Annotated in this window: 51 protein-coding genes and 1 pseudogene (2 of these 52 only partly in view); 22 read left to right on the top strand and 30 right to left on the bottom strand. The window is 62.1% G+C overall.

All coding sequences use genetic code 11. The features are described from left to right. Together AC3I0A_RS11945 and AC3I0A_RS11940 are read right to left on the bottom strand one after the other, a co-directional pair. Nucleotides 1-380 carry the beginning of a recombinase family protein gene (locus tag AC3I0A_RS11945; protein ID WP_489377999.1) on the bottom strand. Its footprint begins 1,252 nt before the window's first position, so the window shows 380 of its 1,632 coding nt (coding positions 1-380); it begins with the start codon at nt 378-380; its stop codon lies beyond the left edge, outside the window. 64 nt (nt 381-444) lie between these two features. Next, nucleotides 445-633 (bottom strand): annotated as a pseudogene (locus AC3I0A_RS11940) (FKBP-type peptidyl-prolyl cis-trans isomerase); the annotation flags it as partial. Nucleotides 634-809: 176 nt separating this feature from the next. Here AC3I0A_RS11940 and AC3I0A_RS11935 point away from each other — a divergent pair. Together AC3I0A_RS11935 and AC3I0A_RS11930 are read left to right on the top strand one after the other, a co-directional pair. After that, nucleotides 810-1,886: a diguanylate cyclase domain-containing protein gene (locus AC3I0A_RS11935; RefSeq protein WP_489377998.1), complete on the top strand. Its 1,077-nt coding sequence runs from the start codon at nt 810-812 to the stop codon at nt 1,884-1,886. Between the two features lie 214 nt (nt 1,887-2,100). Then, nucleotides 2,101-3,906 (top strand): monovalent cation:proton antiporter-2 (CPA2) family protein, encoded by a 1,806-nt coding sequence (locus AC3I0A_RS11930; RefSeq protein ID WP_489377997.1) that lies wholly within the window; start codon nt 2,101-2,103, stop codon nt 3,904-3,906. Between the two features lie 129 nt (nt 3,907-4,035). Here the strand turns inward: AC3I0A_RS11930 and AC3I0A_RS11925 are convergent, their stop codons facing one another. Continuing rightward, entirely contained in the window at nt 4,036-4,929 is an 894-nt protein-coding gene (locus AC3I0A_RS11925; protein WP_489377996.1) for a LysR family transcriptional regulator, read from the bottom strand. 134 nt (nt 4,930-5,063) lie between these two features. Here AC3I0A_RS11925 and AC3I0A_RS11920 point away from each other — a divergent pair, with 134 nt between their 5' ends. Continuing rightward, entirely contained in the window at nt 5,064-6,716 is a 1,653-nt protein-coding gene (locus AC3I0A_RS11920; RefSeq protein ID WP_489377995.1) for a GMC family oxidoreductase, read from the top strand. A gap of 190 nt (nt 6,717-6,906) precedes the next feature. Next, on the top strand, nt 6,907-8,529 hold the full coding sequence (locus AC3I0A_RS11915) for an MFS transporter (RefSeq protein ID WP_489377994.1): 1,623 nt from the start codon (nt 6,907-6,909) through the stop codon (nt 8,527-8,529). 109 nt (nt 8,530-8,638) lie between these two features. On the opposite strand, the gene AC3I0A_RS11910 is transcribed toward AC3I0A_RS11915, so the two are convergent. From AC3I0A_RS11910 to AC3I0A_RS11855, 12 genes are all read right to left on the bottom strand, one after another. Then, nucleotides 8,639-9,514, bottom strand: a complete 876-nt coding sequence (locus AC3I0A_RS11910) for an SDR family oxidoreductase (RefSeq protein WP_489377993.1) — start codon at nt 9,512-9,514, stop codon at nt 8,639-8,641. 62 nt (nt 9,515-9,576) lie between these two features. After that, nucleotides 9,577-10,725, bottom strand: coding sequence for an acetyl-CoA C-acetyltransferase (locus AC3I0A_RS11905; RefSeq protein ID WP_489377992.1), 1,149 nt, complete (start codon nt 10,723-10,725; stop codon nt 9,577-9,579). A gap of 41 nt (nt 10,726-10,766) precedes the next feature. Beyond that, nucleotides 10,767-11,822 carry an acyl-CoA dehydrogenase family protein gene (locus tag AC3I0A_RS11900; protein WP_489377990.1) on the bottom strand — a complete coding sequence of 352 codons (1,056 nt, stop codon included), beginning with the start codon at nt 11,820-11,822 and terminating at the stop codon, nt 10,767-10,769. 10 nt (nt 11,823-11,832) lie between these two features. Continuing rightward, nucleotides 11,833-12,999 carry an acyl-CoA dehydrogenase family protein gene (locus tag AC3I0A_RS11895; protein ID WP_489377988.1) on the bottom strand — a complete coding sequence of 389 codons (1,167 nt, stop codon included), beginning with the start codon at nt 12,997-12,999 and terminating at the stop codon, nt 11,833-11,835. Between the two features lie 10 nt (nt 13,000-13,009). Beyond that, nucleotides 13,010-13,765, bottom strand: coding sequence for an enoyl-CoA hydratase family protein (locus tag AC3I0A_RS11890; protein ID WP_489377987.1), 756 nt, complete (start codon nt 13,763-13,765; stop codon nt 13,010-13,012). 12 nt (nt 13,766-13,777) lie between these two features. After that, a complete protein-coding gene (locus tag AC3I0A_RS11885; protein WP_489377986.1) occupies nt 13,778-14,845 on the bottom strand; it encodes an NAD(P)H-dependent flavin oxidoreductase in 1,068 nt (355 codons plus the stop codon). 2 nt (nt 14,846-14,847) lie between these two features. Further along, nucleotides 14,848-15,732, bottom strand: coding sequence for an enoyl-CoA hydratase (locus AC3I0A_RS11880; RefSeq protein ID WP_489377985.1), 885 nt, complete (start codon nt 15,730-15,732; stop codon nt 14,848-14,850). Between the two features lie 36 nt (nt 15,733-15,768). Further along, nucleotides 15,769-16,572, bottom strand: a complete 804-nt coding sequence (locus tag AC3I0A_RS11875; protein WP_489377984.1) for a CoA-transferase subunit beta — start codon at nt 16,570-16,572, stop codon at nt 15,769-15,771. 12 nt (nt 16,573-16,584) lie between these two features. Next, entirely contained in the window at nt 16,585-17,466 is an 882-nt protein-coding gene (locus AC3I0A_RS11870; protein ID WP_489377983.1) for a CoA transferase subunit A, read from the bottom strand. Nucleotides 17,467-17,477: 11 nt separating this feature from the next. Then, the gene (locus AC3I0A_RS11865; protein ID WP_489377982.1) at nt 17,478-18,377 is read right to left on the bottom strand and encodes a VOC family protein; all 900 of its coding nucleotides are present in this window, start codon (nt 18,375-18,377) and stop codon (nt 17,478-17,480) included. A gap of 272 nt (nt 18,378-18,649) precedes the next feature. After that, nucleotides 18,650-19,771, bottom strand: a complete 1,122-nt coding sequence (locus AC3I0A_RS11860; protein ID WP_489377980.1) for an LLM class flavin-dependent oxidoreductase — start codon at nt 19,769-19,771, stop codon at nt 18,650-18,652. 167 nt (nt 19,772-19,938) lie between these two features. Then, nucleotides 19,939-21,123 carry an acyl-CoA dehydrogenase family protein gene (locus AC3I0A_RS11855; protein WP_489377978.1) on the bottom strand — a complete coding sequence of 395 codons (1,185 nt, stop codon included), beginning with the start codon at nt 21,121-21,123 and terminating at the stop codon, nt 19,939-19,941. A gap of 732 nt (nt 21,124-21,855) precedes the next feature. Here AC3I0A_RS11855 and AC3I0A_RS11850 point away from each other — a divergent pair. From AC3I0A_RS11850 to AC3I0A_RS11825, 6 genes are all read left to right on the top strand, one after another. Continuing rightward, nucleotides 21,856-22,371, top strand: coding sequence for a flavin reductase family protein (locus AC3I0A_RS11850; RefSeq protein ID WP_489377977.1), 516 nt, complete (start codon nt 21,856-21,858; stop codon nt 22,369-22,371). Nucleotides 22,372-22,381: 10 nt separating this feature from the next. Continuing rightward, nucleotides 22,382-24,061, top strand: a complete 1,680-nt coding sequence (locus AC3I0A_RS11845; protein ID WP_489377975.1) for an FAD-binding protein — start codon at nt 22,382-22,384, stop codon at nt 24,059-24,061. Beyond that, nucleotides 24,049-24,804, top strand: coding sequence for a glucose 1-dehydrogenase (locus tag AC3I0A_RS11840; protein ID WP_489377974.1), 756 nt, complete (start codon nt 24,049-24,051; stop codon nt 24,802-24,804). The genes AC3I0A_RS11845 and AC3I0A_RS11840 overlap by 13 nt, the downstream gene beginning before the upstream one ends. A 13-nt stretch (nt 24,805-24,817) precedes the next feature. After that, on the top strand, nt 24,818-25,906 hold the full coding sequence (locus AC3I0A_RS11835; protein ID WP_489377973.1) for a 2Fe-2S iron-sulfur cluster-binding protein: 1,089 nt from the start codon (nt 24,818-24,820) through the stop codon (nt 25,904-25,906). 113 nt (nt 25,907-26,019) lie between these two features. Next, nucleotides 26,020-26,766, top strand: a complete 747-nt coding sequence (locus AC3I0A_RS11830; RefSeq protein WP_489377971.1) for an SDR family NAD(P)-dependent oxidoreductase — start codon at nt 26,020-26,022, stop codon at nt 26,764-26,766. A 70-nt stretch (nt 26,767-26,836) separates the two neighbouring features. Then, nucleotides 26,837-28,417, top strand: coding sequence for a FadD3 family acyl-CoA ligase (locus tag AC3I0A_RS11825; RefSeq protein WP_489377970.1), 1,581 nt, complete (start codon nt 26,837-26,839; stop codon nt 28,415-28,417). A 137-nt stretch (nt 28,418-28,554) separates the two neighbouring features. Here the strand turns inward: AC3I0A_RS11825 and AC3I0A_RS11820 are convergent, their stop codons facing one another. Together AC3I0A_RS11820 and AC3I0A_RS11815 are read right to left on the bottom strand one after the other, a co-directional pair. Beyond that, entirely contained in the window at nt 28,555-29,433 is an 879-nt protein-coding gene (locus AC3I0A_RS11820; RefSeq protein WP_489377969.1) for an SDR family NAD(P)-dependent oxidoreductase, read from the bottom strand. After that, nucleotides 29,430-31,172: an FAD-binding protein gene (locus AC3I0A_RS11815; protein WP_489377968.1), complete on the bottom strand. Its 1,743-nt coding sequence runs from the start codon at nt 31,170-31,172 to the stop codon at nt 29,430-29,432. Before AC3I0A_RS11815 ends, AC3I0A_RS11820 begins: the two co-directional genes overlap by 4 nt. 266 nt (nt 31,173-31,438) lie before the next feature. Between AC3I0A_RS11815 and AC3I0A_RS11810 the strand changes: the two genes are divergently transcribed. From AC3I0A_RS11810 to surE, 3 genes are all read left to right on the top strand, one after another. Then, nucleotides 31,439-33,016 (top strand): DUF1302 domain-containing protein, encoded by a 1,578-nt coding sequence (locus tag AC3I0A_RS11810; RefSeq protein WP_489377967.1) that lies wholly within the window; start codon nt 31,439-31,441, stop codon nt 33,014-33,016. A gap of 23 nt (nt 33,017-33,039) precedes the next feature. Then, entirely contained in the window at nt 33,040-34,419 is a 1,380-nt protein-coding gene (locus tag AC3I0A_RS11805; RefSeq protein ID WP_489377966.1) for a DUF1329 domain-containing protein, read from the top strand. A gap of 80 nt (nt 34,420-34,499) precedes the next feature. Further along, a complete protein-coding gene (gene surE, locus AC3I0A_RS11800; protein ID WP_489377965.1) occupies nt 34,500-35,489 on the top strand; it encodes a 5'/3'-nucleotidase SurE in 990 nt (329 codons plus the stop codon). 207 nt (nt 35,490-35,696) lie between these two features. Here the strand turns inward: surE and AC3I0A_RS11795 are convergent, their stop codons facing one another. Both AC3I0A_RS11795 and AC3I0A_RS11790 read right to left on the bottom strand, forming a co-directional pair. After that, nucleotides 35,697-36,623, bottom strand: a complete 927-nt coding sequence (locus tag AC3I0A_RS11795) for an alpha/beta hydrolase (RefSeq protein ID WP_489377964.1) — start codon at nt 36,621-36,623, stop codon at nt 35,697-35,699. Next, nucleotides 36,610-37,449 carry an SDR family NAD(P)-dependent oxidoreductase gene (locus AC3I0A_RS11790; protein ID WP_489377963.1) on the bottom strand — a complete coding sequence of 280 codons (840 nt, stop codon included), beginning with the start codon at nt 37,447-37,449 and terminating at the stop codon, nt 36,610-36,612. Before AC3I0A_RS11790 ends, AC3I0A_RS11795 begins: the two co-directional genes overlap by 14 nt. A 183-nt stretch (nt 37,450-37,632) precedes the next feature. Here AC3I0A_RS11790 and AC3I0A_RS11785 point away from each other — a divergent pair, with 183 nt between their 5' ends. The 5 genes from AC3I0A_RS11785 to AC3I0A_RS11765 all read left to right on the top strand — a co-directional run bounded on the left by AC3I0A_RS11785 (nt 37,633) and on the right by AC3I0A_RS11765 (nt 42,063). Beyond that, nucleotides 37,633-38,676: a 3-ketosteroid-9-alpha-monooxygenase, oxygenase component gene (locus AC3I0A_RS11785; protein ID WP_489377961.1), complete on the top strand. Its 1,044-nt coding sequence runs from the start codon at nt 37,633-37,635 to the stop codon at nt 38,674-38,676. Nucleotides 38,677-38,799: 123 nt separating this feature from the next. Next, nucleotides 38,800-39,930 carry a helix-turn-helix transcriptional regulator gene (locus tag AC3I0A_RS11780; RefSeq protein WP_489377959.1) on the top strand — a complete coding sequence of 377 codons (1,131 nt, stop codon included), beginning with the start codon at nt 38,800-38,802 and terminating at the stop codon, nt 39,928-39,930. 108 nt (nt 39,931-40,038) lie between these two features. Next, a complete protein-coding gene (nudE, locus tag AC3I0A_RS11775) occupies nt 40,039-40,587 on the top strand; it encodes an ADP compounds hydrolase NudE (protein ID WP_489377957.1) in 549 nt (182 codons plus the stop codon). A gap of 258 nt (nt 40,588-40,845) precedes the next feature. Beyond that, nucleotides 40,846-41,013 (top strand): hypothetical protein, encoded by a 168-nt coding sequence (locus tag AC3I0A_RS11770; protein ID WP_489377956.1) that lies wholly within the window; start codon nt 40,846-40,848, stop codon nt 41,011-41,013. A gap of 312 nt (nt 41,014-41,325) precedes the next feature. Next, nucleotides 41,326-42,063, top strand: coding sequence for a hypothetical protein (locus AC3I0A_RS11765; RefSeq protein ID WP_489377954.1), 738 nt, complete (start codon nt 41,326-41,328; stop codon nt 42,061-42,063). Between the two features lie 99 nt (nt 42,064-42,162). Here the strand turns inward: AC3I0A_RS11765 and AC3I0A_RS11760 are convergent, their stop codons facing one another. Then, nucleotides 42,163-42,633, bottom strand: a complete 471-nt coding sequence (locus AC3I0A_RS11760) for an Lrp/AsnC family transcriptional regulator (protein WP_489377953.1) — start codon at nt 42,631-42,633, stop codon at nt 42,163-42,165. Nucleotides 42,634-42,757: 124 nt separating this feature from the next. Between AC3I0A_RS11760 and AC3I0A_RS11755 the strand changes: the two genes are divergently transcribed. Both AC3I0A_RS11755 and mdeB read left to right on the top strand, forming a co-directional pair. Beyond that, nucleotides 42,758-43,957 (top strand): methionine gamma-lyase, encoded by a 1,200-nt coding sequence (locus AC3I0A_RS11755; RefSeq protein ID WP_489377952.1) that lies wholly within the window; start codon nt 42,758-42,760, stop codon nt 43,955-43,957. Nucleotides 43,958-43,969: 12 nt separating this feature from the next. Then, on the top strand, nt 43,970-46,660 hold the full coding sequence (gene mdeB / locus AC3I0A_RS11750; RefSeq protein WP_489377951.1) for an alpha-ketoglutarate dehydrogenase: 2,691 nt from the start codon (nt 43,970-43,972) through the stop codon (nt 46,658-46,660). A gap of 117 nt (nt 46,661-46,777) precedes the next feature. Here the strand turns inward: mdeB and dmpG are convergent, their stop codons facing one another. Genes dmpG through AC3I0A_RS11730 form a run of 4 tightly spaced genes read right to left on the bottom strand, consistent with a single transcriptional unit; the run spans nt 46,778 to nt 50,384 of the window. Then, on the bottom strand, nt 46,778-47,812 hold the full coding sequence (gene dmpG, locus AC3I0A_RS11745) for a 4-hydroxy-2-oxovalerate aldolase (RefSeq protein WP_489377950.1): 1,035 nt from the start codon (nt 47,810-47,812) through the stop codon (nt 46,778-46,780). Then, nucleotides 47,796-48,734 carry an acetaldehyde dehydrogenase (acetylating) gene (locus tag AC3I0A_RS11740; RefSeq protein ID WP_489377949.1) on the bottom strand — a complete coding sequence of 313 codons (939 nt, stop codon included), beginning with the start codon at nt 48,732-48,734 and terminating at the stop codon, nt 47,796-47,798. The genes dmpG and AC3I0A_RS11740 overlap by 17 nt, the downstream gene beginning before the upstream one ends. Before the next feature lie 19 nt (nt 48,735-48,753). Then, entirely contained in the window at nt 48,754-49,545 is a 792-nt protein-coding gene (locus tag AC3I0A_RS11735; RefSeq protein WP_489377948.1) for a fumarylacetoacetate hydrolase family protein, read from the bottom strand. After that, nucleotides 49,542-50,384, bottom strand: coding sequence for an alpha/beta fold hydrolase (locus AC3I0A_RS11730; RefSeq protein WP_489377946.1), 843 nt, complete (start codon nt 50,382-50,384; stop codon nt 49,542-49,544). The genes AC3I0A_RS11735 and AC3I0A_RS11730 overlap by 4 nt, the downstream gene beginning before the upstream one ends. 161 nt (nt 50,385-50,545) lie before the next feature. Here AC3I0A_RS11730 and AC3I0A_RS11725 point away from each other — a divergent pair, with 161 nt between their 5' ends. Together AC3I0A_RS11725 and AC3I0A_RS11720 are read left to right on the top strand one after the other, a co-directional pair. Further along, on the top strand, nt 50,546-51,319 hold the full coding sequence (locus AC3I0A_RS11725; protein WP_489377945.1) for an SDR family oxidoreductase: 774 nt from the start codon (nt 50,546-50,548) through the stop codon (nt 51,317-51,319). A gap of 43 nt (nt 51,320-51,362) precedes the next feature. Beyond that, a complete protein-coding gene (locus AC3I0A_RS11720; RefSeq protein ID WP_489377944.1) occupies nt 51,363-51,866 on the top strand; it encodes an SRPBCC family protein in 504 nt (167 codons plus the stop codon). On the opposite strand, the gene AC3I0A_RS11715 is transcribed toward AC3I0A_RS11720, so the two are convergent. The 6 genes in view from AC3I0A_RS11715 to AC3I0A_RS11690 are tightly spaced (at most 31 nt apart) and all read right to left on the bottom strand, a layout consistent with a single transcriptional unit that may run on beyond the window. Continuing rightward, nucleotides 51,842-52,276 (bottom strand): nuclear transport factor 2 family protein, encoded by a 435-nt coding sequence (locus tag AC3I0A_RS11715; protein WP_489377943.1) that lies wholly within the window; start codon nt 52,274-52,276, stop codon nt 51,842-51,844. The two genes, AC3I0A_RS11720 and AC3I0A_RS11715, sit on opposite strands and share 25 nt — an antisense overlap. Next, the gene (locus AC3I0A_RS11710) at nt 52,273-52,662 is read right to left on the bottom strand and encodes a steroid Delta-isomerase (protein ID WP_489378485.1); all 390 of its coding nucleotides are present in this window, start codon (nt 52,660-52,662) and stop codon (nt 52,273-52,275) included. Before AC3I0A_RS11710 ends, AC3I0A_RS11715 begins: the two co-directional genes overlap by 4 nt. A 9-nt stretch (nt 52,663-52,671) precedes the next feature. Further along, entirely contained in the window at nt 52,672-53,874 is a 1,203-nt protein-coding gene (locus AC3I0A_RS11705) for an acetyl-CoA C-acyltransferase (protein ID WP_489377942.1), read from the bottom strand. 31 nt (nt 53,875-53,905) lie between these two features. After that, nucleotides 53,906-54,364, bottom strand: a complete 459-nt coding sequence (locus tag AC3I0A_RS11700; protein ID WP_489377941.1) for a MaoC family dehydratase — start codon at nt 54,362-54,364, stop codon at nt 53,906-53,908. 2 nt (nt 54,365-54,366) lie between these two features. Then, nucleotides 54,367-55,149 (bottom strand): SDR family oxidoreductase, encoded by a 783-nt coding sequence (locus tag AC3I0A_RS11695; protein WP_489377940.1) that lies wholly within the window; start codon nt 55,147-55,149, stop codon nt 54,367-54,369. Between the two features lie 15 nt (nt 55,150-55,164). Further along, nucleotides 55,165-56,278, bottom strand: the 3' portion of a protein-coding gene (locus tag AC3I0A_RS11690; RefSeq protein WP_489377939.1) for an acyl-CoA dehydrogenase family protein. The gene runs 80 nt beyond the window's last position; only the last 1,114 of its 1,194 coding nucleotides appear in the window; its start codon lies off the right edge, out of view; it ends in the stop codon at nt 55,165-55,167.

Raw genomic sequence — 56,278 nt, 5'->3', positions numbered from 1 at the left:
TCTAGGGTGATGATGGAGACGCCTGCTTCGAGAATCGGACTGATGATCTGCTTCAACATCTTCATGGGAGCAAGACGCCCTGCCCGGTCGATAGCCTCAACCAGAACAACGTCACCCGCTCGTATTTCGCCCTCCTTCACAGCCACCAGCAAGTCACCAAAACCACCACCAGCATCGATGTGTTCGCCGTGGAAACCACTCTTGGCCAAGTCTTTGTAGCGGAGCTGGCTTACCTCGTAATCGGGGTGTAGAAGCAGCCAGTCAGCAATCATCTTCTCCTGACGTTCTACGCTGGAGCCAACCCGCTGACGGGCGTCCGAAAATCTCACGTAGCTTATGGCTTGCTTCTTCTTGGCTGGTGTTGCTGTAGGTGATTTCACTTGTGTACGCCCCGTATCTGCTGGCCGAAAGGATAACATTGGCTTAGGGTCACATAGAAAAAACCTGTTCCCAACCCTTGATTACCCGACCGGTGCCAATCACGCACTGGAACGGTTTGCCGCGCTCATACGAAGAGTCGAACTGAGTACCGTCTTCAAGAAAACCGCGGTACTGGGTGGTGATCAAGGCGCCTTTGACCACTTCTTTGCCGTCGCCCGGTTGAATGTCTGTCACCTGCAATTCGCTGCTCATCACTCGCTCTCGTTGGTTGGGGCTCAGCGCAGGGTTTTCCCAGAATTTTCGTGACTTGGCAACCTTCTTCAGCGCGGCAAGTTGGTAAAAACCTGCAGTTCTCAAGGAGCGTGGATTAAGATAGCCAACGGCCATTTACCCGCAAGGTTTCAATACCCCATGTCACCCACATTCTCATGACATCTGTCTGGCTCAGCCTCTGCGCTGCTCTACTGATCCTGGCGGCTGTCATCGTGCTGGTTCGCCGTGAGCGAAGCCTGCAAAACCAGTTGGCCCAGTATCGGGAACTGGTCGAACATCTGCATCGCACCAAGGCGCACAACAACGCACCCGACGACGCCGAACGCTTCAAGCGCAGTCAGTATTTCGCGCGCATCGGCACCTGGGATTGGGATGTCGATACCGAACAGCTGTATTGGTCGGAGGCCATCTACGGCATGTTCGGCTACAAGCCCGGCGAAGTGACGCCTTCCTATGAACTGTTCTGTAGCTGCGTGCACCCGGATGACCGGGCCAGGGTGCGTGCCGGTGAGTTGCATTGCCTCGCCACCGGCGAAAACCATGACGAGGAATACCGGGTCATCTGGCCGGACGGCAGCATCCACTGGCTTCGGGAAACCGGCAATGTGGTGAAAAACGCCGACGCTTCGACGATAAAAATGATAGGCGTGGTCCGCGATATTACCGAGGAAAAAGCCTCGGCCAGCCATCTCCGGCAACTGGCCCACTACGATCTATTGACCGGCCTGCCCAATCGTCTGGCGCTCGAAGACCGCTTATCCAAGGCTCTTGAACAGGCACGGCTGAGCGAAACGCGAGTGGTGCTGGTGTTTGTCGACCTCAACAGCTTTAAAGAGATAAACGATCATTTCGGCCACGCCGCCGGCGACCGGGTGCTGGTCACCACGGCCACTCGCCTGAAGAAAATTTTGCGTTCATCCGACACCGTCGCCCGTATTGGCGGCGACGAATTCGTGGTCATTCTGGAAGGCCTGCCGCAGGGCAAGAGCCTGCAGGACGAAGCCCGCAGCATTTGCGAAAAAATCCTGGTCGAGCTATCGCCCCCCATCACCATCGGCAATGACCAGCGGCACATCGGCACCAGCCTGGGCGTTGCGGTGTTTCCCGATCACGCGCCGAGCATGGACAAACTCATCCACATCGCCGACCTGGCGATGTACGAAGCCAAGCGCAGCGGGAACAACCAGTATCGGTTGGGTTGTAGGAGCGAGCTTGCTCGCGATGGACGTTAACGATTACGCGTATTTACTGAATAAACGCGCTGACTTTGAGTCCATCGTCGGAACGCCGCCCGGACCAATCGAGCGTCGACCGGCTGCTCCTACAGGTTCCCACCTTGAACTCGTTACCCCTGCACTATCCCAGCCACCCCCGGTAGAATCCGCACTCAACCAAGGCCGATCACACCAGCCTGCATCAATCGTCAGAGCCCCCCAGGAGTCATCCATGCCCCATGAAGGCAACCTGTTGCAAGTCGCTGTGGTTTTTCTGTTCGCGGCGGTGCTGACCGTTCCTTTGGCCAAGCGCCTGCAATTAGGGGCTGTACTGGGTTATCTGTTTGCCGGGGTGATCATCGGTCCATCGGTGTTGGGCCTGATCGGTAACCCGCAAAGTGTCAGCCATATTTCCGAGTTGGGCGTGGTGTTGCTGCTGTTCATCATCGGCCTTGAGCTCTCGCCGCGACGGCTTTGGGTGATGCGCAAATCGGTGTTCGGCGTCGGTCTTGCGCAGGTGATGCTGACAGGCTCGGTGATCGGCATAGTCGCTTTATTGGTCTTTGGCCAACCGTTGAACAGCGCCATCGTGCTGGGGCTGGGCCTGGCGTTGTCGTCCACCGCGTTTGGCTTGCAGAGCCTGGCGGAGCGCAAGGAGCTGACCAGCCCCCATGGGCGGCTGGCGTTTGCCATTCTGCTGTTTCAGGACATCGCCGCAATTCCCTTGATCGCCATGGTGCCATTGCTGGCCGGCGGTGATCACACCAGCACTGCCGCCCAAGACCTGAATCACGGCCTGCGGGTGCTGGGCAGCATCGCCGTGGTGGTGATCGGCGGGCGCTATCTGCTGCGCCCGGTGTTTCGCGTGGTGGCCAAGACCGGTCTGCCGGAAGTCTCCACCGCCACTGCACTGCTGGTGGTGATCGGCACCGCATGGCTGATGGATCTGGTTGGCGTATCCATGGCGCTGGGCGCATTTCTCGCCGGTTTGCTGTTGGCCGATTCGGAGTACCGTCACGAACTGGAAGCGCAGATCGAACCCTTCAAAGGCTTATTGCTGGGGCTGTTTTTTATCAGCGTCGGCATGGGCGCCAATATCAGCCTGCTGTTCAGCGCACCGGCCGTGGTACTGGGGCTGACGGTGCTGCTGATCCTGATCAAGCTGCCGTTGTTGTTTGTGGTCGGGCGACTGGCCGGCGGACTGGGTCGACTGAATGCCATACGCCTGGGCATCGTACTGGCGGCCGGTGGCGAATTCGCCTTCGTGGTGTTCAAGATCGGCCGCGATCAGGGCTTGTTCGAGCCACGGCTGTACGACCTGCTGGTGCTGACCATCACCCTGTCCATGGCGCTGACACCACTGTTGTTGCTGTTGTGCGCGCGGCTGATCAACCCGAAAGTGACACCCGTGACCATGCCGCCGGAATACCGCGAGATCGATACCGATGCGCCACGGGTGGTGATCGCCGGCATGGGTCGTATGGGGCAGATCGTCGCGCGGATCCTGCGGGCGCAGAACATCAAGTTCGTCGCGCTGGACACCTCGGTGGAAACCATCGAGCTGTCCCGCAGCTTTGGCGGGGTGCCGGTGTTCTATGGCGACCCGATGCGCCCGGAGATTCTGAAGGCCGCCAAAGTCGAGCAGGCGGAATTTTTCGTGATCGCCACCGACGACCCGGACACCAACATCAAAACCGCCGAACGGGTGCACAAGCTCTACCCGCACCTGAAAATCATCGCCCGTGCGCGCAACCGTCAGCACGTTCACCGGCTGGTCGATGTCGGTGCGCAAGCGGTGCGGGAAACCTACTATTCAAGCCTGGAAATGAGCCGACGCACCCTGGTCGGGCTCGGCCTGAGCCAGACCCAGGCCGATGCGCGCATCAAGCGCTTCACCCACCACGATGAACAGGTACTTGAGGCGCAGCATGCGGTCTACGACGATGCCGCCAAGGTGATGCAGACCGCCCAGGAAGCCCGGGCCGAGCTGGCGCGGTTGTTTGAGGCGGATCAGCTTGAGGAGGAGTCCAGGGGGTAAGCAAGGTTCGAGGGTAATGGTGGATGTGAGGGCCTCTTCGCGAGCAGGCTCGCTCCCACATTGATCGCATACCCCTGTGGGAGCGAGCCTGCTCGCGATGAACGATAACGCGGGTTATCCGGCGTTCGATTATGTCTGCGGCCCAAGCAACAAACCCTGCTCCGCCGCACACAACTGCACCACGTAATCCCACAACACCCGCAGCCGCACCGATTTGTGCAATTCGCGCCGGGTGCTGATCCAGTAGCTGCGCTGAATGCTCTCGGCCGGCAGCAGTGGCACCAGTTCCGGGTCGTTGCTGGCCATATAGCACGGCAACACCGCGATCCCCAGGCCCGAGCGTGCGGCCTGTTGCTGGGCGATCACGCTGGTACTGTGGAAGACCACCTGCGGGCTGCGGCAGAAGCTGTTGAGGAACATCAGTTCCTGGCTGAACAGCAAATCGTCGACGTAGCCGATCCAGGCATGCTGCGCCAGGTCTTCGCGGCTGTGCAGCGCTGGCGCACGGTCCAGGTAGGCACGGCTGGCATACAGCGCCAAACGGTAATCGGTGAGTTTGCGGGTGACCAGCATGTCGGCGGCCGGGCGTTCGAGGTGGATGCTGATTTCCGCTTCGCGGTTGAGGATGCTGACAAACCGCGGCACCGCCACCAGCTCCACTTCCAGCCCCGGGTAACGTTCGAACAAGCCGTTCATGCGGCTGGCGAGAAACATGATGCCCAGCCCTTCCGTTACCCCCACGCGGATCTTGCCCAGCGGTGCACTGGACTGGGTGATTTCTTCCTGTGCCAGCAAGGCGACGTTTTCCATGGCTTCGGCATGCTTGAGCAGCGCTTCGCCGGCCGGGGTCAGTTGATAACCCTGGGCGTGCTGGACGAACAGCGCAGTGCCGAGGCTTTTCTCGATCGCCTCGATATGCCGGGCCACCGTGGCGTGGGTGGTTTTCAGCCGCCGGGCCGCTGTCAGCAAGCGGCCGCTACGCTGTAACTCGAGAAAGAACCGCAGGTCATTCCAATCGAACATGAGTCTTCCTTGAACGCGTCGGAGGATGCAGCTGTCTAAAAACGCACAGCCACTGAGCAAAAACTAACATTCTTTTGACGAAAGCTAACAACTAGGATGACTCGCAACAAGAACAACAACAGCAGAGGTCATGGATGCAGCCTGACGTTGATGAATACGACTACGTGGTAGTGGGCGCCGGGCCGGCCGGTTGTTTGCTGGCCAATCGACTGTCCGCCGAGCCGCAGCACCGGGTATTGCTGCTCGAAGCCGGCGGCCGCGACAACTACCCGTGGATTCACATTCCCGTGGGCTACCTGTATTGCATCGGCAACCCGCGCACCGACTGGTGCTTCAAGACTGAAGCGCAACCTGGCCTGCAAGGTCGCAGCCTGAGCTATCCGCGAGGCAAGGTGTTGGGTGGTTGCTCGTCGATCAATGGCATGATTTACATGCGCGGCCAGGCCAACGACTACGACGGTTGGGCTGCCGACGGCAATCCGGGCTGGGCCTGGAAGGATGTACTGCCGCTGTTCAAACAGAGCGAAAACCATTTTGCCGGCGACTCGGCGTTTCACGGCGCTGCCGGGGAATGGCGGATCGAGCGCCAGCGGCTGTCATGGCCGATCCTCGATGCTTTCCGCGAGGCTGCCGAACAAAGTGGCATTGCCAGCATCGATGACTTCAACCGTGGCGACAACGAAGGCTGCGGCTACTTTCAGGTCAACCAGAAGGCCGGGGTCCGTTGGAACGCCGCCAAGGCCTTTCTCAAACCGATTCGCCACCGATCCAACCTCACCGTGTTGACCGATGTCGAAGTCGATCGCGTGCTGCTGGAGAATGGCCGCGCTTCGGCCGTCAGCGCCCGCTGGCAGGGCCAGCAAAAAACCTGGAAAGCGCGGCGGGAAATCGTTCTCTGCGCCGGCTCCGTCGGTTCGCCGAGCATCCTGCAACGCTCGGGGATCGGCCCGGGCAGTTTGTTGCAACGCCTTGGGATTGGCGTCGCCCATGAGCTGCCCGGCGTCGGCGGCAACCTGCACGATCATTTGCAGCTGCGGCTGATCTACAAACTGGAGAACGCCCGCACCCTGAACCAGATCGCCGGCAGCCTGTGGGGCAAAATGGGCATGGGTCTGCGTTATCTGTATGACCGCAGCGGCCCGCTGTCGATGGCTCCCAGCCAGCTCGGGGCTTTCGCCCGTTCGGGACCGGAGCAGACTTCAGCCAATCTTGAATACCATGTGCAGCCGCTGTCCCTGGAGCGTTTCGGCGAGCCGTTGCATGCGTTCCCGGCGTTCACCGCGTCGGTCTGCGACCTGCGCCCACAGAGCCGTGGCCGAGTGGAAATCCGCTCCGTCGATCCGCAACAGGCGCCGCTGATTCAACCCAACTACCTCAGCCATCCTGAAGACCTGCGGGTCGCCGCCGATGCGATTCGCCTGACCCGGCGCATCGTCGCCGCGCCAGCCCTGCAGCCGTTCAACCCCACCGAATATCTGCCGGGCGCGGCCCTGCAGACTGACGAACAACTGCACGAAGCGGCAGCGCGGATCGGCACGACGATTTTCCATCCGGTCGGCACCTGCCGCATGGGCAACGACAAGGATGCCGTGGTCGATGCCCAGTTGCGGGTCCACGGCATTCCCGGGCTGCGCATCGCCGACGCCTCGATCATGCCGCGCATCACCTCAGGCAATACCTGCTCACCGACCCTGATGATCGCCGAGAAAGCGGCCCAGCTGATACTCGCAACACCGACAATAAGTGTTTCACCGGAAAAAGAACTGCTCACCGAACCGCACTTGTAGGAGCTAGCTTGTGTGGGAGCGGGCTTGCCCGCGAAGCCTTTAGCGTCTGCGAGGTCCCCTTCGCGGGCAAGCCCGCTCCCACACAAGCTCGGCTCCCACAAGGACCGCGCAATACCTGCAATACCGACATCGCGCCAACAATGGCGGCGACAGTGGAACAACTAAAACAATCACTGTGAGGGATAACGATATGTCAGAACATGCTCAGTCTCTGGACGCGACGCTTGGCGCGACCACCAGCAAGGAAACCCAGAAAGTCATCTTCGCCTCGTCCCTGGGGACGGTGTTCGAGTGGTATGACTTTTTTCTTTATGGCGCCCTCGCGGCGGTCATCAGTAAACAGTTTTTCGCCGGGGTCAACGACACCACTGCCTTCATCTTTGCGCTGATGGCGTTCGCCGCCGGCTTTATCGTGCGACCGTTCGGCGCGTTGGTGTTCGGCCGTCTGGGCGACATGATCGGGCGAAAATACACCTTCCTCGCGACCATTATCCTCATGGGTCTGGCGACCTTCTGCGTCGGATTGCTGCCGACCTATTCGAGCATCGGCATCGCCGCGCCGATCATTCTGGTGGTGCTGCGCATGCTTCAAGGCCTGGCGCTGGGCGGTGAATACGGCGGGGCTGCGACCTATGTCGCCGAGCACGCTCCGGTTGGCAAACGCGGGTTCCACACCAGCTGGATTCAGTCCACCGCCACCCTTGGCTTGTTGCTGTCGTTGCTGGTGGTGCTCGGTTGCCGCTACTTCACCGGCGATCAGTTCGAAGTCTGGGGCTGGCGCATCCCCTTCCTGTTTTCGATCGTGCTGTTGGGGATTTCCACCTGGATTCGCCTGAGCCTGCACGAGTCGCCGGCCTTCGTGAAGATGAAAGGACAAGGCAAGCTCTGCAAGGCACCGATCCGCGAATCCTTCGGCAACTGGGAAAACCTCAAGATTGTGCTGATCGCGCTGTTCAGCATCAACGCCGGGCAAGCGGTGACCTTCTATGCCGCGCAGTTTTACATACTGTTCTTCCTCACCCAGTTCCTGAAAATGGACCCGGCCGTGGCCAACGGCCTGTTGATCGTCAGCGTGATAATCGGCGCGCCGTTGTTCATTTTCTTTGGCTGGCTGTCGGACAAGGTCGGGCGCAAACCGATCCTGATGCTCGGCCTGTTGCTGGCGACAGTGTTGTACTTCCCGATCTTCAAGAGCATTGCCCACTACGCCAACCCGGCAATCGACCTGGCCAGCCGTCAGGCTCCGATCAGCGTGCTGGCCGACCCGGCCACCTGCACCTTCCAGTTCGACCCGGTGGGCAAGGCGCGTTTCGACAGCCCCTGCGACAAGGTCAAAACCTTTCTGGTCAAACAAGGCTTGCCGTACAGCAGCGTAGCGGCGCCCGCCGGCAGCACCGTACAAGTGAGTGTCGGCGAGGTACGCATCGACGGTTACGACGAAGCCGCCCTGCGCGGCGCGGTGACGCTGGCCGGCTATCCACAAAAGGCTGACACCCAGCAGATCAACAAACCGATGATCGTCGCACTGATGGTCGCCCTGACCTGTATCGCCGCCATGTGCTACGGCCCGCTGGCGGCGCTGATGGTCGAGCTGTTCCCGACCCGCATCCGCTACACCTCCATGTCCCTGCCCTACCACATCGGCAACGGCTGGTTCGGCGGTTTCCTGCCGACCGTGTCCTTCGCTCTGGTGGTGTACACCGGCGATATCTTCTATGGGTTGTGGTACCCGGTGGTGATCACCGGCGTGAGTTTGATCGTGGGCATGATCTGTCTGCGTGAAACCAGACATGTGGATATCGAAAAGAACTGAGTGATGAAGGGCCGCCCACTCGCCGTGTTACCGGCGATGGGGCATTGGCATGGTCTCTCGTAGCAGCAGCCTCGCAAGCTCGGCAGCTGCTACGGGCCCGCATCTTCAATCAGCTGCCATACACCTTCGCCGCCGGCAGCGCCTGCGCCATCAGTCGCTCTACTGCGTCACCCACCTCGCCCACCGCCCAGCGCCCTTCTCTATCCAGTTCCGGGCCTCTGCGCCAGCCATCGGCAATCGACAATTTGCCGCCCTCGACCTCGAACATCTGGCCATTGACCGCACGGGAAGCCTCGGAGCCAAGCCAGACCACCAGCGGCGCGACGTTTTCCGGGGCAAAGTAATCGAAGCCCCGCTCGGGTTTTTTCATGCTATCGGCGAACACCTGTTCGGTCATGCCGGTGCGCGCAGCGGGGGCCAAGGCGTTGACGGTAATTCCGTAGCGACCCAGTTCAGCGGCCTGCACCAGCGTCAGCGCCGCAATACCGGCCTTGGCAGCCGCATAGTTGGACTGGCCGATGGAGCCCTGCAAGCCCGCCCCGGAACTGGTGTTGATGATCCGCGCACTCAGCTGCGCCCCGCCCTTGGCCTGCTCGCGCCAGTAACGCGCGGCATGGCTGGCAATACAGAAATGACCCTTGAGATGCACGGCCACCACCGCATCCCAGTCGGCTTCGGTCAGGCTGGCGAACATGCGGTCGCGGCAAATGCCGGCGTTGTTCACCACCACGTCCAGGCCATCGAAGGTTTCGATGGCCTGGCGCACGATCAGCGCCGCATCGTCGTAGCTGGTGATGTCGTTGCTGTTGGCAACCGCCACACCGCCCTGCCCCTGAATCTCGGCGACCACGGCCTGTGCCGCATCGCGGTTGATATCGTTGACCACCACCTTGGCGCCCTCGGCGGCGAAGGCCAGCGCATAGGCGCGGCCCAGCCCGCCGCCGGCGCCGGTGATGATTACTACGCGGTTCTCGCAGATTTGCATTGTCGCTCTCCAGTTGTTCGGGGTTGCCGGTTTCCTTCGCCTGGTTCGCCTCAGGGCGAAATTCACAGGCGCTCGATAATCGTCACGTTGGCCTGGCCGCCGCCTTCGCACATGGTCTGCAAACCGAAGCGCCCACCGCTGCGCTCCAGTTCATGCAGCAGGCTGCACATCATCCGGGTGCCGGTGGCGCCCAGTGGATGGCCGAGGGCAATCGCGCCGCCGTTGACGTTGGTCTGCGCGTGGGGGTAACCGGTCTCCTTGAGCCAGGCCATGGCCACGCAAGCGAAGGCTTCATTGATTTCCACCCGGTCAATGTCTTCAAGCTTCATCCCGGCCCGCTTGAGCGCATAGGCGGTGGCCGGGATCGGCGCGGTGAGCATCCAGATCGGGTCTTCGGCGCGCACGCTGAGGTGGTGGATACGCGCGCGCGGCGTCAGTCCATAGCGTTTGAGCGCGGTTTCGGAAACGATCAGCATGGCGCTGGCAGCGTCGCAGGTCTGGCTGGAAACCGCTGCGGTGACCCGATCGCAGCCAAACAGGAATTCCAGTTCGGCCATCTTCGCCAGACTGGTCTGGCGAGGCGTTTCGTCATGCTCGACCCCGGCCAGTGGCACAATCTCGCGGGCAAATCGGCCTTGCTCGATGGCCTGCAAGGCCCGTAGATGGGACTCCAGGGAATAAGCTTCCAACTGCGCACGGGACAGCTGCCACTTCTCGGCAATCATCTGCGCCGAACGGAATTGGGTCGGCGGCTGGGCACCGTAGCGCCGGACCCAGCCTTCGGAACCGCTGAACGGATCACTGAATCCCAGCGGCTCGGCGGCGATCATGGCCGAGGAAATCGGGATCTGGGTCATGGTTTGCACGCCGCCGGCAATGACCACGTCCTGGGTGCCGCTCATCACCGCCTGGGCGGCAAAGTGCACCGCTTGCTGCGAGGAGCCGCACTGGCGATCGATGGTGGTACCGGGCACCGACTGGGACAGGCCGGCGGCCAGCCAACTGGTGCGGGCGATGTCCCCGGCCAGCGGGCCGATGGTGTCGACACAGCCGAAGATCACGTCGTCGTAATCTTCATCGGGAATGCCGTTGCGCTCGACCAGCGCGCGCAACACATGGGCCCCCAGATCGGCGGCATGGATCTGGCTCAAACCACCCTTGCGCCGCCCGGTGGGCGTGCGCAGGGCGTCGACGATATAGGCTTCAGGCATGGTGTACCTCGGAAAAATGATGGAGTCAGGCACAGTCGCCGTCAGAACGTATTGCCAGCCCCAAGGGCCAGGTTGCCTTCGAACAATGCAGCGCGAATTCGTCCTTTGTGATGGCCGCGATCGCCCCAGACCTTGTCCAGGGCCCAGGCGCGTTTCATGAACAGGTGCAGGTCGACTTCCCAGGTGTAACCCATGGCGCCGTGGGCCTGAATGGTGTTTTTGGCGGCGAGCATGGCCGCTTCCGAGGTCGCCAATTTGGCATGGGAAACCAGCACCTCCTGGCCCGGCTGCTGCTCGGCAAGGGCATAGGCGGCGCGGTACAGCGGCCCTTTGGCGAACTCGATCTGCACCGCGACATTGGCCATCAGGTGCTTGACCGCCTGGAACGAACCGACCGGCTTGCCGAATTGCTTGCGTTCAAAGGTGTAATCCACCGCCAGGTCGACCATGCGCTTGGCCAGCCCCAGCAACTGCGCGGCGCTGCCGAGAGCGCCACGGTTGAAGGCCGCGGCCCACAACCGCCGGCCATACTCGCCGGCGGCCACACAGGTGGCGGCGCTCGGCGTCCAGTCGACCTGGAACAACTGGCGACTGGGGTCGACCGAAACATTGCGGGTCAGACGGACTGCGTCGCGCTCAACCGCATGCACCTCATCGCCATGGGCCAGCAACAGCAAATCGGCAACGTGGGCATCGCTGACCAGCGGGTTACCCGGCTCGGCAATCGCCAGCCGCGCACGGCCTTCGGCGACTCGCGCCAACCAGTGTTGCTTGAGTGCTGCATGGCGCTCATCAAGGGCAGCGAGCAACGGCACGCCGATCAACATCGTATCCACCAGCGGCTCGGGCAAACCGGCATAGCCACATTCCTGGGCGAGCAGAATGAAGTCCAGTTCATTCATGCCCATCCCGTCATATTCCTCCGGGACGGTCAGTGCGGTCAGGCCAAGCTCCACCAGTTGAGCCCAGAGTCGATCACTGCGCCCACTGTCGCTGAGCCACAATTCGCGAATGCGCTCCGGGGTGACCTCATTGATCAGGAAACTCCTGACGTTGTCCTGAAACAGCAATTGGTCGCGGCTGAAACTAAAGTCCATGGTCTCTTCCTCAGGCGCGCGGCATGCCGAGCATGCGTTCGGCAATGATGTTGCGCTGGATCTCGTTGGTGCCGGCGTAGATCGGACCGGCCTGGGCAAACAGGAAACCTTCCAGCCAGTGGCCGACGTCGCCCGCCGCGGGAGCTTCGGGCAGCAGCTCGCCGCGCAGCCCGAGAATGCTCAGGGCGGTGTCGTGCATGCGCTGGTCGAGTTCCGACCAGAAGATTTTATTGGTCGAAGATTCCGGCCCGATCTTGCCGCCCTGCACCAGTTGCGAAGCGGTCATGTAAGTGCTCAGGGTGTAGGCCTCGGCGTCCAGCCAGGCGCGCATCACAGCCTCGCCAATGGCCGGATCGCGGTCGGCCTGCTCACGGTTGGCCTGGTACAGCTGCACCAGGCGCCGGGCGGTTTCCTGAAAGCGCGCGGGTGAGCGCAGCAGCAACCCGCGCTCGAACCCGGCGGTGGACATCGCCACATGCCAGCCCATGCCCTCGCCACCCAGGGCGTTTTCCACCGGCACCTTGACGTCGTCGAAGAAGATCTCGGCAAACCCCGGCAAACCATTGAGCTGCGCAATCGGTCGCACGGTGATACCGGGACTATCGAGCGGCAGCAGGATGAACGTCAGGCCCTGATGGCGCTGCGAGTTCGGGTCCGTGCGGAAGATCCCGAACACCCAGTCGGCCCACACTGCACGGGTCGACCAGGTTTTCTGGCCGTTGATCACGTAGTGGTCGCCGACCCGTTCGGCTCGCGAGCGGATCGCCGCCATGTCGGAGCCGGCGCCCGGTTCCGACCAGGCCTGAGCCCAGATATCCGTGCCATTGGCCATGCGCGGCAGAAATTGCGCTTTCTGCGCTGCGCTGCCGTACTCCATCAGGGTCGGACCGAGCAGGAAGATGCCGTTCTGGTTGACCCGAGCGGGCGCACCCGAGCGGTAGTACTCCTCCTCGAAAATCAGCCATTCGATCAGGTCGCAGCCACGCCCGCCGAGTTCGGTCGGCCAGGTGACCATGCCCCAACGTCCCTCGTTGAGTCTGGCTTCCCAGGCGCGATGCTCGACAAAGCCTTGCGCGGTGTCGAACGATTGCAGCGGTTCAGCGGGTACATTGGCCGCCAGCCAGGCCCGCGCCTCGGCGCGAAAGGCCTGCTGGGCCGGGGTATATGTCAGGTCCATGGGTATGCCTTCAGCCGTTGAAGTGGGCATCGCGTTTTTCGACGAACGAGTCGCGTGCTTCCTGAGAGTCCAGCGAGCGATAAGCCTGGAGAGTGAAGCCCTGCTCCCAGCGATATTTGTCTTCCAGATTGCCGTCTTCGATGCCGGTCAGTGCTTCCTTGGCCAGACTGATCATGGCCGGGCTCTTGGTAGCGATGGTGCGGGCGATCTGCAACGCGGCCTCACGCAAGTCCTCGCGTTTGACCACCCGTTCCACTGCGCCCAGGCGCCAGGCCTCGGCGGCGTCGATCATCTCGCCGGTGAAGTACATGTGACGGACCTTCTGCACCGGGAACAGTCGCTGCAGATGAGCACCGCCGCCCATCGCCCCGCGATCCACTTCCGGCACACCGAAACTCGCGCACTCGGAGGCCACCACAATATCAGCGGCGCCGCAGATACCGATGCCGCCACCGAGGACGAAGCCGTGCACGGCGACGATCACTGGTTTCGGATTACGGTGGATGGCCTTGAAGCTGTCGTAGTTACCCTTGTTCACCGCAACGATCAGGTTGCCGTCGACGGCCAGTTCCTTGATATCGACCCCGGCACAGAAGCCGCGCCCTTCGGCACGAATGACGATCACCCGGACGCGGGCATCGCGACCCAGGCTTTCGATCTCGCTGGCGATGTCGGCCCAGCCCTGACAGTTGAACGCGTTGACCGGCGGCTGGTTGAACACCAGCTCGGCGACGCCGTTATCGATACTGACGCTAAATGGTTTCATGCCTTTCCCCCTTCACGACACACGGCGGCACAGCTCGCCCAGACGCGCTTCGGCGTCGCGGACGATCTGCTCAATCAATTCGGCGCAGCTGGGCAAGCTGTCGATGCTCGCGGCAATCTGGCCGGCGGGCAGTACGCCTTCGGCCGGTTGCCCATCGACCATGGCTTTCTGGATCACCATCGGCGCGTTGGCGGCCATGATGCTTTGCGCGGCCGTCAGCTCACCGCTGCTGCGCATCTTCAGCGCGCTGGCGAGCAGCTGCGTCAGGCTCATGCCGCTGTGGCGGCGGTAGGCCAGGCCACTTTTGAACGCCAGTAACAGGCGTTTGAGGCCGCCACTGGCTTCCAGCTGATTCAGCAATTCGTTACGGATCATCCGTTGCGGCATGCCGTCGATGGCACGGCTGATGATGATCGCCGCCGGGTCTTTGACCGCCAGGTAACGCGCCAGAGTCGCCGACGGCACCGGGCTGTCGGCGCACATCAGAAAACGCGTGCCCATGGCGATGCCCTCGGCACCGTAAGCCAGAGCCGAGACCAGACCGTTGCCGTCCTTGAAACCGCCGGCGGCCACCACCGGCACCGAGAGCGCATTGACCACTTGATCAAGCAGCAATGAGGTGGGCACCGATCCGGTATGCCCGCCGCCCTCGCCGCCCTGCACGGTGACGGCATCGGCGCCCATTTCCACGGCTTTCTGCGCGTGTTTGAGGGCACCTACCGTGGGGATGCACACCACCCCGGCGTCCTTGAGCCGGCTGATCATTTGCTTGCCGGGCGAACGGCTGTAGCTGACCGCCCTGACGTTATGCCGCAGCACCAGCTCGACGATCTCGTCGGCGTTGGCCTGGTACATATGAAAATTGACGCCGAAAGGCTGGTCCGTCAGGCGCAGGGTTTCGAGGATCGCCGCCTCCATTCGCTGCGGTTCGATGGTCGCCCCGGCGAGAAAACCGAAGCCACCGGCATTGCCCGTGGCCGCCACCAGTTTCGGGTCGGCGACCCAGCCCATGGCGGTCTGGATGATCGGGTAGCGGCAACCGAGCAACTCGGTCAGACGGGTGTTCAGAGAGACCGCCATGCTCATGCCCCGCCCGATTTGCGTTGCGGCTTGCGTTGAGAGCTGGCCATGGCCTTGGCGTCATAACCGCCGAGCCGGTCACCGGACACCAGCTCATTGTGAGCATGGGCGAAGTGATGCAGACCGAACACCATGTCCATGGTCGCGCGCTTGCCCATCAAGTCTTCGGCGTTGTTGACCGCCTGCTTGCTCAGTTGCAGACCCAGGCGCGGCATCTGCGCAATGCGCCCGGCAATGTCCAGGGTTTCCTGCTCCAGTGCCTCGCGGGCGACCACCCGATTGAGCATGCCCATCTGATAGGCCCGCGCCGCCGGCATGCGCTCGCCGAGAAACAGAAACTCCTTGGCGATGCGCGGGTTCAGTTCATGCACATGAGCGAAGTACTCGACCCCGGGAATGCCCATCCGCACCACCGGGTCGGCGAAATAAGCGTCCTCGCTGGCGACGATCAAATCGCAGACCCAGGCCAGCATCAGACCGCCGGCGATGCAGGCGCCCTGGACCATGGCGATGGTCGGCTTGGGCATTTCCCGCCAGCGACGGCACATGCCCAGATAGACTTCCTGCTCCCGAGCGTAGAGAAACTCGCCGCCCGGTTTGTTCACATGGTCGTACCACAGGCTCGCACGCTCGAACGTCTGATGGACGTCGCGCCCCGGCGTACCGATATCGTGCCCGGCGGAGAAATGCTTGCCTGCGCCGCGCAGGACGATGACTTTCACTTGGTCATCGTCACAGGCCTGGCGAAAGGCTGCGTCCAGCGCGTAGGTCATCTGCGAGTTCTGCGCGTTGTGGTACTCGGGGCGGTTCATGGTGACGAGGGCCACCTCGCCGCGCACTTCGTAAAGCACCACTTCGCTCTCGTTCTTGTCGTTGTGTTCACTCATCGATTGCTTCTCCAGGACGGAACTGCGTAAGCGACATCAGCTGGCGCTGCGTTGGCCTGGCGGGTTGTCTTTGAGCTGACTGGCACGCAGGTTGTGCGGGTCCAGCCGCTGGATCAGCTGCAATTGCTCGACGCTCGGTGCTGCGGTAGTCGGGCACTGCGCTGGCACATGCAGGGCAAAACCGGTGTTGTCCTGAACCTCGGCGACGGTCACACCGGGGTGCAGCGAGCGAACGCGCATTTGCCGCTGCGGCCCCTGGAAATCCAGCACGCAGAGATCGGTGATAATCAGCCGGATATCGATCTCCTCCAGCGACCAGCCGCGCGCCAGACGCGCCGGGTTGTAGCCGACCGAGGCGACCATATCGACCTCGCCTTCGACGAATACCCTACGGTTGTGGCTGGGCACGCAAAAGGAGTTGGCGTGGCTGATCGAGTTGCCGGGAAACCCCCGCACGCCAAGCATCTGCGCCTTGGGTTTGGCGTAATCGCCGATGCACGAAATGTTGGCCTGGCCAAAACGGTCGATCTGGGTTGGACCGACCAGCGCATGGCGCTTGCCGCCCCAGACGTTGTCGAAGATCCGCGAGAAACCCATCCAGCTGTCCCGCTTGGGCTCATAACCGTTGCGCGCACCGAGAGGCACTGGCTCAGCGACCATATAGGCTTCGGAATCAGTCATCAGCAGCTGTGGGTTGCTGCTGAGCATGCTCAGCGAAGCAGCCAGCCGCGGGATCACCCCGATGCCGCTGGCCAGGACCTCGCCATCGTCGCGCCAGGCCTCGGAGGCGGCGCAGATCATCAGTTCGGCGAGGCTGTAAGTCGTTGCAGAAGTCGTCATATCGAGGCTCGCTTAGAAAACCGGCAGGGGAAGCTGGCGGATGGCAGCCAGGCCGCCGACCTTGTCCAGGTACTGTTCGTGAGTGCAGTCGACATAGCTCTGGACATAGGCCTGCCAGCCATCGGCAGCCAGTGCCAGGGCGTTGTAGGCCTTGAAGTGCGCCACGTCGAAACCGTACAGCGGCGCGCAGGAAGACGGATGCGCGCCGCCCGGCACATGGGCCACCGCGGTGGTCAGGTTGCGTTCCCAGAACACCTGATGGGCCTGCCCGGCATCGGCATGGAAATAGTCGCTGTCCACCAACTCATCGCAAGTCACGTAGCTGCGGGCGGCGGCACGGACGAACAGGTCGTCCATGTAGTGATCGGGACCACTGATCTGGCAGACCCCGCGCGCATCGGCACGGTCGACATGAACCAGCGCGGCGTCGAGCTTGAGCGCCGGCATGGCCACCCAGTCTTTGCCGTCGGCATAGGGTGAGGCGATCAGTTTGATCTGCGGGTTATGGCGCAGCACATCGGTGCCCAGTCCGACTGCGGTGGGAATAAACGGCACATTCATGGCCGCAGCCCTGAGACCGAGCAGGAGCATGCCTTCATCGATTTCCATCACCTCAAGCGCAGCCTCCTGACGCGCCTTGCGGAAGTACGGTTCCAGCGGAATGAAATCGAGGGAAACGAAGGCAAACACCAGTTTCCTGATCTTGCCGGCGGCGCAGAGCATGCCGACGTCGGCACCGCCGTAGGCGACCACGGTGAGGTCCTTGAGGTCCGAGCGCAGAATCTCCCGCACCAGCGCCATGGGCTTGCGCCGCGGGCCCCAGCCGCCGATGCCGATGGTCATGCCGTCACGCAGCTGGCCGACGATCTCGGCCGTGGTCATTCGCTTGTCCATAGTCATCGTCCTCATTGGCGACCGACACTGAAGTCATGGCCCCAGTGGCTGACCACGGTGCTTTCGAAAGGCGTGTGGCGGTCCCAGTCGACCACCAGGCCATCGCAGCCGTATTCCAGGTCAAACCCGGACGGCGTCTTCATGTAGAACGAGATCATCTGATCGTTGGTGTGCTGGCCCAGGGTTGCCGACAACTTCACGCCATGGGCCTGCACGCGATCCAGCGCCCGGCCGACTTCGTCCAGCGCGTTGACCTCGACCATCATGTGCACGCAGCCATGGGGCATCGGGCACTCGAAAATCGCCAGCGAATGGTGCCGGCCGTTATTGCAGTGCAGAAAGTGGATGCGCTTTTCCGGCTCGGCCGGATCCGGGGTGAACCGCACTTTCATCAGATCGGAAAGCCCGAAGCCGAGCACCTGCTCGTAGAAATCCCGGCAACGCTCGAAGCTCGGTGCAGGCAATACCACATGGCCCATGCCCAGCGAGTGAGTGACAAAGCCCTTGACCCCGATCGGTGAAACGAAGCGTGCGAAGTCCTGCAAAGGCCCCCAGAACAGCTCGTGACGATTGCCGTCCGGATCGCTGAAATGCACCAGTTCCTGGACTTTACGGATCCCGGCCTGAATCGCCGTGCCACGTGTCACCTGCACATCTGCTTGCTCCAGCGTGCTGATGGCCTGCTCGAACGCGGCTTTGCCGGCCACTTCCCAACCGCAGGCACCGAAGCCGTCCTGAGTGTTCTTCTCCACCAGAATGCGGTAATGACGCTCGTCCATTTTCAGGTACAGCGGCTCATCGTCATTGCTGCCGGCCACCACCATCATGCCCAGCACCTGGCTTGCGTACTGACGCCATTGCGCCAGGTCGCTGGATAACAGGGTGACGTAACCCAGACCACGGATATCCATGGATGCACTCCTCGTTTTTCTAAGGCCCTGCCGCCCATCGGCGTTGGCCGGGGGAGACTTTATGTAGAGCGATTTAAACGGGTTCGCGCAGGGGTAACATCGTCCAATGGGACTAGCGAAAATGGTGGGACAGGCATAAAAAAACTGTGGGAGCGAGCTTGCTCGCGATGAGGGCATGGCAGCCAACATCTCTGTTGACTGACACGCCGCTATCGCGAGCAAGCTCGCTCCCACAGGGGTAATGGGGTGTTCAATGGCTTAAGCGTCGGGTCTCAACCCTTGCGAAAATGCGGGATCACCTTCTCGCCAATATTGCGCAGGGTCTCCAGTTGCGCCCACTGCGGCACGGTGCCCATCTGGCAGATGAACAGAATCTCGTCGGCGCCGGCATCGATCAGCCGCTGCACGTAACCGATGCAGTCCTCGACCGTGCCGTAGGCATGGTTGGGGTTCATCATCGCCATGGCCGGATCGGAGAAGTCGACGCTGACTTCTTCGGAGGCGAAGCGCGACTTGATCACGCTCTGGCCATTGCCGTCGACGAAGGTGTCATCCTTCCACTTCTCCGGGTCCGGACGCTCGCCACCGCCGTACCAGTAGCCCAGGGACTCCATGAAGTAGCGTTGGCCGCGAATGCCGATGCGCCGCGCCTCTTCGTTGTTTTCAAGCACGATCGCCGGGCACAGGGCCGCGATATGCCGGTTGGGCCGGAAGCCCACCTGCTTCTTCTCATCGCGGTTGTCCCAGGCCTCGTGGTACACCGCGACCTTCTTGGCGATTTCTTCCGGGCCACCGAAGCCCAGCACCAGTGCGCCCATGCCACGACCGCCAGCGTTTTTCAGCGATTCGGTGTTGGTGCAGGCCAGGTACATCGGTGGGTGCGGGTCTTGATAAGGCTTGGGATGGATCGGTCGTTTCGGGATTTGCACGAAGTCGCCATGGTGTTCGATTTCGTCCTGCACGAACATTTTCGGGATCAGATACATCATCTCGTCGATCTGCGGCTGCAACGTGGCCAGGTCGTAGCCGAAGGTGCCGGCCTCTTGCTGGGTGCCACCCTTGCCGACGCCGAAATGCACCCGGCCCTTGGACAGCAGGTCAAGGGTGGCAATGCGTTCCGCCACTTTCACCGGGTGGTTCATCGCCGGTGGCAGGCAGACCACGCCATGGCCGATGCCGATGCGTTCGGTCTTGCCGGCGACGAAGGCCAGCACGGTTTCCGGCGCGGACATGTGCGAGTAGTTGCTCAGCGCCGTGTGCTCCACGCACCAGAACGTATCAAAGCCAAGCTTGTCGGCGAGCACCGCTTGTTCAATGGTTTCGTCGAAAATCCGGCGGTCGCCTTCGCGACTGGAGTCCACCGTCTGGGCTTCGTAAATCAGTGAAAATTTCATGGTTGATCCTTGTGTTCGTTGGATGCGCAGTCGGCGCCTGAGACTTACGCCTTGCCACTATGCTCGGGCATCAAAGGGGCGCTCGAATCACGCAAACGGACTAGCTGGTTTCGATCGCAGTGCGCCGTGATGGACGGCGCAGCCGGGTCTTGTTCAGAGCAAAGCACTCAGAGGAAAAAGTCGTTGCTGTCCTGACCCATGCTCACGCCACCGAGATTCCAGGCGTACTTGGCCGGGTTGTTGGCGACGTGGGCGCGACCGGTGTGAATGTCGCGGAATGCACGGTTGATCCCGTTGCTGCGAAAGATGGTCGAGGCGCCGCTGTTGAACATCAGGTCGGCGACTGCTTTGGCGCACTTGTCGGCCACCAGCGCCGAGTCGTAACGCATCTTCACCCGCTCCGGCATACTCAGCGGTTCTGCACGCTGGGCGCGTTGCAGCATCAGGGCGAAGTTGCGAAACAGTACGGTCTTGCATTCGTCGACGCAGACCATGGCATTGGCCAGCGCCGACTGCGCCGCCGGGTCCTGGACCATCTTGCGGCCATCGTTGACCCCGACCCGCGTGCTGTTATGGGCAACAAACTGATCGACCGCCCCTTGCAGGGCACCGATGGCCGAGGACGACACCGCGCGCACGAAGATTTGCCCGAATGGCAGACGGAACAGCGGCGCGGTATTCACCGCGTTACCCGGGCTGTTCTGCATGAAGCCGTCGAAGGCTCGATGAGTGCGGTACTCGGGAACGAAGGCGTTCTCCACCAGAATGTCGTGGGAGCCGGTGGCTTCCAGCCCCATGACATTCCAGTTATCGAGAATCTGATAGTCGCTGCGCGGCACCAGGAAAGTCCGGTAATCCGGCGCCCCGCCGGCTTCTTCGGGCGGCACCAGCGCACCCAGGAAAACCCAGTCGCAATGCTTGCTGCCGGAGGAAAACCCCCAGCGTCCGCTCAGCTTGAAGCCACCCTCGACCCGCTCGACCTTGCCCACTGGCATATAGGAAGAAGAAATCAGCACGCTGGAGTCAGTGCCCCAGACATCCTGCGCGGCGCGGTCATCGAACAGCGCCAGTTGCCAGTTATGGATTGCCACCACCCCCAGCACCCAGGCCGAGGACATGCAGCCTTCGGCGAGGGTCATCTGCACTTCGAAGAAGTCTTTTGGCTCCAGCTCATAGCCTTCCCAACGCGACGGTTGGAGGATGCGAAAGAACCCGGCCTCATGGAAATCGCGCAGGGTCTCCCCGGACAACTGGCCAAGTTGCGCAGCGTGCGGTGCGCGTTCACGCAGGATCGGCACCAGCTCGCGGGCACGTTGGCTCAGACGCTGGCGAATCAGGTCTTGGTTGAGCATTTTTGTTGTTCTCCTCTGTTCACCCCGTCCGCCGGGGCGCGCGTGCAGCGGGTCGCGAGCAGCACCGAACAGCGGCGCTCGCCTCCACCCAGGCATTCAAGCAATGCACAAAGCGCCGGACATCCCTCAAACGGACCATGTGCCTGACAGAAGAGCGAAGATCAAAAGATCGCAGCCTGCGGCAGCTCCTACGAGGGGAGCACACACACCCAACATACAGGCCGGCCGGCAGGCCGCCGAGCTTTTGCTTTTGCTTTGGCTTTTGATCTACCCGCCCCTTCGGAAGGCCGAGCGGAGGTGTTCATCAGGGGACTGGCGCGCAGCGCCCCTCGGCGAAGCCGAGGACATCGCATGGAGGTCGAAGCGAAGCCGACCGGAGGGCGATGCCCCCTGATGAATGCCGGAGCGAGGGAACGCCGAGCCTAGGCGAGGTGCCGTACGCTTGGGGCAAAGCCTTTTGGTTACTTTTTGGCGTCTGAAAAAGTGACACGCCGTAAGGGCGGAACCCTAAGTGGCCGTTACCGCAGAAATGGATATGTACACCTGCGAGAGCCAGGCCGGCTGCCAGGCCGCCATCGCGAGCAAGCTCGGCTCCCACAGTGGATCTGTGTACATCAGCAAGAGACAGGTGAGGGTTAAAACGGTATCTACATAGTCCCCTCGGACGATGTTGCGACTGGACGTCGGCGCAAGAATTCATCGCACTCCATGCACAACGAGAGGACTCGTGCGATGAACGACGTCAATCTGAAAGCCGACATGCTCCAGGCCATGCGCCGCCTGGCCAAGTCAGTCACCATAATCAGCACCAGCAATGGCACCGAGCGTTTCGCCATGGCCGCTACCGCGGTCGACTCCCTCAGCACCGAACCGCCGTCGTTGCTGATCTGCGTGAACAAGACCTCCTCACCCCATGCCGCGCTGGCGACCGGCGCGGACTTCTGCGTGAATATTCTCGGGGTCGAACAACAGGACCTGGCACACCTGTGCAGCGGCGCGATCAAAGGCGAGGCGCGCTTTGAGCGTGGCAACTGGCTGACCAGTGCCGGGGGCATTCCCTACCTGGGTGATGCGCAGTCGGCGATCCTCTGCCGGCAAGACGGCCATTTCAGCTACGGCACCCACACCGTGTTCATCGGTCGCATTTTGCAGATTCACACCAGCGCGTCGATCACTCCGCTGGTCTACCTCGACGGCAGCTACACCACCACCGCCAAACCATCGCCCTCCCTCGCTGCCGCCGGCTGAGGCCCGGGACATGGACGGCCTACAAGGGTTGACGGCATTGCGAGTGAGCAGCGCCGAACAGCTGAACTGGGACGATCGCTGCGACTTGCTGGTGGTCGGCTTTGGCGGCGCCGGAGCCTGCGCGGCCATTGAAGCGGCCAGCCGCGGATTGGCGGTGCTGGCCCTGGACCGCTTTGCCGGTGGTGGCGCCACCGCGCTCAGCGGCGGTGTGGTCTATGCCGGTGGCGGCACGCCGCATCAGCAGGCAGCCGGCTATGACGACAGCAGCGAAGCGATGTTCAATTACCTGCGCCAGGAGGTCGGCGAGGCGGTCAGCAGCCAGACCCTGCGCGACTTTTGCGAGGGCAGTTGCGAACAACTGGCCTGGCTTGAACATCAGGGGGTCGCGTTCGAATCCAGCGTCCCACCGCACAAAACCTCCTACCCGAGCGACCAGTACTACCTCTATTACTCTGGCAACGAAGCGGTGCCGGCCTATGCCGCACTCGCCAGGCCGGCGCCTCGCGGTCATCGCACTAAAGGTCCTGGCATGTCCGGTGCCAGCCTGTTCGCTCCGCTCAAGGCCAGCGCCTTGCGCCACGGCGCACGCCTGCGCAACCAGTGCGAGGTTCGGCGGTTGGTACTCGATGCCAGTGATCAAGTGCTGGGGGTAGAGGCCTGGCAGCTGCCGCCCGGTAGCCGCGCAGCGCGTCAGCATGCCCGGCTCACACGCTGGACCAGCGCCATCCATACGTATGCGCCGGCCCTGGCCGACCGATTGCGTGCTCGCCTGCGACGCATCGAACTGCGCTGCGCCGAACGCCAGCTGATTCGCGCCGAACACGGTGTGCTGCTGAGCAGCGGCGGTTTCATCTTCAATCGCGAGCTGGTGCGCCAGCATGCCCCCCAGTATCTGGCCGGTTTGCCGCTGGGCACCACCGGTTGCGACGGCAGCGGTATCGCCCTGGGCCAGAGCGCCGGTGGCAGCGTGGCACGGATGGACAAGGTCAGCGCCTGGCGCTTTATCAATCCACCGCTGGCCTGGGCCCGGGGACTGATCGTCAACGCTCAAGGCCAGCGTTACGCCAACGAAGAGGTCTACGGCGCGACCCTCGGCCACGCCATGGTCGAAGCGCAGGACGGTCGCGCCATTCTGATTCTCAACCGGGCGCTGGTGCGCGAGGCGTTAAGCCAGGTCGGACCGGGCAAGGTCTGGCAATTCCAGCGTCTGCCGGTGTTGTTCAACTTGCTGTTCAACGCCCGACGCAGCACCAGCCTCGCCGGTCTGGCGAAACGCTGCGGATTGCCTGTCGAGGCACTGCAACAGAGTGTGGACGCCTATAACCGCGCCGCCCGTGGCGAAGTCGCGGATGCCTTTGGCAAGTCCAAAGCCATGCTCGCCGCCCTTGAACAAGGTCCCTGGTACGCCCTCGATCTGTCGTTCGATAGCCGTCTGTTTCCCTGCCCGGTCATCACCCTCGGCGGGCTGAAGGTCTGCGAGCGCAGTGGTCAGGTACTGGACCACGCAGGTGCGCCGATCCGTGGTCTCTACAGCGCCGGGCGCAATGCGGTCGGGGTCGCTTCCAATCTTTATGTCTCCGGCCTGTCGCTGGCTGACTGCATCTATTCCGGTCGCCGTGCCGCTGCTCATGCGGCCGACCATGCTGAACTTCAAACCACACGCTCAGGAGAACAACAATGCAACGTGTAGAAGGCAAAGTCTGCATCATCACCGGCGCCGCCAGCGGCATCGGTCGCGAAGACGCCCTGCTGTTGGCCAGTGAAGGCGCCAAAGTGGTACTGACCGACCTCAACGACGAAGCCGGCCGCCAGGTCGCAGCAGAAATCGGCAGCAACGCCCTGTTCATTCACCACGACATTGCCAGCGAAAGCGACTGGCAGCAGGTGATCAAGACCACCCTGGAGCATTTCGGGCGCCTCGACGTACTGGTCAACAACGCCGCCATCCTGGCCTTGGGCAGCATCGAGGACACCAGTCTTGAACTGTGGCAGAAGGTGCAGAAGATCAATGGCGAGGGCTATTTCCTGGGCTGCAAGTACGCCGTCCAGGCCATGAAAGAAACCGGCGGCGGTTCGATCATCAATATGTCATCGGTCGCAGCCCTGGGCGCCATGCCGATGTTCTGCGCCTACTCCGCCTCCAAAGGCGCGGTGGCGGCGATGACCCGCTCTATCGCCTTGCACTGCAAGCAGCAGGGTTATCGCATCCGCTGCAACAGCGTGCACCCGGATGGCGTCAACACGCCGATGACCCAGGCCCTGACCGGCGGCCAGCCGATCCCCCAGGAAGCCCTCGATCAGGACCCGATGAACCGCATGTGTGCGCCGCGGGACATTGCCAATGTGGTGCTGTTCCTCGCCACCGACGAATCGCGCTTCGTCAACGGCGCCGAGATTCGCGTCGACAATGCCCAATTGATCAGCGGGCTCTGAGGCCGAGGTGAGCATGGGCACGCAACAGCTGAATCTGAAACCGGCCGAACAGGCGACGGGGAGCCACTCATTGCAGGTGTGCGCGGTGATCGACGAGACCGCCGACGCGCGCTCGCTGGTGCTTGAAATACCGCCGCGACTGCGTGAGCGCTTTCGCTACAAACCGGGACAGTTCCTGAGTTTTCGCGTGCCCTGCGCCGGCAAACTGTTGACCCGTTGTTACTCCATGGCCAGCTCGCCGTTGTGCGATGCCCTGCCTAAAGTGACGATCAAACGGGTCGAGGGCGGCCGGGTGTCAAACTGGATGAATGAGGTGCAGGTCGGTGACTGGCTGGAGGTGCTGCCCCCGGCCGGGCATTTCTGTCTGGACGAGCGTCAGCCGGATACCGATGCAAAACCCTTGATGCTGTTCGGCGGTGGCTCTGGCATCACCCCGGTGTTTTCCATTCTCAAATCGGCGCTGCATACCAGCACACGACCGATCAAACTGATCTACGCCAACCGCGATGAAGCCTCGGTGATTTTCAAGGAGGAACTTCGTCAGCTGGCCAAGGCCCATCTCGAACAACTGCACGTAGTGCATGTGCTCGACTCGGTGCAGGGCTACCTGACCGACGCCCAGGTGCGTCATCTGGTGCGCGGGTATGCCGGTGGCGATTACTTCATTTGCGGGCCGGCACCGTTCATGGACACCGTGGAGCGCACGCTACTGGAGCTGGGCGAAACCGCCGAACGCATCCATGTCGAACGCTTCGTTTCGCCACCCGACCCCGACGAACTACTGGCTGAAGAAACGCTGGCCCGGGCTGCCGCCGCCGGCTCGCTGTGCGAGGCGCTGATCGTTGAACTCGACGGTCAGCACCACGAGATCGCCTGCCTCCCCGGCGACACCCTGTTGCAAAGCTGCAAGGCGGCCGGTCTGGACGTGCCCTCCTCCTGTGAAGAAGGCTTTTGTGGTGCCTGCATGTGCGTTGTCGAAGAGGGCGAAACCTTGCTGGCGCGCAATGACGTGCTCAGTCCCCGGGAACTGGCCGAGGGCTGGACGCTGGCCTGTCAGAGTCGCCCGACCGGTGCCCGGGTGCGGTTGAAATTTCCGGATTGAATTTTCGAGTTGAAGTGCCTGTCGCAATAGTCTCAACGGACGATCACCCAGGCGCAGTCTGCGGTTAGACTCGGCCCGAGAACCTGGCCCACAACAATAACAGAGGTGCAGTTATGGCTCGTTTGCAGAACAAGGTCGCGGTGATTACCGGCGGCGCTTCGGGTATCGGTCTGGCCTGCGTGCGCCGCTTCGCCGCAGAAGGCGCGCAAGTGGTGGGGCTCGACATTGGCAGCGCACCGGCGGATTTCCCCGGTCGGTTCATGACCCTGGACGTGCGCGACGAAGCGCAGGTCCAGCAGGTCATGAACGAAGTCATCAGCCACTTCGGACGTATCGACGTGCTGGTCAATGCCGCCGGCGTCGCCGACCAGGGCAGCGTCACCCAGACCACCACCGCCAACTGGCAACGGGTGCTGGACATCAACCTGACCGGCAGCATGCTCACCAGCAAATACGTGCTGGGGTCGATGGAGTCCCAACGGGGCGGCTCGATCATCAATATCGGCTCGATCTTCGGTCTGCAGGGCTGCGACGGCAACGTCGCCTATAACGTTTCCAAGGGCGGCATCAACCAGCTGACCCGCTCCATGGCCATCGACTACGGTTACGCCAATATCCGCGTCAATGGTCTGTGCCCTGGCCTGATCGAAACGCCGATGACCAGCATGGTGCGCGAACAGGAAGCCTTCCACGCCTTCTTCGCCTCGCAACATATGCTCAACCGCTCCGGACAACCGGAAGAAGTGGCCAATGTCGCGCTGTTCCTGGCCTCGGACGAGTCGTCCTTTGTCAGCGGACAAATGATCGCGGTGGATGGCGGTTTCTCCGCCGGTCGCCGCTTCGCCCCGCCTGCCGCCTAAGTATCCATCCGGCCGGGCGCCCTGCCCGGCCCATTCCCTCTCGCACTTGTCCTCTAGCTGAGGAGGCCCCATGTCGCCTGTCGCAAACGCTCCGACCATCGCCCACCTGTTCGCCAACGCAGCCCACGCCTACGGTGACCGCCCGGCCATCGAGGATGCGGGCCGCTCGATCAGCTACCGGCAACTCGACCAGCTGCGCCAGCAAGCCGCCCGCGCCTTGCTGGCGCTGAACGTGCAGGCCGGGGACCGGGTGGCGATCTGGGCGCCGAACATCTGGGAATGGATAGTCGCCGCCGGTGCCCTGCAAAGTGTCGGTGCCGCGCTGGTGCCACTCAACACCCGAATGAAGGGCACCGAGGCCGGGTACATCCTTCGTGAAAGCGGCGCCTGCGTGCTGTTCGTGATCGGCGAGTTTCTCGGGGCTGACTATCCGAGCATGCTGGCGTCGGAAGAGCTGCCGGCGCTGCGCCAGATCGTCAACCTGCGCGGCGAAGGGCCAGGCACGCTAGGCTGGGCGGATTTCCTCGACCTGGCCGCCGAGGTGCCTCAATCCGCGCTGCAAACACGCGAGCTGGGCATTGGTCCGCAAACGCTGTCCGATCTGCTGTTCACTTCAGGCACCACCGGCAAGCCCAAAGGGGTGATGACCTGCCACGGACAAAACCTGCGGGTGGTGCGCGACTGGAGCGAGGTGGTCGGTTTGCGTGAAGGCGATCGCTACCTGATCGTCAATCCGTTCTTCCATTCCTTTGGTTACAAGGCCGGTTGGCTGGCAGCGTTGATGCGCGGCTGCACTATCGTGCCGCAGCAAGTGTTCGATGTGCAGGCAGTACTTGAATGCGTCCAGCGTGAACGGATCACCGTGCTACCCGGGCCGCCGACTCTCTATCAGTCATTGCTCGCTCATCCGCAACGCAGCGAATACGACCTGACGTCACTGCGGGTCGCGGTGACCGGCGCCGCAGCAATTCCGGTGGAGATGATCTGGCGCATGCGCGACGAACTGGGTTTTGCCACCATCGTCACCGCCTACGGCCTTACCGAAGTCTGCGGTTTCGCCACCATCTGCCGCCCTGGCGACGCTGCGGAACTGGTCGCCAACACCAGCGGGCGGGCGATGCCCGGCGTGGAGATCCGCTGTGTCAGCAGCACCGGCCACAGCCAACCGGCCAACGTGGCCGGCGAAGTCGTGGTGCGCGGCTACAACCTGATGCAGGGCTATTTCAACGATCCGCCGGCCAGCCAGGAAATCCTCGATGCCGACGGCTGGCTGCACACCGGGGACATCGGTGTGCTCGACGAACAGGGCTACCTGCGTATCACCGACCGCCTCAAGGACATGTTCATCACCGGGGGTTTCAATGTGTACCCGGCGGAAATCGAACAGTGCCTGTTGCACTATCCGGGCGTGGCCCAGGCCGCTGTCATCGGCATCCCCGACGAACGTCTCGGCGAGGTGGCCATGGCCTTCTTGCTGCCGGTGCCCGGCCAAGTGATCGAACAGACCCGGTTCATCGCCTGGTGCCGCGAGCAGATGGCCAACTACAAAGTACCGCGCCGGGTGCAGGTGCTTCAGGCCATGCCGCTCAACGCGGCGGGCAAGGTGACCAAGAATGTGTTGCGCGAGTGGGCCGAGATCGGCGCTGACTGATCGTTGTCGAGCGACGCAGATCCTGTGGGAGCGGGCTTGCCCGCGAAGCGAACGCCGCGATTTTTCAGACATTGCGCGTTTTCGTTCTTCGCGGGCAAGCCCGCTCCCACAGGACTTGTATCCGGCGTGCCGATGGACTAAACCACCCGCGCCGGATGCTGCTGGCGCGGGTCGCCGAGCATTGCGCGGTGGGACGGTGGCTGGCGGCCCTCGGCTTCGCTGATGCCGTAACCGGGCGCTATTTCGGCGGTGATCAATGTCTGCCCGGAAAACTCCATCAGCTTAGGATCGTTGAGCAATGCGTGAATCACCCGGCCATTGAATTGCGGTGTTTCGGCATGGGCCAGAAAGGCCCGGTATTGCTCGCCATGCTGCTCGCCGGCAATCCGCGTGCGTTCGGTCAGTTGCGGGCCGAGCCAGAGCGATAACGCCGCCACGCCACGGTCTTCGAAATCGATCGCCATGTCTGCCGCCAGCTTGTCGCAACCGGCCTTCTGCGCGCCGTATGCGGGGCCATGCATATAACAACCGGCGCCGAACGACGAAGTAAAGCAGATCAGCCCGCGCCCACTGCGCAGCAACAACGGCGCAGCATGGTAGCTGGCGATATAGGCCGAGCGCAGACCGACGTCAAGGATTCGCACCAGCTCCAGCGGCTTCTCCCAAAACGGCCCCGGCTCGATCAACTGGTCATGGATAAATGCGGCGTTGTTCACCAGCAAATCCAGCTGACCGCACTGACTTTCGACCCGGGCGAACAGCGCCTGGACCTGAGCATCGTCGGCATGGTCGCAGACCACCGCGATGCCGCGGCCACCGGCAGCGGTGATCGCGGCGGCGGTGCCTTGCAGCGAGCCCCCCAGGTCATGGCCATACAACCTGGAACCCGCATGTTCTGGAGCGCGTCCGGTCACGAACACCGTCATGCCTGCGGCGCCGAGGGCCAGCGCAATACCCTGACCGACCCCGCGACTGGCGCCCGTCACCACGGCAACCTGCGTGCGTTCTCTGTTCATTTGATACTCCTGGACAAAATTCTCGCCGGCCTGTTCTGGCTCTGGCGTTTGATGTGATTGGCCGCCAGGTAACCGAAGGTCATCGCCGGGCCAATGGTCGAGCCGGCGCCCGGATAGGTGCGCCCCATCATCGAGGCCGCGCTGTTGCCGATGGCATACAGGCCGTTGATGGGTTGCCCGTCCTCATGCAATACGCGAGCGTGAACATCCGTCAGCAAACCACCCTTGGTGCCGATGTCGCCGGCGTCGATGCGCACTGCGTAAAACGGACCTTTGAGCAATGGTGCCAGGCAAGGGTTGGGCTGCACATTCGGGTCGCCGTAGTAACGATCGAACAGCGATTCCCCCTTGTGAAAGTCTTCGTCCTTGCCCTGCACGGCCATGCTGTTGAAGCGCTGCACAGTGCGAGTCAGGCCAGCGCCATCGACACCGATTTTTGCTGCCAACGCTTGCAGATTCGCAGCCTTGTGGAAGTACTCGCGCAGGTGTTTGGGCAGTTGCCAATCGCGTTGGGCATAGCCTGGCAACAACGCACCGCAGGGGTATTTGCGCCGAAAATCGGCGTCGAACACCATCCAGCACGGCACGCTCACCGCGCCTTCGCGATTGTTGGCATACATCGCGTAGACAATGTCGGTATAGGGTGCAGCCTCGTTGACGAAGCGCTCACCGGCGGAGTTGACCAGCACGCAGCCCGGCAAGGTTCGTTCGACGAACAGTGCGCGCTGTTTTTCTTCGCCCTGTACATGGGTGGTCGGCGCCCACCAGCTGTGATCCATCAGCGCAGTGCGAGCACCAATCGCCTGGCCGGCGCGGATGCCGTCACCGGTATTGTGCGGCGGTGTGGCACTCCAGCTGGCCTGCGAGGGCTGCGGGAGATACTGCGCACGCATCGCCTGGTTACGCTCGAAGCCACCGGCCGCGATGATCACCCCGTGCCGCGCCTTGATGTTAAGCAACTGACCGTCACGACAGACGCGAGCGCCGCCGACCCGATCGCCGACGATCAGCAGTTCTTCCAGCCCGCAGTTAAGCCACAGGGGCTTGCCGCGGTCCTTCAATGAACAGCGCAAGGCGCCGATCAAGGCATTCCCAAGGGTCAAGAAACGATCGCGACGCGACAACCGCCGCCCCTCACGGTCACGCCAATAACGCCACATCACCCGCAGCGTCAGCCTCAACCAGCCAGGGCCACGGCACAGCAGAACCTGCGCCTCTTTCATGGTCATCGCCATGCGCCCCATCATCAGCGTCCCGGGCGATGGCGCGCGCATCCGCAAGAACTCTTCACCCAACTCTGCGGCGTCAAACGGCTGCGGATCCATGGAGCGGTAACCCGGTTTTCCGCCCACGACCTCGGGGTAGTAATCGGCATAGGCGGGCTGCGCCTCGAAGCGCACCCGGGTCTGCTCTTCGAGGTATTGGACCATCTCCCGGCCGTGCTCGACATAAGCCTCGATACGTCCGTCGTCGATCTCGCCGTGGGTCACGGCCCTGATGTAGGCGATCGCTTCTGCCGCTGAATCGCTGCCGCCAAGGGCTGCGATGCGGTGGTTGTCGGGGATCCAGATACCGCCGCCAGACACCGCCGAGGTTCCGCCATATTCGGCGCTCTTCTCGATCAACAGCGCATTGAGACCCAGATCGTGGGCGCGCAGTGCTGCGGTCATTCCCCCCGCCCCGGAGCCAATCACCAGCACATCGCAGCACTCATCCCATTTGATCCCGGCATCTTTCATGCGATCACCTTTGCTCAACGCCCATCAGGCAAGAAACCGCCGCCACCGGCCCTTGGCCCGGCGCAGTCGGTCTCGGGATTGTTCGCCGCATGCCCTGAACGGTCATCGTCCAATGGGACTAAGTCAATCGCCGCCCCTGCCCCCTGCAAACCGCTTAGTCCGCTTGGACGATGTTGCGCCTCAAACGTGACTCCATAGTCGTCCACAGCTCCACTCCCAACCCTGAACAGCAGGTCGGGCCCGCCTGACCTGGGCATGAGGACGACATGATAAAAACAACAATCGCCCCACCACCGCTTCACACTTGCGTACAGCTGGCCGTGCTGTTGATGGCCGGGGGGCTGGGCAGTCAAGCCAGCGCCATGAGCTTCCAGCTGAGCGACGATCTGAGCGTCGATTGGGATACCACGCTGACCTACAGCCTGGCCTGGCGGACCGACTCCCGCGATCACAAGCTGACGGCCAATGCCAACGGCAACGATGGCGACAACGCATTCGACAAAGGCAGCCTGATCAACAACCGAGCCGGTTTTCTCACCGAAGCCAACCTCAAGTGGCGAGAGGACTACGGGATGTTCCTCCGTGCGACTGGCTTCTATGACAACGTCTACGATCAGGGCAACGACAACAACACGGGCACCTCCAACTGCTTTGCCGGGGGCCATTGCAGCCGTCCCGATCGCTTCTCCCAGGACACCATCGATCAGCACCGCGATGAACTTCGCATGCTCGACGCCTATGTTTACGGCACCTGGGACATGGCCGGGCACAACCTCAACGTGCGGCTCGGCGATCAGGTAGTGAGCTGGGGTGAAAGTCTGTTCTACCCCGGTATCTCCGCGGCCCAGAGCCCGGTGGATGCGACCAAGTCGACCACTCCGGGGGTTGAGGTCAAGGAGATCCTGCTGCCCGTCGGCCAACTGTTCACCCAGTTCAGCCTGACCGAAAGCCTCGATCTGCAGGCCTACTACCAATACAAATGGAAAAAGACCGAGCTGTTCGGAGTCGGTAGCTACTTCTCCACCACCGACTTCATCGACAAGGGTGGCTTCAACGACTCCAGCGGTTTCCTGACCCGCCTCAGTGACGACAAGCCCAGCGACAACGGCCAGTACGGCGTGGCCCTGACCTATGCGGCCGAATCGCTGAACAACACCGAGTTCGGCCTGTACTACTCGCGCTACCACAACAAGACCCCGTCGCTGGATTTCCAGACTGACCTGGGGCGCTACCGGGTGCGCTACTTCGACAACATCGATCAATACGGCGCGAGCTTCTCCACGGTACTGGGCAGCACCAGCATCGCCGGTGAAGTCAGCTACCGCGACGGTCAGCCGGTGATGGTCGACAACGGTTTTTCAAGCTCGGTGCGCGGCAAGACCCTACAGGCTCAGACGGCGTTGATTCACGTGGTCGGTCCCACTTCCTGGGCCGACAACACCACCCTGGTCGGCGAGCTGGTCTACAACACCGTGCTCAGCAACGACCAGTCCGAGCCGCTAGTGCTGGCGCCCGGCTTTTCCCTGCCGGGGACCGACAGCCTGGTCTACGACCGCGACGCCTGGGGTTACACGGTTCAGGCGACCTTCGATTACAACAACGTGTTCAGCGGTTGGGACATGTCAGTCCCTGTCACATACAGCACCGCAGCCCAGCATGACAGTGCGCTGGTGGGCTCGATCAACTCAGGCCAGGGCGACGACCGCGCAAGCATCGGCAGCTCATGGCGTTACCTCGGCAACTTCACCGTCGAAGCCCGTTACAACGCCTACCTGGGCAACGCCAACAACAGCCCGTTGGCCGACCGCGACAACGTCGCGCTCAACTTCAAGTACCGGTTCTGATTCCCCTGTCGGAGGAGCACAGCATGTCCAGATTCACCCACACATTATTGAGTACGGCATTGACCGTCGGCCTGCTCGGCAGCGGCCTGGTTCAGGCCAAGGTCAGCAACGAAGAAGCCGCCCGCCTGGGCCAGGACCTGACCCCGATGGGTGCCGAAAAGGCCGGCAGCGCCGACGGCAGCATCCCGGCCTGGACCGGCAAATGGCTGGGCCTGCCGCCGCAGCTCAAATTCGCCGGCCCCGGCACGCCGTACCCGGATCCGTATGCGGCGGAAAAACCGTTGTTCGTGATCGATTCCAAGAACATGGACAAGTACGCCGACAACCTCACCGATGGCCAGAAAGCGTTGCTTAAACGCTACCCCGATACGTTCAAGATCCCGGTGTACCCGAGCCACCGCGACTTCCGTGTCGATCCGCGCTTGGTAGAGGCGGTGAAGAAAAACGCGGTCAGCGCTGAACTGGATAACGACAACAACGACACGAAAAACGCCTGGGCTGGTTCGCCGTTCCCGATTCCAAAGAACGGCAGCGAGTTGATGTTCAACCACACCCTCGCCGGCCGAGCCGCCGCCGAAGAGGCCAACTACCGGCAGGCGGTGGTCTATTCCAACAAGGAACGGGTACTGGAAGAGGTCAACTACAAGATCTTCTCGATCTGGTCCAACCCGGATAAGACCCTTGAGACGGCCAACGGCATTCTCACCAACTTCCTGATCACCACCCTGGAACCGGTGCGCAAGAAAGGCGAGATCGTTGTCGGTCACGAGTTCATCAATCCGACCTCCTCACCTCGCCAGGCCTGGCAGTACTCACCGGGGCAACGCCGGGTGCGCCGTGCGCCAACCGTCGGTTATGACTCACCGTCCGGCGCCGGAGGCTTTCGGGTGTATGACGAAGACCGCTTGTTCAACGGCGCGCCGGATCGCTACAACTGGACCATCGTCGGCAAGAAAGAAATCTACATTCCGTACCACAACTACAAGATCGACGAGCCGAGCGTGAGTACCGACCAGATTCTGGCCACCACCGGTCACGTCGACCCGCAGTTTATGCGTTACGAGAAGCACCGCGTCTGGGTGCTGCAGGCCACTCTCAAGGAAGGTGCCCGGCATATTTACGCCAAGCGCGTACTGTACCTGGACGAGGACACCTGGGCCGCCACCCTGGCCGACAACTACGACAGCCGCGGGGAACTCTGGCGCACCAACATGCAGACCTCGATCTACGCCTACGAGATGCAGCGCTATCACGCCCGCCTCGGGATCTACCACGACCTGATCGCCGGCTCCTATCTGGTTGACCGCATGTTGGTCGATCAAAAACCTGCCAAGCTCAATGCCAGCAACTTCGTCGACGACGAATTCACCCCAGGCAACCTGCGCAAACTCGGCACCCGCTAAGTCCACGACGCCCTGACCGATTCGTTCGGTCGGGGTGTTGTGCTGTTTATCTTCGCGTAAATCCCATGGAGACCCTCCCTATGAACAAACTGCTCACTGGCGCCATCGCCATTGCCAGCGTCGGGCTGTCGATGCAGGCCAATGCCCTGAACATCCTGCTGACCAACGATGACGGTTGCCGCGCACCGGGCATCGACGCGATGTACCAGGCGCTGAGCGCCGCCGGGCATCAGGTGACCCTGGTCGGCCCGTTGAACGACAGCAGCGGCATCAGTGCGGCCAGCGTGGTCATGCCCGGGCAAGCCCTGGCGGTGACAGAACTGGCACCCCATAAATTCTGCGTCGGACCGCCCGACGGCTACACACCGCCCGCGGGCAAGACCTCAGCCATCGGCACCCCGGTGGATGCGGTCAACGTCGGCCTGGACGTGCTGCTGAAGGGCAATCCGCCAGACCTGGTGGTATCGGGCAGCAACTTTGGCGAAAACGTCGGCCCGCTGACGCAGATGTCCGGCACCCTGAACGCTGCGGTGCGCGCCATGTTCAAAGGCGTCCCGGCGGTGGCGGTGTCCACGGCCATCGATATGGAGCTGATCACGCGCGATCAGCAGGCTGGCTATCGCAAAACCTTCGACGCCATGGACGACACCGCCCGCTTCGCGGTGAAGGTCATCCAGCAAGCGAGCATCGTTGGCGCTCAGGCCAGACAGGCATGCGCAAAGAGCAAACACAAGGCTGGCCAGGCCTGCGAACTGAACGTCCTCGGCCTGCCGGGCGTCAGCGGGCTGAACCTCAACTACCCGGCTCTTTCGGCCAGCGAAGTGAAAGGTGTGAGTTTTGCCCCCATCGGCAATTGGAGTCGAGTGAACTTCACCTCCCAGCGCGGGGCCGATGGCGTTGTTCACGTCAACCTGGTGGCCCCACCGACACCGACGACGGCCCAGCAACAGGCCGATGCTTATCAGTTATGGCAGGGTCATGCAGTGATCACCGTGATCGACGGCAACATGAGTGCACCTGGAGCGGTGCAGGATCGGGTGAGGCAGATATTGCAGGGGATTGAGCCTTGACCCAGCCAGGCTTGTGCTGAGGCCGATCAGTCACGAAGAACCTGTGGCGAGGGGGCTTGCCCCCGCTGGAGCGCGCAGCGGTCCTAAAATCTGCAACCGAGGTTTATCAGATAGACCCCATCCGCAGGTTTTAGGGCTGCTGCGTAGCCCAGCGGGAGCAAGCTCCCTCGCCACAGGTACGATGTTCGCCTTAGTTCACTGGGGTGCTTAGTTGAGCGCCCTGCGCAGGTCAGCGGCAGCTTCCGACAGCGCTTGCGCAGCACGCTCGACAAACGGCGCCATGCTGATAAAGCCGTGGATCATGCCTTCGCAGCGCTGCATGCGTACGGCCACCCCGGCCTGCCGCAAGCGCTGGGCGAACGCCTCGCCCTCGTCACGCAGGGGATCGAATTCGGCGCTGATCAGGGTGGTCGGCGGCAAGGCCGCCAACCCGTCGGCCCGCAATGGCGAGGCCAAAGGGTCATCGCCCTGTCCGGCACTCTCCAGATACTGCTGCCAGAACCAGCCCATCATCGCTGCGCTGAGTAAATAGCCCTCGGCGAATGTTTGATAGGAAGCGCTGTCGCGGCGAGCGTCAGTGACCGGGTAGAACAGACATTGGTAACTGATCTTCGGCCCCTGCCGTTGCGCCGCCAGACGGCTGACGGCGAGTGCCAGATTGCCTCCGGCACTGTCTCCGGCCAGGGCCAGGCGACTGGCATCGACGCCGAGTTCGCCAGCGTGCTCGACCAGCCAGCAAGTGGCCGCGTAGCAATCGAGCGGTGCTGCCGGAAATGGGCTCTCCGGCGCCAGCCGGTAGGCCACCGAAACCACCACTGCGCCAGTTTGACTGGCCAGCGAACGGCAGAGGTTGTCATGGGTATCGAGGGTGCCGATGACAAAGCCGCCGCCGTGGAAGAACACCAGCAGCGGCAGATTGTCCTGCTCCAGTGGCCGATACAGACGCGCATCCAGTTCGCCAGCCGCTCCGGCGACACGCAGGTTACGCACCTCGATCATCGGCTCGCCGGGAATGGCGGGCAGCAGATTGTCGGAAAACTGCCGATACTGCACGGCATCGAGCTGGCTGTAGTCTGGCTCCGGCACGTCGCAAAACTGCTGGAGCACGGCGGCGATCTGGCTATCGAGCGGCATGGCTATCTCCCTCTACATCGGTCATCTGAAACAACGGATTGGTTTCGTCGAGAATGCTTTGCACGCGGCGTTCCAGCGCAGGCTTGAAGCCCTTGTGGGGAAAAATCCAGAAGCGCTTTTCGTCGATGGCGGCGAACACCTGCTCCGCCAGCTCACGAGGGGTCATGCCTTGGCGAATGCTGCTGTCGAGCAACTCGCTGAATGACGAACCAGCAGCGTCCACCACCTGGTTCGAGGCCATGATTTCACTGGCCACCGGCCCCGGGCATAACACCGAGACCGACACCGGCGCACCGAGCATGGTCAATTCGTAGTGCAGGGTTTCCGACAGCGCGACCACCGCCTGCTTGGTGACGTTGTAAGGCGCCATCAGCGGGCTGCTGACCAGCCCTGCAAGGGATGCGGTGTTGATCACATGGGCCGCTCGCCCCTGGCGCAGAAACAGCGGCACGAAACTGCGGATGCCGTTGATCACGCCTGTGAGGTTGACGTTGAGCATTCGTTGCCATTGCTGCTGACTGATTTCCCAGCTGTAGCCGGTCTGCATCACCCCGGCGTTGTTGAACAGCAGATCGACACCGCCGAAATGCTCAAGGGCGACATCGCGCAGGCGTTCAACCTGTGACAGTTCACCCACATCCGTGACACAGGCAATCGCCTGCGCGCCGCCTGCCTGCAATTCTTTGCACAGCGTTTGCAGGCCCGCCGCATCCAGATCGGCCAGCACCAGGCGCATGCCCAGCCCCGCCGCCTGCTCGGCCAGCCCACGGCCAATACCACTGGCGGCACCGGTAATCACCGCTACCCGCCCCTGTTCATTGCTCATCGCCAACTCCTGCCATTGGGTCCAATGGCACCAGTAGAGCGGCCCTGCGTTAACCGGCCATCGTCCATTCAGACGATGCCCGGTTCTACAGGGGCGGCAGAATCCACTACGTGCACAAGAGCTGCCGGGTCATTGCCCCGAGACTCCGGCCGCCCACCCCGTGAACCTTGGGAGAATAAGAAGATGAGTACCCTGCACCGCATCGAAACCAAACTGCTGGAAGAGCGCTATGCCCGTGGCTGGCACTGCCTGGGGCTGGCCGCCCAATACCGCGACGGCAAGGCCCATCGCCTGGAGGTGTTCGGCACCCGTCTGGTGGCCTTCCAGGGCGATGACGGGCAGCTGCATATTCTCGATGGCTATTGCCCGCACATGGGCGCCGACCTCAGTTCCGGTTGCGTTGAAGGCAACTCGATCCGCTGCTCGTTCCATGCCTGGCGCTGGGGCGCCGATGGCGTCTGCGATGACATTCCGTATGCCAAACGCATCCCGCCACGGGCCAGACTCAAGAGCTGGCCGCTGATGGAAGAAAACCAGTTGCTGTTCGTCTGGAATGACCCCGAAGGCAACCCGCCACTCCCCGAGCAGCGCATTCCGCGGATTGACGCCTGCTTCAGCGACGAATGGGCCACGTGGGAAGTCGCCGAGCTGCAGATCGCAACCAACTGCCGTGAGTTGATCGATAACGTTGCCGATATGGCGCACTTCGGCACGGTTCATGGCGCACCGGTGGAAGAATTCAGCAACGTCTTCGAGGGTCATCTGGCGACCCAGATCATGCGTGCGCGCAGTGAGCGGTTGTCCGGCGACAGTGCGCTGAGCACCGTGGCCACCTACTACGGTCCGGCCTATCAGATCACCGAAATGACCGGCGCGATGAACGGCCAGCCGATTCACTCGATCCTGCTCAACAGCCATGTGCCAATCGACCTGAACAGTTTCACCCTGCGCTATGGCGTACTGGTGAAAAAGATCCCCGGGCTCAGCGAAGAGCAGAATCAGGCGATGGCCAAGGCCTATGTGCAACAGGCACAAGCAGCCTTTTACGAAGACGTGGCCATCTGGCACAGCAAGACCCGCGTCGATAACCCGCTGCTGTGCGACGGCGATGGACCGGTCTATCAGTTGCGCAGATGGTACGAGCAGTTCTACACCGACGTCGCGGCGCTACCGGTCGACGTCCTGGAACACAAACGCTTTGTCGTGCGCGCCAGCGAACCGGCCTGATTACGTCTACTTGTGCCTGACCGGCAACCGCCGGTCAGGCCTTGAGCCCGAGCGTTGCAAGGAGATGATATCGGCGCCTATTCTCGGTCACCGCCAATGCTAATAATAAGAACGGTTTTCCCTATGCAGCAGAACCTCAGCCTCGAGACATTCAGTGAGTTACTCGGCAACCTCTATCAGGGGCCACTGGAGAACATTCCCTGGGCGACCTTTCTCAACCAGCTCAACGTGCATCTGCAAAGCAAGTACGTGACCTTCATCCTGCGCCCGCCCAGCGCTCATGTGGACGGGTTGATGGTCAACACCACCGGGACGTCGACCGAAGCGACCGCATCCTATAACACGCACTTTTTTACCCTGGACCCGTTTGTCGACCTGCCCAACCGCCAGGTAGTGACCCTGGCCGAATTCGTCTCCAACGACGATTGGCAACACTCGGAGTTCTACAAAAACTTCCTGGAACCGGTGGATGTGTTCCATATCCTCGGCGCCGACATCAACACCAGCGACGGTGCCCAGTGCCGCATTCGCATCAGTCGCGGCCGTGATGACAAGGCCTTCGGCAATGAAGAGAAAGCCTTGCTGACGCAGTTCATTCCGCATCTGGAACGCTCGATCAAGATCCACATGCAACTCAACCGCATCGAAGCCGAGCGCAACCTTTACGCCGGTGCGGTGAATCAGATGGCGGTCGGCACCATCATCCTCGATGAAGCCGGCAAAGTGCTGCAGACCAACCAGGTCGCCGATCGGCTGATCCAGGAAAAGGATGGCATCAAGCTGGTCAACGATGGCCTGCAAGTCGGCACGGCGCGCGACACCCAAGAGTTCCGCCGGCTGGTCAAACAGTCGCTGCTGTCGCAAAAAAGCAGCAACCCTTCGGTGGTCGAAGCCCTTCGTGTGCAGCGGCCGTCCGGGCGAGCGGATCTGGGGATCATTGTGCGCTCGGTGCCACTGTCGGCCTGGAGTGAAGGCAAGCAGTGCCCGACCGTGGTGATTTTCATCAGCGACCCGGAGCAACAGTCCACCGCGCCACAGGAGATCGTCCGTGCACTGTTCGACTTCACCCCGGCCGAAACCCAGCTGGCGATGCTGCTGGCCAACGGCTTGACCCTCGACGAAGCCTCCGAAGAGCTGGGTATCAGCCGCAACACCTCGCGAGCGCACTTGCGTTCGACCTTCTCCAAAACCGGGGTGACTCGCCAGACCATGCTGGTGCGATTGATCCTGCGCAGCGTGGCGACCCTCGGCTAATTCACGAGAACCGCGCAATTTCCGCCCTCGTCCGCTCGGACGATGGCGGCCACCGCGCTACGGCGCAAAGTGTCTTCATCCCAACCATCCCCGCATCGGGGGGCTGCCATGCGCAACTGTCCAACCATCCTCAAGACCGAACTGCTGGCCGAAAGCGGCCATTTCCAGATCGAAGCCCTCCACCTGCAATTCAGCAATGGCCAGCAGCGGGTCTATGAACGCCTGCGCGGCACTGGCTATCGCTCGGTGATGCTGGTGGCGATGCCTGATCCGCTGCATGTGCTGCTGGTACGTGAATACGCGGTCGGTGTGGAAAAGACCATACTCGGCCTGCCCAAGGGCGGCGCAGAACCCCACGAGGACTATCTGCAAGCGGCGCAACGCGAGCTCGGCGAAGAAGTCGGCCTGCGCGCCGCACGCCTTAGCGAGCTTGGCGAACTGACCCTGGCACCCGGCCATCTGTGTCATCGCTACCGGGTGGTGCTGGCCGAGCAATTGAGCCCCTGCCAATTGGACGGCGACGAGCCCGAACCGCTGGAGTGCCTACGGGTGCCGCTGGCGCAGATCCCCGAGCTGGTGGCGCGCGGTGAGCTGCATGAAGCGCGGGCCATTGCTGCGCTGTTCATGGCCATGGGCGCCCTCGCCCAACGCGGTTAAAGACCCGCCATTTTGCAAACCTGTGGGTTTCAGCAAAATCTGTGAGCAACCCAAATCACTGTGGGAGCGGGCTCGCCCGCGAAAAGGCCGGCACATTCAAAATCAATATCGCCTGACATACCGCCTTCGCGGGCAAGCCCGCTCCCACAAGGACCTATTAGTATTCAGTTTCACCGGCTAGTCCATTCGGACGAAGCCAGTACGCCCGCGCCGCAATAAGGTGCCTCTACAACAATAAAATCTGCGTCGAGGCTCGCTATGCGAAAAGCCACCTGTGCCCTGTTTATCATCGTTTGCGCCGGCAGCACTGCCAGCCTGTGTCAGCTGTTCAAGAATGAAGCCTACCGACCGACCACTGCGTTCCTCAGTTGTTCGGGCGCAGCCGCTAATTGCTACCCTCCGCTGGTGCGTAATCTGCTGCCTTGAGCGCTAACTGCCACACCTATAAAAACGGACTGCGGACCTCTGAGCGTCGGTTCAGGCTCGATAGCCGCCAGCTAGTCCAAACAGCCGATGCCCGAATCCCCTGGGGCGCCTGGTGGTGCTCTGCGCCAACCTGATGCAGTTCGAGTTGCAACTGCTTGAACCGCGCAGCCTCAAGCTGCTGGCTCGCTATCCGCTGCCGCCGCGTCCGTCGACCTTCCATGCCTTGATTACCCTGGACCCGGACAAGATCATCGACTGGTCAACGAAGAAATCCAGAATGGCCTGTCGGTGGCCGCCGACGGTGTGTACCTGGTGTCTGATCATGCCCTGTACCGCTTTGCCGCCGATGCCGACGGCACACCGGTGCCGGGCTGGCGCCAAGCCTATGACCGTGGTACTGCACGCAAGGTCGGTGCGATCAACCAGGGCAGCGGCACCACCCCTACCCTGCTCGGTAGCCGCTACGTCACGATCACCGACAACAGCGACGAGCAAATCAACTTGCTGGTCTATCGTCGCGAGCAGGACTACGCCGGCAATCGTTTGATCTGCAAACTGCCGGTGTTCGCCAAGAACGCTTCGGCGACCGATAACTCGGCCGTCGGCTGGGGCCGTTCGATCATCCTCGAGAACAATCACGGCTACACCAGCGCCTTCGCCCAGAAGGACTGGCAGGCCGTCAGCGGCGGTATCAGCCGCATCGATATCCGCGCCGATGAATCGGGTTGTGACCTGGTCTGGACATCGAGCGAGCGCTCGCCGTCGGTGGTCCCCAAGCTCTCGCTAGGCAACGGTCTAGTGTACTTCTACACCTACGAACCGCAGGTCGATGGCGAAAATGCCTGGTACCTGACAGCGCTGGACTTCAACAGCGGTAAGACCCGATTCAAGGCCCTGAGCGGTGTCGGCAAGGCGTTCGACAACAATTGGTCGCCCATCACCCTGGCGCCCGACGGCACCGCCTATGTCGGTACCTTCGGTGGCCTGGTTGCACTCTGGGACAGGGTTGCAGCGCCGCCCCCTGAAACGCTGCCTCTGAGCGACAAATAGCGCCCAGTGCAGCCGGTGAGGCTTATTGAGCGAAAATTCGGAGTGATTCTGGTGAGTGCAAAAATAGCAGCTAGAAATCCCTCCGAACGAGGGTCGCACTCACCCCAACACCGGAATCACCCGCGAGGGTTTCACCGATTTGAACGAAAAACTCGAATAAATCTCCTTCACCGCCGGCAAGGTTTGCAGCACCTCGCGGGCAAACTCGCCGAAGGATTCCAGGTCCTTGGCCACTACTTCCAGCAGGAAGTCGTAGCGTCCGGAGACATTGTGGCAGGCAACGATTTCCGGGATTTCCAGCAAGCGTTGTTCGAAGGTCCTGGCCATTTCCTGAGAGTGGGACTCCATCATCACGCTGACAAAGGCGGTAACACCATAGCCCAGCACCTTGGGCGAGAGTATGGCCTGGTAGCCGGTAATCACCCCGCTTTCTTCGAGAAGTTTCACCCGACGCCAGCACGGCGAGGTGGTCAGCGCGACCCGGTCGGCCAGTTCGGCGGTGGTCAGGCGGGCGTTGCCTTGCAAGGCAATCAGTAGGGCTTTGTCAGTACGATCCAGGCCGGCGGGCATGCTTTGCCTCTTAAATTTGTTTTTATGGGCTTTTATTCCAATTAGCTGTTTATTTGTGGGCAACTATGGAATTTTTCGCGTTGAAATTGAGCATAGCATTGTAGGAAATCAGGGAGCGTTAACCATGAACAATAAAAACAACGAACTTGGCTTTTCTACTCGTGCCATCCATCACGGCTACAATCCGCTGGACAACCAGGGGGCGCTAATCCCGCCGATCTACCTGACATCGACTTTCGCTTTCCCCACTGCCGAATACGGCGCCGGCTGTTTTGCCGGTCAAGAGCCCGGGCATTTCTACACGCGTATTTCCAACCCCACGCTGGCGCTGCTGGAGTCGCGCATGGCGACCCTGGAAAACGGCGAAGCGGCGGTGGCCTTCAGCTCCGGCATGGGCGCCATTGCCGCGACCCTCTGGACCCTGCTGCGTCCCACGGACGAGATCATCGTGGACCGTACCCTGTACGGCTGCACCTTCGCCCTGCTGCACCACGGCATCGGCGAGTTCGGGGTCAAGGTACGGCATGTCGATTTGTCCAACCTGAGCGAGTTGCGCGACGCCATCAACCCGGCAACGCGGATGATCTATTGCGAAACACCCGCCAACCCGACCATGCAGTTGGTGGACATCGCCGCAGTAGCCGAGGTCACTCGCCAGCACCCCGATGTCACCCTGGTGGTGGACAACACCTATTGCACTCCTTACCTGCAACGCCCGCTGGACCTGGGCGCGGATGTGGTCGTGCATTCGGCCACCAAGTACCTCAGCGGCCATGGCGATATCACCGCAGGCATAGTGGTCAGCAGCCAGGCGTTGGCGGACCGCATTCGTTTGCAAGGACTCAAGGATCTGACCGGCGCGGTGATGTCGCCCCAGGACGCCTTCCTGCTGATGCGCGGGCTCAAGACCCTGTCGCTGCGCATGGAGCGCCATTGCAGCAACGCCCAGGTGATCGCCGAGTATTTGCAGGCACACCCGACCGTCGAGTGGGTGACGTACCCCGGCCTGCCCTCCTTTGCCCAGCACGCGTTGGCCACGCGGCAGATGAAACTGCCCGGGGGCATGATCGCCTTCGAACTCAAGGGCGGCCTGGCCACCGGCCGACGCTTCATGAATGCCTTGGAACTGTTCAGCCGCGCGGTCAGCCTGGGAGACGCCGAATCCCTGGCCCAGCACCCGGCGAGCATGACCCACTCCACCTACACCCAGGAACAACGCACCCTCCACGGTATTTCCGAGGGGTTGGTGCGCTTGTCGGTAGGTCTGGAAGACACCGCCGACCTGCTGGCCGACATCACCCAGGCCCTGGACGCCTGCGCATAAGGGAGATTGCAGATGACCACACCGCACCCGGTCAACGAGGGCGCGTCCTGCGCCCAGGACCAGGACCCGCAGGAAACCCGGGAATGGCTCGACGCACTGGCCTCGACCCTCGCCGCCTGTGGACCTGCGCGCGCCCGCTACCTGCTCAAGCGTCTGGAGGAGTATGCCGGCGAGCACGGCATCAGCCGCGATGCCCAGGCCTTTTCCGCCTACCGCAATACGTTGTCGCTGGAGCAACAGGGTACCTACCCTGGTGACCTGCTGCTGGAAGAACGCATCACCGGTCTGCTGCGCTGGAACGCCCTGGCGATGGTGGTCCGCGCCAACCATGCCTACGGTGAACTGGGTGGCCATATCGCCAGTTATGCCTCGGCGGCGGAGATCTTCGAGGTGGGTTTCCAGCATTTTTTCCGGGGTGATGGCGACAGCGATCAGCGCAACGCCGACCTGGTGTTTTTCCAGCCGCACTCGGCCCCCGGAGTCTATGCCCGGGCCTTCCTCGAAGGTCGCTTGAGCGAGGAGCAGCTGGCCAACTACCGCCAGGAAATCAACGGCCCGGGGCTGTGTTCCTACCCCCACCCGTGGCTGATGCCGGACTTCTGGCAGTTTCCCACCGGTTCCATGGGCATCGGCCCCATCAGCGCGGTGTACCAGGCGCGGTTCATGCGTTATCTGCAGCACCGCGATCTGTTGCAGACCGAGGGGCGGCATGTCTGGGGTGTGTTTGGCGACGGCGAGATGGACGAGCCCGAGTCCATCGCCGGCCTGTCCCTGGCAGCCCGCGAGCAACTGGACAACCTGACCTTCATCGTCAACTGCAACCTGCAGCGCCTGGACGGACCGGTGCGTGGCAACGGCCAGATCATCCAGGAACTGGAAGCACTGTTCGCCGGTGCCGGCTGGAACGTGATCAAGGTGCTGTGGGGCTCGGAGTGGGACGCGCTGTTTGCCCGCGACACCGACAACGTATTACTCAAACGCCTGGCCGCCACCCCTGACGGTGAATACCAGACCCTCGGTGCCCATGACGGTGCGTACAACCTGGAGCATTTTTTCCAGAAAGACCCGCAGGTGCGGCGCCTGGTGGAGCACATGAGCGTCGAAGAGATTAATGGCCTGAAACGTGGCGGCCATGACTTCAGAAAGCTCTACGCCGCCTTCGCCGCCGCCAAGGCCTGCAAGGGCCGGCCGACAGTGATCCTGGCCAAGACCAAGAAAGGCTATGGTATCGGCGCCGCCGGTGAGTCGCGGATGACCGCGCACCAGGCGAAAAAACTCGATGTCGCCGCCCTGCTGGCATTCCGCGATCGTTTCCATCTGCCGCTGACGGATGAGGACGTGGAGCAACTGCGTTTCTATCGTCCGCCTGAAGACAGCGCCGAAATGCGCTACCTGCGTGCCCGTCGCCAGGCCTTGGGCGGGCCGTTGCCGGCACGCAAGAGCCAGGCACCGGTCATTGCGGTGCCAGCGCTGGAGGTAACCGGCGGTTTTGCCCTCAAGGCCGAGGGCAAGGAGATGTCCACCACCATGGCCGCCGTGCGCCTGCTCACGGCCTGGCTCAAGGCGGTGCAATTGGGGCCACGGGTGGTGCCGATTGTCGCCGATGAAGCGCGCACCTTTGGCATGGCCAGCCTGTTCCGACAAATTGGTATCTATTCGCCCCACGGCCAATTGTACGAACCGGAAGACAGCGGCTCGATCCTCTCCTACCGGGAATCGCGCAATGGCCAATTGCTAGAAGAAGGCATCACCGAAGCCGGCGCCCTGTCCTCTTGGGTGGCGGCCGCCACCTCCTATTCGGTGCACGGCGTGCCGATGCTACCGGTGTACATCTACTATTCGATGTTCGGTTTCCAGCGGGTCGGCGACCTGATCTGGGCCGCCGCCGACCAGCGCTCCCGGGGCATTTTGCTCGGTGCCACCGCCGGCCGCACCACCCTCGGCGGTGAAGGCTTGCAGCACCAGGACGGCTCCAGTCTGGTCATGGCGTCAATGGTGCCCAACTGCCGCGCCTGGGACCCGTGTTTTGCCGGAGAACTGGCGGTGATCCTCGACCATGCGGCACGGCGCCTGATGGAACAACAGTGCGACGAGTTCCACTACGTGGCGGTGATGAACGAAAACTACCCGCAGCCGAGCCTCGACGAAACCCGGCACGCCGATATCCTGCGCGGCCTGTATCGCTATTCGAGCAGCAGTACCGATCCGACTCAGGTTCGCCTGCGCCTGGTGGGCTCCGGCAGCATCCTGCGGGAAGTGATCGGTGCCAGCGCGCTTCTCGCCCGCGACTGGAACATCGACAGCGAGGTATTCAGCGCCACCAGCTTCAGCGAGCTGGCGCGCGAGGCCCGCGAGGTCGAGCGTGACAACCGCCTGCAAGGCGGCGAGCGGCGCAGCAGTCAAGTGGATAAATTGCTCGGCGGCAGCCAACCGATCATCGCCGCCAGCGATTACATCCGCGCCTGGCCACAGCTGATCGCACAATACCTGGAGGCGCCCTACACCACCCTGGGCACCGACGGTTTTGGCCGCAGCGATAACCGGGCCAACCTGCGGCAGTTCTTTGAGGTGGATCAGCACAGCATTGTGCTGGCCGCGTTAAAAAGTCTGGTGGACCACGATGGCCTCGACGCTGGCATACTCGCCGAGGCGATCGGCCGCTACCGCCCCGATCCGTCGCGCAGCGCGCCCTGGGATCGCTGAATTACCTGCAACACCTTTATGAGTCATTACCCACAGGAGTGGAACACCATGAGTCGTATCAATAAAAACCACCGGCCCTGCAAGCAAGACCGGTGGTTTTTTTGTGCTGCGCCGAGGTCAGGTCGGCAACACCCCACGTGCGCGTGACAGGGTCAGTGCCAGGTCCTCGATCATGTCCTCCTGGCCACCAACGGTGCCGCGCCGCCCCAGCTCCACCAGCAGCTCACGGGCGGCAATGCCGTACTTTTGCTCGGCACGCTTGGCGAACAACAGAAACGAGCTGTAGACCCCGGCGTAGCCCAGGGTCAACGCATCGCGGTCGAGGCGGATTGGCTGATCCATCATCGGCACCACCAGGTCCTCGGCGACATCCATGATCCGGTAAAGATCGATGCCGCTGTTGACGCCCATACGTTCCAGCACCGCGACAAATACCTCCAGCGGCGTATTGCCCGCGCCTGCCCCGAGGCCCGCCACCGAGCCGTCGATACGTACGGCACCCGCCTCGATCGCGGCCAGTGAATTGGCGATTGCCATGCCCATGTTGTGATGACCGTGAAAGCCCACCTCAGTCCCGGCACTGAGCCCGTCGCGCAACACAGCGATCTTCTCGCTGACTTCATCGGGCAGCATGTAGCCGGCCGAGTCGGTGCAGTAGATGCAGTTCGCCCCGTAACTCTCCATCAGTCGCGCCTGCTCCAGCAGTTTTTCCGCGCTGACCATGTGCGCCATCATCAGGAAACCGACGGTATCCAGGCCCATCTTCGCCGCCATGCCGATGTGCTGGCCGGACACGTCCGCCTCAGTGCAGTGGGTTGCCACACGGATGGTCGACACCCCGTGTTCATGGGCCATTCTCAAATGATCAAGGGTCCCGATACCCGGCAATAACAGCGCCGACACCTTGGCCTGCTTGAGGCGCGGGATCACCGCCGCGAAATATTCCTCGTCACTGTGGGCGGGAAAACCATAGTTCAACGAGGCGCCGCCGAGGCCGTCGCCGTGGGTGATTTCGATCAGTGGCACACCGGCCGCATCGAGGCCGCTGGCCACTGAAATCATCTGTTCCAGGCTGATCTGATGGCGTTTGGCGTGCATGCCATCGCGCAGACTCATGTCATGCAGACGGACGCTCTTACCTTGCAAATTCATGGCAATTCTCCACGGGGCGGACGGGCAGTTGCAGGGTGCCCTTGTGGGCTTCTTCGGCGAACATCTCGGCGGTGCGCAGACCGGCGGCAGTCATAATGTCGAGGTTGCCGGCAGATTTGGGCAGGAAGTCGCCAAGGCCTTCGACCTCGATGAAAATCGACACTTTGCGCTCATCGAACACCGGACCGTTGATCAGCTTGTAGCCGGGGACATAGCGCTGCACCTCCTTGACCATCTGCAACACCGAGGTGCGAATGGCGTCCTGATTCGGCTCATCGTCAGTCAGGCAGTGAATGGTGTCGCGCATCATCAGCGGCGGCTCGGCCGGGTTGATGACGATGATCGCCTTGCCGCGTCGGGCTCCGCCGATTTTCTCGACGGCACCGGCGGTGGTGCGGGTGAATTCGTCGATGTTCTGCCGGGTGCCCGGGCCGACCGAACCGGAAGACACGGTGGCGACAATCTCGCCATAACTGACCGACTGAACCCGCGACACCGCTGCAACCATCGGAATGGTCGCCTGACCGCCGCAGGTGACCATGTTGACGTTCATCGCCAACGTGGCCGCGTGCTCCTTGAGATTGACCGGCGGCACGCAGAACGGGCCGATGGCCGCTGGGGTCAGATCAATCATGATCACCCCCAGCTCATTGAGCTTTCGGCTGTTTTCGGCATGCACGTAGGCCGAGGTGGCATCGAAGGCGATACGAATATCATCGTCGAGCACATGGGGCAGCAGTCCGTCGACACCCTCGGCGGTGGTTTTCAGCCCCAGTTCGCGAGCGCGCTTGAGGCCCTCGGACTCGGGGTCGACACCGACCATCCAGACCGGTTCGATCCATTCTGATCGGCACATTTTCATCAGCAGATCAGTGCCGATATTGCCCGGGCCAATAATGGCCGCTCTGAGTTTCTTGCTCATCCGGTTATAACCCCACAAGTCAGGCGCAGAAAGACACCTGGGCACTGCCCAGGCCATCGATGGTCAGGGAAAAACGGTCGCCGGCACGCGCCGGTTCCAGCGGCACCAGGGAGCCGGAGAGAATGATTTCTCCGGCCTTGAATGGAATCCCGAAGGCGCCCAGGGTGTTAGCCAGCCAGGCCACGGCGGTCAGCGGATTGCCCTGGACCGCCGAGCCCAGCCCCTCACTGAGGGGCTCGCCGTTCTTGAACACGCGCATGCGCAAACTGGGCAAATCTAGATCCCGCGGATCGACCTGTGAGTCGCCCAACACGAACACGCCGCAGGAGGCGTTGTCGGCCACGGTGTCCTGAATGCGGATCCGCCAGTCGTGAATCCGCGAATCGACAATCTCGAAGCACGGCATCACATACTCGGTCGCTTGCAGCACATCGGCTTCGGTAACGCCGGGGCCAACCAGGTCGTGCTTGAGTTTGAAAGCGATCTCGCCTTCGGCCCGCGGCTGGATCAGTTTGTTGGCGGCCAGGGAGATCTGCGCGTCGTTGGCGAATGCCATCTGCCGGGTGATGAAGCCGAAATCCGGTTGATGCACGTTGAGCATTTGCTGGACCGCCAGCGAGGTCACGCCGATTTTCTTGCCGACGATGCGGTCACCGGCGGCGACCCGGCGTTCGATGCTGTAGAGCGAGATATGGTAGGCATCCTCGATACTGATCGCCGCCCAGCGCTCGGTCAGTGGCGCCAGGGTGGTGCCGCTGCGCAACGCCTGATACAGCTCTTCGCCGTACTGACGGCGTAATTGCTCACTCATGGACGTGCCTCCTCAAGGAAGGCCAGGCACTGGCGGTTGAACAGGTCACGGTGCTCGACCATGACCCAATGCCCGCATTCGCTGAGCATCAGAAAACGGATCTGGCGACAGGCCTCAAGCATGGTCTGGGCGCCGGAGGCCGGGCAAAACTTATCGTTCATCCCCCAGAAACCAAGAATCGGACACTGCAACTCGCCGAGGCGCGAAGTCATGTTCGGCACTTGCATGGTCGACAGCACGCAGGTCGGCTGCTGCTGCACCACCGCGACCCGCTCATTGACCGTCTCATCGCTGATCAGCGACCCATCGAACAGCTGCAGACTCAGCAGCCGACGCATTCCGAGCGCATCATGCAGCTCACCCTTGGCGAAGGCCGCGCCCATTTGCTGGATGCCTTCCATCTGCAGGTAATACTGCTCTTTCTCCATCAGGCCGCCCGGCGCCATCAGCACCAGCCGGCTGACCCGCTGCGTCTGATCGAGGGCCAGCTTGATGGCGATCGCACCGCCAAGAGAGTTGCCGACCAGCACGCAACGCTGGATATCCAGCGCGTCGAGCAGGCCGCTCAAGGCCGCGACAAAGAAGTCCAGGGTGTAGAGAGTGTCCGGTTTATCCGAAGCGCCGTAGCCCGGCAGGTCCGGGACGATGGTCCGGTAGCCGGCGGCGGCGAACACCGGGTAGTTCTGCTTGAAGTTGCTGTGACCGCTGGCTCCCGGCCCGCTGCCGTGAATGAAGATCACCGGCTCGCCAGTGCCAACATCCTGCCCGCTGATATCCAGATAGTGCAGCCGCAAACCATCCGGCAGCGTAACGAAGTGCCCTTGCGCTGATGCGCCCATGAGGTGTCCTCCTGGCCTGTTGTTGTAGCCGGATTATTCCGAGGGCCCAGACAAACAACATCGTCCGACAGGACTACGCCCCCTAGTCTTTTCGGACGTTGGCTGGCGGCACCCCGGGACCTAGCATCGGCGATATTCCTGAGTGACAGAACGAGGCACACATGCACGACCCGATGGACTTTCGCGGCAAAGTGGTACTGGTCACCGGCGGTGGCAAGGGCGTCGGTCGCGGTATCAGCCAGCGTTTTCTCGACTGCGGCGCCGAGGTGGTGATCTGCGGCCGCGAAGCACCCGAAACCTTGCCCGCAGGCAGAGGCGGCGAGGCGCTGTTTCTGCCCTGCGACCTGCGGGATGTCGAGCAGTCTGGGCGGTTGATCGAGAGCATCGTGCAGCGCTTCGGCCGCCTCGATGTGCTGGTCAATAACGCCGGTGGCTCACCGAATGCCGATGCAGCCAGCGCCTCACCGCGTTTTAGTGAAGCGATCATCCGCCTCAATTTGCTGGCACCGCTGAACCTTTGTCAGCAAGCCAATCAGGTCATGCAGGCGCAGGCCGACGGCGGTGCAATCATCAACATTTGCAGCGTCAGTGCGACCCGTCCCTCACCCGGCACCGCCGCCTATGGCGCGGCCAAAGCCGGTCTGCTGAACCTGACCGGTTCGCTGGCAGTGGAATGGGCGCCCAAGGTGCGGGTCAATGCGATTACCGCCGGGCTGATTCTCACCGAGCAGGCGGCCATGCATTATGGCGACCAGACCGGCATTGCACGGGTAGCGGCGACCATCCCGCTGCAACGTCTGGCGAACCCTGAAGATATCGGCGATACCTGTCTGTACCTGGCATCAAAGCTGGCGCGTTATGTCAGTGGCGCCGATATCGCCGTACACGGCGGTGGCGAACGCCCGGCCTTTCTCGACGCGGCCCGATCCCATTGAACAATCTCATTGAACAATTCCAATAAACAACAGGAGCCCCACCATGCCTGCGATTGCCAGCCACAGCGTCCTGCTCAACCTCACCCCGCAAGCTGCCTGGGCCAAACTGCGGGATCTGAGCCTCGCCCCGCACTATGTGCCGGGGTTGACCGGTTGCCAGTTTCATCCAGGCGCTCGCGAGGGGCTCGGCGCCAGTCGCCGGGTATTTCGCAAGGGCGGTCAGTGGCTGGATGAAAGCGTGGTGCAATGGCAAGAAGGTGTGGGTTTCGTGCTGATTCTGCACAAGGCCAGTGAAGGCGCGCCCTTCCCGTTCCGCGAGGCCAGCTTTCGCTATGCCTTGCAGGCCGAGGATGACACGACGCGCATCACCACCAGCATGAGCTACAGCCTGCGCGGTGGGTGGCTGGTGGAGATGCTGTTGGCCAAGGCGTTCAACAAGGTCGTGCGGCAGATTGCCGAGAATCTCAAGGCCTACTACGAAAGCGGGCAGACGCAGAATCGCAACCGGATCGACGCCAACATTCAGGGGCACGCCACTTCAGAGTGAGCCTGAAAACAGCTGGCGACGATCTTCCAGTCGCCGGCGACCCGCTGGTAGCGATCCTGATAGAAACCACCTAACTGCCGAGTCGCCCCGCTCTCGCCATCCAGATTGAAATACCACAGGGCCCAACGGCCCCGGGCTTCATCCTCGTTCAGCAGCTCGATCTCCGGGTTGACGCCATGATGCAAGTCGATCACCCGCTCATGACAGGCCAGTTCGCGGTACAGCGCAACGAAGCGCTCGCGATCGCGGAAAACCCCGAGCGGGCCATAGTCGATCAGCACCTCTCCCTCGGCGAAACAGTCGGCAATGACCTCGACCTGCTTGAGATCGCAGGCATTGAGGTAGCGATGCTTGAGCTGGCGGATGGCCTCCAGCGCCTCCAGTCGGGCGACCCGCTGTTCCAGGTTCATGCGGCACCTCGCGGAGTCAGATTGACCTCACTCCAATAAGCTTTCATCGAGCGGATCTTGCCGTCGGCATCGAATTCCATCACGTCGATCACATGAATCGAGCAAGGTTGCCCGGCCCACTGCATATCGACCCGAAACGGCATGGCCCCGCAACCGTTCAGCGTCGCCCGTACCGGGCCGGTCAGGGTCGCCGAGACTTTGCTGGCACCCAACCCGTCACGGTAAAAACGTTCGATGGCGGCAATGCCCTGCAATGGCGGTTGGCCGACCGGGTCCTCGACCCGCGCATCCGCTGCATAGAGCGCGACGATCCCGTCAATGTCGCCGGCGTCCACCAGCTCGACATAACGCGCCATGGTTTCCTGTACCTGTTGCGCACTGATCATTTCCATTGCCTAAACCACCTCGAACAGTGCAGCGGCACCCATGCCGCCACCGATGCACATACTCACCACCACGTAACGCAAACCGCGGCGCTGGCCCTCGACCAACGCGTGACCGACCATCCGCGCACCGGACATGCCAAAGGGGTGCCCCACGGAAATCGCCCCGCCATTGACGTTCATCCGTTCAACGGGAATACCCAAGGTGTCGCGGCAATACAGCACCTGACTGGCGAACGCCTCGTTCAGCTCCCAGAGACCGATATGGTCCACCGTCAGGCCATGGCGCTTGAGCAGTTTCGGGATCGCGTAGACCGGCCCGATACCCATCTCATCGGAGTTGCAGCCAGCGACCGCCAACCCGCGATAAATCCCCAAGGGCTCAAGACCTCGTTGCTCGGCAAGTTTTGCACTCATCAACACCGAGGCCGAAGCACCGTCCGAGAGCTGCGAGGCATTGCCGGCAGTGATAAAGCGACCCTTATCGCTCCACTGACCGCCCGGCCACACCGGCTCCAGCGCACCCAGGCTTTCGCGGGTGGTGTCGGCGCGGTTGCATTCGTCACGCAGCAAGGTGACGGTTTCGTAGCGAGTCTCGCCGCTGACCTTGTCGAAAATCGCCTTGCGGGTGGTCAGCGGTGCCAGTTCACGGTCGAACAATCCGGCACTCTGGGCCAGGGCGGTACGCACTTGACTCTGGTAGCTGTACTCGTCCTGTTCCTGACGCGAGATGCCATAACGCGCTGAGACGATCTCGGCGGTTTCGATCATCGGGATATAGGCATACGGATCGAGCTCGATCACCGCGCCGGACTGATTGCGGTAAAGGTTCTTGTGCTTGTTCTGCACCAGTGAAATCGACTCCAGGCCACCGGCCACGGCGATGTCGATTTCATCGCAGATGATGCCCTTGGCGGCTATGGCGATGCTCATCAAGCCCGATGCGCACTGGCGCTCGACGGCCATCCCGGCCACCGAAGTCGGCAAACCACCGGCAATCGCGCAGAGGCGACCGAGGTTATAGGACTGCGTGCCTTGCTGCGCCGCCGCGCCGATGATTACATCGTCCACCTCGCCTGGCTCGATCCCGGCGCGGCGCACGGCCTCGCGGACCACATGGCCGCCGAGCAACGGCGCCTCGGTGTCATTGAACGCACCACGAAAGGCTTTGCCGATCGGGGTGCGGGCGGTAGAGACGATAACGGCTTCTTTCATGCTGGATTCCTCGAATGTTCTACGGGATGGCTCAGGCGGGGTAGTAACGGCTGATGGTGTCGACCACGCAGCCGGGGCGCTCCTGGCCCTCGATTTCGACGCTGACGCGGATGATCGCCTGAACACCACCCTTGACCTCTTCGACCGCTACCAATTGGGCACTGCCGCGCACCCGTGAGCCGACATGCACCACGTTGGGAAAGCGCACTCGCTCGCAGCCGTAGTTGACGCCCATGGCAATGCCACGCACCTCGACGATTTGCGGCAAAAACAGATTCACCAGCGCCAGACTCAGGTAGCCATGAGCAATGCATGCACCGAATGGCCCATTGGCGGCCTTGAGCGGATCCACATGAATCCACTGATGATCGCCGGTCGCCTCGGCGAACAGATCGATGCGGTCCTGCGCAAGGCTCAACCAGTCGCTGACGCCCAGCACCTCCCCCACCGCATCGTGCAAGGCGAGGGGGGTGTCGAAAATACGTGGCATGTTCACGCCCTCTGGCTGGAAACCGACAAGACTTCACCGGTCATGTAGGAGCTGTAATCGCTGGCCAGGAACATCATCACGTTGGCCACTTCCCAGACTTCCGCGGCGCGCCCAAAGGCCTCGTTGGCGGCGAGCTGATCGAGCACTGCCTGGGGCGCGGATTTGCGCAAGAAATCGTGCAAGGCAATGCTCGGACTGACCGCGTTGATGCGGATCCCGTAATCAGCGGCCTCGACTGCAGCGCAGCGGGTCAGCGCCATGACCCCGGCCTTGGCGGCGGCGTAATGGGACTGCTCCTTCTGCGCACGCCAGCCAAGTACCGAAGCGTTGTTGACGATCACCCCGGCACGCCGTTCGATCATTCTCGGCAACATGGCGCGGGTCATGCGCATGGTGCCGGTGAGCGTCACATCAAGCACCCGGCTCCACTCCTCGTCGGTCATGTCCACCAGCAGTCGCGAGCCGCCAAGGCCGGCGTTATTGATCAGCACATCGACGCCATTCAGATCGCGCTCGGCGCAGGCAATCAGCTGCTGAACCTGAGCCTCGTCAGCGACATTGCAGACCTGCCCGAAGACCTGTTGCAGGCCCGTCGCTTCGCGAATTTTCAGCACCGCCTCGTGCAACCGGCCTTCGTGTATATCGCTGATCATCAAGGCGCGACAGCCTTCCTCGGCCGCGCGCAGTGCGGCCGAAAAACCGATACCGGCACCCGCCGCGGCGGTGATCAACACCGACTTGTCGCGCAGCAGGCCGTGACCTGCAACATAGTGAGGAACAGACATGGAAAAACTCCTTGGTCAGGTGCGCAGGCGCGGCTCTTTGGGCATTCCCAGGGCGCGCTCGGCGATGATGTTGCGCTGGATCTCGTTGCTGCCGCCGTAAAGGGTGTCGGCACGACTGAACAGGTACAGCGACTGCAAACGGGTGAGCTGATAAGGCGCGGCCTCGAGCAGTTCGGCCTCGGCGCCAAGCACATCCATCGCCAGCTTGCCGAGGCTGGCGTGCCAGCTGGACCAGAACAGCTTGTAGATGGTTGCCTCCTTGCGCAGCGAACCGTCCTGGCTACCTGAGAGCATGCGCAGCGAGTTGTAGCGCATGATCCGCAGTCCGCTCCAGGCCTCGGCCAGGCGCTGACGCAGGATCGGGTCACGGGCCGCGCCATTGGCCCGGGCGATGGCAATGATCTCGCTCAACTCATTGTGAAACTGCATCTGCTGGCCCAGGGTCGAAACCCCACGCTCGAAACCCAGCAGCGCCATGGCGATTTTCCAACCCTCACCCGGCAAGCCGACGATATTCGCAGCGTCAGTTCGGGCATCGTCGAAGAACACTTCGTTGAACTCCGACGTGCCGGTCAGTTGCTCGATCGGGCGCACGGTGATCCCGGCCTGAGCCATCGGCACCAGCAGGAACGACAAGCCGCGATGACCGACGCTGCCAGGCTCGGTGCGGGCAATCACAAAACACCAGTCCGACTCATGGGCCAGCGAGGTCCAGACCTTCTGCCCGGTGATGATCCAGCTGCCGCTGGCTTCATCCAGAACCGCCCGGGTCTTGACGTTAGCCAGGTCAGAACCGGCCCCGGGCTCGGAGTAGCCTTGGCACCAGAACGCGGTACCGCTGACGATGCCCGGCAGAAACCGCCGTTGCTGTTCTTCGTTGCCGAAGGCGGCGATGGTCGGCCCGGCCAGCCCTTCGCCGATATGTCCCATGCGTCCGGGACCTCCAGCGCGGGCGTACTCTTCGTGAAAGATCACCTGCTGGCTGATCGACAGACCGCGTCCGCCATGCTCCGGTGCCCAGCCAACGCAGGTCCAGCCGCCTTCGGCGAGTGTGCGTTCCCAGGCTTTGCGTTGATCGGGAAACATATGTTCGTCGCCCGGGCCACCACGAAAACGCAGTGGCTCGAAT

The organism is Pseudomonas sp. KH_024_B2 (assembly GCF_057839965.1).
Note: the sequence above shows the minus strand (reverse complement) of the source record. Positions and strands in the feature narration are given on the sequence as shown.

What these genes read in the sequence shown, in the direction of transcription:
- AC3I0A_RS11935 (WP_489377998.1), top strand. Translation starts at nt 810, where the DNA reads ATGACATCTGTCTGGCTCAGCCTCTGCGCTGCTCTACTGATCCTGGCG.
- AC3I0A_RS11930 (WP_489377997.1), top strand. Translation starts at nt 2,101, where the DNA reads ATGCCCCATGAAGGCAACCTGTTGCAAGTCGCTGTGGTTTTTCTGTTC.
- AC3I0A_RS11925 (WP_489377996.1), bottom strand. Translation starts at nt 4,929, where the DNA reads ATGTTCGATTGGAATGACCTGCGGTTCTTTCTCGAGTTACAGCGTAGC.
- AC3I0A_RS11920 (WP_489377995.1), top strand. Translation starts at nt 5,064, where the DNA reads ATGCAGCCTGACGTTGATGAATACGACTACGTGGTAGTGGGCGCCGGG.
- AC3I0A_RS11915 (WP_489377994.1), top strand. Translation starts at nt 6,907, where the DNA reads ATGTCAGAACATGCTCAGTCTCTGGACGCGACGCTTGGCGCGACCACC.
- AC3I0A_RS11910 (WP_489377993.1), bottom strand. Translation starts at nt 9,514, where the DNA reads ATGCAAATCTGCGAGAACCGCGTAGTAATCATCACCGGCGCCGGCGGC.
- AC3I0A_RS11905 (WP_489377992.1), bottom strand. Translation starts at nt 10,725, where the DNA reads ATGCCTGAAGCCTATATCGTCGACGCCCTGCGCACGCCCACCGGGCGG.
- AC3I0A_RS11900 (WP_489377990.1), bottom strand. Translation starts at nt 11,822, where the DNA reads ATGGACTTTAGTTTCAGCCGCGACCAATTGCTGTTTCAGGACAACGTC.
- AC3I0A_RS11895 (WP_489377988.1), bottom strand. Translation starts at nt 12,999, where the DNA reads ATGGACCTGACATATACCCCGGCCCAGCAGGCCTTTCGCGCCGAGGCG.
- AC3I0A_RS11890 (WP_489377987.1), bottom strand. Translation starts at nt 13,765, where the DNA reads ATGAAACCATTTAGCGTCAGTATCGATAACGGCGTCGCCGAGCTGGTG.
- AC3I0A_RS11885 (WP_489377986.1), bottom strand. Translation starts at nt 14,845, where the DNA reads ATGGCGGTCTCTCTGAACACCCGTCTGACCGAGTTGCTCGGTTGCCGC.
- AC3I0A_RS11880 (WP_489377985.1), bottom strand. Translation starts at nt 15,732, where the DNA reads ATGAGTGAACACAACGACAAGAACGAGAGCGAAGTGGTGCTTTACGAA.
- AC3I0A_RS11875 (WP_489377984.1), bottom strand. Translation starts at nt 16,572, where the DNA reads ATGACGACTTCTGCAACGACTTACAGCCTCGCCGAACTGATGATCTGC.
- AC3I0A_RS11870 (WP_489377983.1), bottom strand. Translation starts at nt 17,466, where the DNA reads ATGGACAAGCGAATGACCACGGCCGAGATCGTCGGCCAGCTGCGTGAC.
- AC3I0A_RS11865 (WP_489377982.1), bottom strand. Translation starts at nt 18,377, where the DNA reads ATGGATATCCGTGGTCTGGGTTACGTCACCCTGTTATCCAGCGACCTG.
- AC3I0A_RS11860 (WP_489377980.1), bottom strand. Translation starts at nt 19,771, where the DNA reads ATGAAATTTTCACTGATTTACGAAGCCCAGACGGTGGACTCCAGTCGC.
- AC3I0A_RS11855 (WP_489377978.1), bottom strand. Translation starts at nt 21,123, where the DNA reads ATGCTCAACCAAGACCTGATTCGCCAGCGTCTGAGCCAACGTGCCCGC.
- AC3I0A_RS11850 (WP_489377977.1), top strand. Translation starts at nt 21,856, where the DNA reads ATGAACGACGTCAATCTGAAAGCCGACATGCTCCAGGCCATGCGCCGC.
- AC3I0A_RS11845 (WP_489377975.1), top strand. Translation starts at nt 22,382, where the DNA reads ATGGACGGCCTACAAGGGTTGACGGCATTGCGAGTGAGCAGCGCCGAA.
- AC3I0A_RS11840 (WP_489377974.1), top strand. Translation starts at nt 24,049, where the DNA reads ATGCAACGTGTAGAAGGCAAAGTCTGCATCATCACCGGCGCCGCCAGC.
- AC3I0A_RS11835 (WP_489377973.1), top strand. Translation starts at nt 24,818, where the DNA reads ATGGGCACGCAACAGCTGAATCTGAAACCGGCCGAACAGGCGACGGGG.
- AC3I0A_RS11830 (WP_489377971.1), top strand. Translation starts at nt 26,020, where the DNA reads ATGGCTCGTTTGCAGAACAAGGTCGCGGTGATTACCGGCGGCGCTTCG.
- AC3I0A_RS11825 (WP_489377970.1), top strand. Translation starts at nt 26,837, where the DNA reads ATGTCGCCTGTCGCAAACGCTCCGACCATCGCCCACCTGTTCGCCAAC.
- AC3I0A_RS11820 (WP_489377969.1), bottom strand. Translation starts at nt 29,433, where the DNA reads ATGAACAGAGAACGCACGCAGGTTGCCGTGGTGACGGGCGCCAGTCGC.
- AC3I0A_RS11815 (WP_489377968.1), bottom strand. Translation starts at nt 31,172, where the DNA reads ATGAAAGATGCCGGGATCAAATGGGATGAGTGCTGCGATGTGCTGGTG.
- AC3I0A_RS11810 (WP_489377967.1), top strand. Translation starts at nt 31,439, where the DNA reads ATGATAAAAACAACAATCGCCCCACCACCGCTTCACACTTGCGTACAG.
- AC3I0A_RS11805 (WP_489377966.1), top strand. Translation starts at nt 33,040, where the DNA reads ATGTCCAGATTCACCCACACATTATTGAGTACGGCATTGACCGTCGGC.
- surE (WP_489377965.1), top strand. Translation starts at nt 34,500, where the DNA reads ATGAACAAACTGCTCACTGGCGCCATCGCCATTGCCAGCGTCGGGCTG.
- AC3I0A_RS11795 (WP_489377964.1), bottom strand. Translation starts at nt 36,623, where the DNA reads ATGCCGCTCGATAGCCAGATCGCCGCCGTGCTCCAGCAGTTTTGCGAC.
- AC3I0A_RS11790 (WP_489377963.1), bottom strand. Translation starts at nt 37,449, where the DNA reads ATGAGCAATGAACAGGGGCGGGTAGCGGTGATTACCGGTGCCGCCAGT.
- AC3I0A_RS11785 (WP_489377961.1), top strand. Translation starts at nt 37,633, where the DNA reads ATGAGTACCCTGCACCGCATCGAAACCAAACTGCTGGAAGAGCGCTAT.
- AC3I0A_RS11780 (WP_489377959.1), top strand. Translation starts at nt 38,800, where the DNA reads ATGCAGCAGAACCTCAGCCTCGAGACATTCAGTGAGTTACTCGGCAAC.
- nudE (WP_489377957.1), top strand. Translation starts at nt 40,039, where the DNA reads ATGCGCAACTGTCCAACCATCCTCAAGACCGAACTGCTGGCCGAAAGC.
- AC3I0A_RS11770 (WP_489377956.1), top strand. Translation starts at nt 40,846, where the DNA reads ATGCGAAAAGCCACCTGTGCCCTGTTTATCATCGTTTGCGCCGGCAGC.
- AC3I0A_RS11760 (WP_489377953.1), bottom strand. Translation starts at nt 42,633, where the DNA reads ATGCCCGCCGGCCTGGATCGTACTGACAAAGCCCTACTGATTGCCTTG.
- AC3I0A_RS11755 (WP_489377952.1), top strand. Translation starts at nt 42,758, where the DNA reads ATGAACAATAAAAACAACGAACTTGGCTTTTCTACTCGTGCCATCCAT.
- mdeB (WP_489377951.1), top strand. Translation starts at nt 43,970, where the DNA reads ATGACCACACCGCACCCGGTCAACGAGGGCGCGTCCTGCGCCCAGGAC.
- dmpG (WP_489377950.1), bottom strand. Translation starts at nt 47,812, where the DNA reads ATGAATTTGCAAGGTAAGAGCGTCCGTCTGCATGACATGAGTCTGCGC.
- AC3I0A_RS11740 (WP_489377949.1), bottom strand. Translation starts at nt 48,734, where the DNA reads ATGAGCAAGAAACTCAGAGCGGCCATTATTGGCCCGGGCAATATCGGC.
- AC3I0A_RS11735 (WP_489377948.1), bottom strand. Translation starts at nt 49,545, where the DNA reads ATGAGTGAGCAATTACGCCGTCAGTACGGCGAAGAGCTGTATCAGGCG.
- AC3I0A_RS11730 (WP_489377946.1), bottom strand. Translation starts at nt 50,384, where the DNA reads ATGGGCGCATCAGCGCAAGGGCACTTCGTTACGCTGCCGGATGGTTTG.
- AC3I0A_RS11725 (WP_489377945.1), top strand. Translation starts at nt 50,546, where the DNA reads ATGCACGACCCGATGGACTTTCGCGGCAAAGTGGTACTGGTCACCGGC.
- AC3I0A_RS11720 (WP_489377944.1), top strand. Translation starts at nt 51,363, where the DNA reads ATGCCTGCGATTGCCAGCCACAGCGTCCTGCTCAACCTCACCCCGCAA.
- AC3I0A_RS11715 (WP_489377943.1), bottom strand. Translation starts at nt 52,276, where the DNA reads ATGAACCTGGAACAGCGGGTCGCCCGACTGGAGGCGCTGGAGGCCATC.
- AC3I0A_RS11710 (WP_489378485.1), bottom strand. Translation starts at nt 52,662, where the DNA reads ATGATCAGTGCGCAACAGGTACAGGAAACCATGGCGCGTTATGTCGAG.
- AC3I0A_RS11705 (WP_489377942.1), bottom strand. Translation starts at nt 53,874, where the DNA reads ATGAAAGAAGCCGTTATCGTCTCTACCGCCCGCACCCCGATCGGCAAA.
- AC3I0A_RS11700 (WP_489377941.1), bottom strand. Translation starts at nt 54,364, where the DNA reads ATGCCACGTATTTTCGACACCCCCCTCGCCTTGCACGATGCGGTGGGG.
- AC3I0A_RS11695 (WP_489377940.1), bottom strand. Translation starts at nt 55,149, where the DNA reads ATGTCTGTTCCTCACTATGTTGCAGGTCACGGCCTGCTGCGCGACAAG.